Origin of the sequence: Anaerotruncus colihominis (assembly GCF_010206195.1) — a bacterium.
Lineage (GTDB): Bacteria > Bacillota > Clostridia > Oscillospirales > Ruminococcaceae > Anaerotruncus > Anaerotruncus colihominis_A.
In genome coordinates this window covers 1-56,995 of record NZ_VIQT01000024.1, presented here as the reverse complement: position 1 = coordinate 56,995, position 56,995 = coordinate 1, and the positions used below count along the sequence as shown (strand labels likewise).

At 56.1% G+C, this 56,995-nt stretch carries 54 protein-coding genes, 1 tRNA gene, 1 rRNA gene and 2 pseudogenes; 11 read left to right on the top strand and 47 right to left on the bottom strand.

The annotated features are described in order from the left end of the window. Positions 1-6: 6 nt before the first annotated feature. From FMM72_RS16360 to FMM72_RS16340, 5 genes are read right to left on the bottom strand one after another with little or no spacing between them, the layout of a single operon-like run. Entirely contained in the window at positions 7-372 is a 366-nt protein-coding gene (locus FMM72_RS16360) for a winged helix-turn-helix transcriptional regulator (protein ID WP_066535687.1), read from the bottom strand. Further along, positions 369-848: a YbaK/EbsC family protein gene (locus FMM72_RS16355; protein WP_162222028.1), complete on the bottom strand. Its 480-nt coding sequence runs from the start codon at positions 846-848 to the stop codon at positions 369-371. Before FMM72_RS16355 ends, FMM72_RS16360 begins: the two co-directional genes overlap by 4 nt. Positions 849-873: 25 nt before the next feature. After that, a complete protein-coding gene (locus FMM72_RS16350) occupies positions 874-1,368 on the bottom strand; it encodes a GNAT family N-acetyltransferase (protein WP_162222027.1) in 495 nt (164 codons plus the stop codon). 13 nt (positions 1,369-1,381) lie between these two features. Continuing rightward, on the bottom strand, positions 1,382-2,260 hold the full coding sequence (locus FMM72_RS16345) for an MBL fold metallo-hydrolase (protein WP_162222026.1): 879 nt from the start codon (positions 2,258-2,260) through the stop codon (positions 1,382-1,384). Between the two features lie 15 nt (positions 2,261-2,275). Beyond that, positions 2,276-2,833 carry a helix-turn-helix domain-containing protein gene (locus FMM72_RS16340; RefSeq protein ID WP_162222025.1) on the bottom strand — a complete coding sequence of 186 codons (558 nt, stop codon included), beginning with the start codon at positions 2,831-2,833 and terminating at the stop codon, positions 2,276-2,278. Between the two features lie 295 nt (positions 2,834-3,128). On the opposite strand from FMM72_RS16340, the gene FMM72_RS16335 reads away from it, so the two are divergent. From FMM72_RS16335 to FMM72_RS16305, 7 genes are all read left to right on the top strand, one after another. Continuing rightward, positions 3,129-3,854 carry a LytR/AlgR family response regulator transcription factor gene (locus FMM72_RS16335; RefSeq protein ID WP_162222024.1) on the top strand — a complete coding sequence of 242 codons (726 nt, stop codon included), beginning with the start codon at positions 3,129-3,131 and terminating at the stop codon, positions 3,852-3,854. Continuing rightward, positions 3,851-5,230, top strand: a complete 1,380-nt coding sequence (locus FMM72_RS16330) for a sensor histidine kinase (protein WP_162222023.1) — start codon at positions 3,851-3,853, stop codon at positions 5,228-5,230. Before FMM72_RS16335 ends, FMM72_RS16330 begins: the two co-directional genes overlap by 4 nt. A 1-nt stretch (position 5,231) precedes the next feature. Continuing rightward, a complete protein-coding gene (locus tag FMM72_RS16325; RefSeq protein ID WP_162222022.1) occupies positions 5,232-6,080 on the top strand; it encodes a hypothetical protein in 849 nt (282 codons plus the stop codon). 22 nt (positions 6,081-6,102) lie between these two features. Beyond that, positions 6,103-6,876: a DUF6033 family protein gene (locus tag FMM72_RS17275; RefSeq protein ID WP_243157861.1), complete on the top strand. Its 774-nt coding sequence runs from the start codon at positions 6,103-6,105 to the stop codon at positions 6,874-6,876. Between the two features lie 19 nt (positions 6,877-6,895). After that, the gene (locus FMM72_RS16315; RefSeq protein WP_162222021.1) at positions 6,896-7,900 is read left to right on the top strand and encodes a hypothetical protein; all 1,005 of its coding nucleotides are present in this window, start codon (positions 6,896-6,898) and stop codon (positions 7,898-7,900) included. Between the two features lie 90 nt (positions 7,901-7,990). Continuing rightward, positions 7,991-8,407, top strand: coding sequence for a hypothetical protein (locus FMM72_RS16310; RefSeq protein WP_162222020.1), 417 nt, complete (start codon positions 7,991-7,993; stop codon positions 8,405-8,407). Between the two features lie 247 nt (positions 8,408-8,654). Then, complete coding sequence (locus FMM72_RS16305; protein WP_162222081.1) at positions 8,655-8,999, top strand: helix-turn-helix transcriptional regulator; 345 nt, start codon at positions 8,655-8,657, stop codon at positions 8,997-8,999. Positions 9,000-9,069: 70 nt separating this feature from the next. Here the strand turns inward: FMM72_RS16305 and FMM72_RS16300 are convergent, their stop codons facing one another. Beyond that, positions 9,070-9,522: a hypothetical protein gene (locus FMM72_RS16300; protein ID WP_162222019.1), complete on the bottom strand. Its 453-nt coding sequence runs from the start codon at positions 9,520-9,522 to the stop codon at positions 9,070-9,072. A 157-nt stretch (positions 9,523-9,679) separates the two neighbouring features. Between FMM72_RS16300 and FMM72_RS16295 the strand changes: the two genes are divergently transcribed. Continuing rightward, a complete protein-coding gene (locus FMM72_RS16295; protein ID WP_162222018.1) occupies positions 9,680-9,907 on the top strand; it encodes a helix-turn-helix domain-containing protein in 228 nt (75 codons plus the stop codon). Positions 9,908-9,969: 62 nt separating this feature from the next. Here FMM72_RS16295 and FMM72_RS17015 read toward each other — a convergent pair whose 3' ends face one another. From FMM72_RS17015 to FMM72_RS16265, 6 genes are read right to left on the bottom strand one after another with little or no spacing between them, the layout of a single operon-like run. Further along, complete coding sequence (locus FMM72_RS17015) at positions 9,970-12,135, bottom strand: CHAP domain-containing protein (RefSeq protein WP_180322951.1); 2,166 nt, start codon at positions 12,133-12,135, stop codon at positions 9,970-9,972. Next, positions 12,132-12,590 carry an XF1762 family protein gene (locus FMM72_RS16285; protein ID WP_162222017.1) on the bottom strand — a complete coding sequence of 153 codons (459 nt, stop codon included), beginning with the start codon at positions 12,588-12,590 and terminating at the stop codon, positions 12,132-12,134. The genes FMM72_RS17015 and FMM72_RS16285 overlap by 4 nt, the downstream gene beginning before the upstream one ends. Positions 12,591-12,626: 36 nt before the next feature. After that, positions 12,627-14,960 carry a VirB4-like conjugal transfer ATPase, CD1110 family gene (locus FMM72_RS16280; RefSeq protein ID WP_162222016.1) on the bottom strand — a complete coding sequence of 778 codons (2,334 nt, stop codon included), beginning with the start codon at positions 14,958-14,960 and terminating at the stop codon, positions 12,627-12,629. After that, positions 14,953-15,318 carry a PrgI family protein gene (locus FMM72_RS16275; RefSeq protein WP_162222015.1) on the bottom strand — a complete coding sequence of 122 codons (366 nt, stop codon included), beginning with the start codon at positions 15,316-15,318 and terminating at the stop codon, positions 14,953-14,955. The genes FMM72_RS16280 and FMM72_RS16275 overlap by 8 nt, the downstream gene beginning before the upstream one ends. Positions 15,319-15,334: 16 nt before the next feature. Further along, complete coding sequence (locus FMM72_RS16270) at positions 15,335-15,544, bottom strand: hypothetical protein (RefSeq protein WP_162222014.1); 210 nt, start codon at positions 15,542-15,544, stop codon at positions 15,335-15,337. An 11-nt stretch (positions 15,545-15,555) separates the two neighbouring features. Beyond that, on the bottom strand, positions 15,556-16,392 hold the full coding sequence (locus tag FMM72_RS16265) for a hypothetical protein (RefSeq protein ID WP_162222013.1): 837 nt from the start codon (positions 16,390-16,392) through the stop codon (positions 15,556-15,558). 162 nt (positions 16,393-16,554) lie between these two features. Here FMM72_RS16265 and FMM72_RS16260 point away from each other — a divergent pair, with 162 nt between their 5' ends. After that, on the top strand, positions 16,555-17,232 hold the full coding sequence (locus tag FMM72_RS16260) for a hypothetical protein (RefSeq protein WP_162222012.1): 678 nt from the start codon (positions 16,555-16,557) through the stop codon (positions 17,230-17,232). 45 nt (positions 17,233-17,277) lie between these two features. Here the strand turns inward: FMM72_RS16260 and FMM72_RS16255 are convergent, their stop codons facing one another. From FMM72_RS16255 to FMM72_RS16190, 14 genes and pseudogenes are all read right to left on the bottom strand, one after another. Further along, positions 17,278-17,646: a glutamyl-tRNA amidotransferase gene (locus FMM72_RS16255; RefSeq protein ID WP_162222011.1), complete on the bottom strand. Its 369-nt coding sequence runs from the start codon at positions 17,644-17,646 to the stop codon at positions 17,278-17,280. Further along, positions 17,643-18,242, bottom strand: a pseudogene (locus tag FMM72_RS16250) (type IV secretory system conjugative DNA transfer family protein); the annotation flags it as partial. The gene FMM72_RS16255 and the pseudogene FMM72_RS16250, both read right to left, overlap by 4 nt. A 152-nt stretch (positions 18,243-18,394) precedes the next feature. Next, on the bottom strand, positions 18,395-20,068 hold the full coding sequence (gene ltrA, locus FMM72_RS16245) for a group II intron reverse transcriptase/maturase (RefSeq protein WP_162222010.1): 1,674 nt from the start codon (positions 20,066-20,068) through the stop codon (positions 18,395-18,397). A gap of 747 nt (positions 20,069-20,815) precedes the next feature. Continuing rightward, positions 20,816-21,907 (bottom strand): annotated as a pseudogene (locus FMM72_RS16240) (VirD4-like conjugal transfer protein, CD1115 family); the annotation flags it as partial. Next, positions 21,894-22,085 carry a hypothetical protein gene (locus tag FMM72_RS16235; protein ID WP_016321927.1) on the bottom strand — a complete coding sequence of 64 codons (192 nt, stop codon included), beginning with the start codon at positions 22,083-22,085 and terminating at the stop codon, positions 21,894-21,896. The pseudogene FMM72_RS16240 and the gene FMM72_RS16235, both read right to left, overlap by 14 nt. Positions 22,086-22,097: 12 nt before the next feature. After that, on the bottom strand, positions 22,098-22,988 hold the full coding sequence (locus FMM72_RS16230; protein WP_162222009.1) for a hypothetical protein: 891 nt from the start codon (positions 22,986-22,988) through the stop codon (positions 22,098-22,100). Between the two features lie 2 nt (positions 22,989-22,990). Continuing rightward, positions 22,991-23,866 (bottom strand): PcfB family protein, encoded by an 876-nt coding sequence (locus FMM72_RS16225; RefSeq protein ID WP_162222008.1) that lies wholly within the window; start codon positions 23,864-23,866, stop codon positions 22,991-22,993. Next, positions 23,808-25,196, bottom strand: a complete 1,389-nt coding sequence (locus FMM72_RS16220) for a relaxase/mobilization nuclease domain-containing protein (protein ID WP_257432247.1) — start codon at positions 25,194-25,196, stop codon at positions 23,808-23,810. The genes FMM72_RS16225 and FMM72_RS16220 overlap by 59 nt, the downstream gene beginning before the upstream one ends. A gap of 37 nt (positions 25,197-25,233) precedes the next feature. Next, entirely contained in the window at positions 25,234-25,554 is a 321-nt protein-coding gene (locus tag FMM72_RS16215) for a plasmid mobilization protein (protein ID WP_243157860.1), read from the bottom strand. 150 nt (positions 25,555-25,704) lie between these two features. After that, complete coding sequence (locus FMM72_RS16210; protein WP_162222007.1) at positions 25,705-25,884, bottom strand: hypothetical protein; 180 nt, start codon at positions 25,882-25,884, stop codon at positions 25,705-25,707. An 88-nt stretch (positions 25,885-25,972) separates the two neighbouring features. Beyond that, positions 25,973-26,257 (bottom strand): hypothetical protein, encoded by a 285-nt coding sequence (locus FMM72_RS16205; protein WP_162222006.1) that lies wholly within the window; start codon positions 26,255-26,257, stop codon positions 25,973-25,975. Further along, entirely contained in the window at positions 26,247-27,179 is a 933-nt protein-coding gene (locus FMM72_RS16200; RefSeq protein ID WP_257432245.1) for a ParM/StbA family protein, read from the bottom strand. Before FMM72_RS16200 ends, FMM72_RS16205 begins: the two co-directional genes overlap by 11 nt. Further along, positions 27,176-28,120 carry a DUF3991 and TOPRIM domain-containing protein gene (locus FMM72_RS16195; RefSeq protein ID WP_162222005.1) on the bottom strand — a complete coding sequence of 315 codons (945 nt, stop codon included), beginning with the start codon at positions 28,118-28,120 and terminating at the stop codon, positions 27,176-27,178. The genes FMM72_RS16200 and FMM72_RS16195 overlap by 4 nt, the downstream gene beginning before the upstream one ends. After that, positions 28,121-28,459: a DUF3848 domain-containing protein gene (locus tag FMM72_RS16190; protein ID WP_243157859.1), complete on the bottom strand. Its 339-nt coding sequence runs from the start codon at positions 28,457-28,459 to the stop codon at positions 28,121-28,123. Positions 28,460-28,600: 141 nt separating this feature from the next. Here FMM72_RS16190 and FMM72_RS16185 point away from each other — a divergent pair, with 141 nt between their 5' ends. Further along, on the top strand, positions 28,601-29,077 hold the full coding sequence (locus FMM72_RS16185; protein WP_162222003.1) for a hypothetical protein: 477 nt from the start codon (positions 28,601-28,603) through the stop codon (positions 29,075-29,077). A 4-nt stretch (positions 29,078-29,081) separates the two neighbouring features. On the opposite strand, the gene FMM72_RS16180 is transcribed toward FMM72_RS16185, so the two are convergent. The 21 genes from FMM72_RS16180 to FMM72_RS16080 form a co-directional block, all read right to left on the bottom strand. After that, positions 29,082-29,267 (bottom strand): DUF7695 domain-containing protein, encoded by a 186-nt coding sequence (locus FMM72_RS16180; RefSeq protein ID WP_162222002.1) that lies wholly within the window; start codon positions 29,265-29,267, stop codon positions 29,082-29,084. 84 nt (positions 29,268-29,351) lie between these two features. Beyond that, entirely contained in the window at positions 29,352-29,684 is a 333-nt protein-coding gene (locus tag FMM72_RS16175) for a DUF6664 family protein (protein WP_162222001.1), read from the bottom strand. 70 nt (positions 29,685-29,754) lie between these two features. Continuing rightward, positions 29,755-36,345, bottom strand: a complete 6,591-nt coding sequence (locus FMM72_RS16170) for an LPD25 domain-containing protein (protein WP_347561303.1) — start codon at positions 36,343-36,345, stop codon at positions 29,755-29,757. A gap of 1,166 nt (positions 36,346-37,511) precedes the next feature. Next, complete coding sequence (locus FMM72_RS16165; RefSeq protein WP_162221999.1) at positions 37,512-37,859, bottom strand: TnpV protein; 348 nt, start codon at positions 37,857-37,859, stop codon at positions 37,512-37,514. An 835-nt stretch (positions 37,860-38,694) separates the two neighbouring features. Next, a complete protein-coding gene (locus FMM72_RS16160; protein WP_180322950.1) occupies positions 38,695-39,000 on the bottom strand; it encodes a hypothetical protein in 306 nt (101 codons plus the stop codon). Further along, positions 38,997-39,311: a hypothetical protein gene (locus FMM72_RS16155; RefSeq protein ID WP_162221998.1), complete on the bottom strand. Its 315-nt coding sequence runs from the start codon at positions 39,309-39,311 to the stop codon at positions 38,997-38,999. The genes FMM72_RS16160 and FMM72_RS16155 overlap by 4 nt, the downstream gene beginning before the upstream one ends. Positions 39,312-39,318: 7 nt before the next feature. Next, positions 39,319-39,873, bottom strand: coding sequence for a hypothetical protein (locus tag FMM72_RS16150; protein WP_162221997.1), 555 nt, complete (start codon positions 39,871-39,873; stop codon positions 39,319-39,321). Further along, positions 39,870-40,823, bottom strand: a complete 954-nt coding sequence (locus tag FMM72_RS16145) for a hypothetical protein (RefSeq protein WP_162221996.1) — start codon at positions 40,821-40,823, stop codon at positions 39,870-39,872. The genes FMM72_RS16150 and FMM72_RS16145 overlap by 4 nt, the downstream gene beginning before the upstream one ends. A 4-nt stretch (positions 40,824-40,827) precedes the next feature. Further along, a complete protein-coding gene (locus FMM72_RS16140; protein WP_243157858.1) occupies positions 40,828-42,240 on the bottom strand; it encodes a DNA cytosine methyltransferase in 1,413 nt (470 codons plus the stop codon). Then, a complete protein-coding gene (locus tag FMM72_RS16130) occupies positions 42,237-42,827 on the bottom strand; it encodes a hypothetical protein (protein WP_162221995.1) in 591 nt (196 codons plus the stop codon). Before FMM72_RS16130 ends, FMM72_RS16140 begins: the two co-directional genes overlap by 4 nt. A gap of 5 nt (positions 42,828-42,832) precedes the next feature. Continuing rightward, a complete protein-coding gene (locus FMM72_RS16125; protein WP_162221994.1) occupies positions 42,833-43,012 on the bottom strand; it encodes a hypothetical protein in 180 nt (59 codons plus the stop codon). A 2-nt stretch (positions 43,013-43,014) separates the two neighbouring features. Next, positions 43,015-43,818 carry a phosphoadenosine phosphosulfate reductase family protein gene (locus FMM72_RS16120; protein WP_162221993.1) on the bottom strand — a complete coding sequence of 268 codons (804 nt, stop codon included), beginning with the start codon at positions 43,816-43,818 and terminating at the stop codon, positions 43,015-43,017. After that, entirely contained in the window at positions 43,808-44,107 is a 300-nt protein-coding gene (locus tag FMM72_RS16115) for a hypothetical protein (RefSeq protein WP_162221992.1), read from the bottom strand. The genes FMM72_RS16120 and FMM72_RS16115 overlap by 11 nt, the downstream gene beginning before the upstream one ends. 84 nt (positions 44,108-44,191) lie before the next feature. Next, positions 44,192-44,344, bottom strand: a complete 153-nt coding sequence (locus FMM72_RS17010; protein WP_180322949.1) for a hypothetical protein — start codon at positions 44,342-44,344, stop codon at positions 44,192-44,194. Between the two features lie 107 nt (positions 44,345-44,451). Continuing rightward, complete coding sequence (locus FMM72_RS16110) at positions 44,452-50,934, bottom strand: SpaA isopeptide-forming pilin-related protein (RefSeq protein WP_162221991.1); 6,483 nt, start codon at positions 50,932-50,934, stop codon at positions 44,452-44,454. Between the two features lie 80 nt (positions 50,935-51,014). Beyond that, positions 51,015-51,851 (bottom strand): transglutaminase domain-containing protein, encoded by an 837-nt coding sequence (locus FMM72_RS16105; RefSeq protein WP_162221990.1) that lies wholly within the window; start codon positions 51,849-51,851, stop codon positions 51,015-51,017. 100 nt (positions 51,852-51,951) lie between these two features. Beyond that, on the bottom strand, positions 51,952-52,776 hold the full coding sequence (locus FMM72_RS16100; RefSeq protein ID WP_162221989.1) for a sortase: 825 nt from the start codon (positions 52,774-52,776) through the stop codon (positions 51,952-51,954). 6 nt (positions 52,777-52,782) lie between these two features. After that, positions 52,783-53,718, bottom strand: a complete 936-nt coding sequence (locus FMM72_RS16095; protein WP_162221988.1) for an LPXTG cell wall anchor domain-containing protein — start codon at positions 53,716-53,718, stop codon at positions 52,783-52,785. 257 nt (positions 53,719-53,975) lie between these two features. After that, positions 53,976-54,887 (bottom strand): ParB/RepB/Spo0J family partition protein, encoded by a 912-nt coding sequence (locus FMM72_RS16090; protein ID WP_162222075.1) that lies wholly within the window; start codon positions 54,885-54,887, stop codon positions 53,976-53,978. Between the two features lies 1 nt (position 54,888). Continuing rightward, entirely contained in the window at positions 54,889-55,710 is an 822-nt protein-coding gene (locus FMM72_RS16085; RefSeq protein ID WP_162221987.1) for a ParA family protein, read from the bottom strand. A gap of 383 nt (positions 55,711-56,093) precedes the next feature. Then, a tRNA-Arg gene (locus FMM72_RS16080) sits at positions 56,094-56,170 on the bottom strand. A 539-nt stretch (positions 56,171-56,709) separates the two neighbouring features. Here FMM72_RS16080 and FMM72_RS16075 point away from each other — a divergent pair. Beyond that, positions 56,710-56,995 (top strand): 16S ribosomal RNA (locus FMM72_RS16075); the annotation flags it as partial.

Below are 56,995 nucleotides of genomic sequence, written 5' to 3'. Positions count from 1 at the left end.
TGGGTGCTAATCGGGGACTACACCTTTTTCCTCCAAGATATGCTCCATTCCATTGGCTTTCAGATAATCAATGCCGATGTGCTGCATGATTCGCAACGCTTCTAATATCTGTTCGCCCATATCGGAGGTCAAGGAGTATTCCACATGAAGCGGATACCCTTCAAATGACTTCTTTTGAACAAACCCATAATCAATCAGTTCTTTCAACTGCTCTAACAGCATTTTTTGAGTGATGCCGTCTATATCCTTTTCCAGCTTTGCTAAGGATGTAGCGCCTAAACGGAGCCTCCATAGTATGATAGGTTTCCACTTGCCTTTTATCATGTCGTGGACAAGCTCTAAAGGGCAGGTGTACTCTGTTCGCATTTTCATACTGATGCGTCCCACCCTTTGCATACGTCCACCCAGGAGGTAAAGCCGGAGTATTTTTCTAATTCTGCAATCGTCAGCTCAATGGCGCTGTTGCTACTGCCGCAGGCGGGGAAAACTGTTTCAAACCGTTTTAAGGAATTGTCGAGATAGACTGTCACGCCCTCATTGACCGCGAACGGGCATACGCCGCCCACCGCATGACCGATCAGTGTTTCGGCTTCATCAGGCGTGAGCATTTTCGCCTTTGTGCTGAATTGGGCCTTATACTTGGGATTGTCGATTTTGGCGTCACCAGCGGCAACGATCAGGACAGCGTGACCGTCCACCATAAACGAGAGCGTCTTTGCGATCCGGCAGGGTTCACAGTTAAGGGCCTGTGCCGCCAGTTCCACGGTGGCGCTGGACACTTCAAATTCCCGTACCCGGTCTGCAATACCAAATTGAGCGAAATGTGCTCTTACCTTTTCAATAGCCATAATATCCTCCTCGCCTAAGTAACATTTATGATATGTTCTTTGATAGTCTTGTCCCACAAGTTAAATATGGGGCATCCAGATATTCCTCTTTGTCGATCTGATACCCATATTTCTGATAAAATTTGATTGCTCTTGTGTTTTTACTAAATGCCCATATAATAATTTCCGCATATCCATTTGCCCTTGCGGTTTGTTCAGCAAATGTAAGCAGCTGTCCACCAATTCCTTTCCCCTGTGCTTCAGCCGAAATATATATGCGCCAGATTTCAAAAGCACTGGCCTTATCTGTATCAGCAGTTGTCCCCATTGACAACAGCCCCAAGATTTGACCAGATTCCTCCCAAACATATTCAGATAACCGATGATTGATGAAATCCTCTCTCAACTGCTGGCTGCGCTCCTGGCACCCAGCATCATTAAGTAAGCCTTGGTTGACATATCCAACATAAATGTTTTTCCAGTTTCGGTTGACAATCTGAATTGCAGCATCGAAATCACTTTCAACTAATGGATGTATCATTTTGTATATCTCCTTATGTTCGCTGCCAGAGCAGCATATTGTTTTCAAACAGACCGTTCACCCTGCCGGTGCCTTTCAGCCACGCCAGATAGGAGCGGACTGTGCTGCCCACCAGGACATATTGCTCAAAGTTCATTGTCAGCCCGTAGTAGGTAAACAGCCGTTGCAGGATGGCCTCAAAGCAAAGCGGTTCCTTGCAGATGCCGATGATCTTGTCCCCGATTTCCAGTACCTTGTCGATGTTGTACTGTGCGAGGTTAGCTATATTTTCGGACGCAGCGGCGTGGGCCGGGACGAACATATTCGCTTGCAGGGATTTCACCATTTCCAGCGTGTTCAGATAGGCGGCAACATCATAGATAAAGCCGATTTGATACTTGTCCAGTGTTTCCCGGCTGGACAGGCAATCCGCCAGATAGACCACATCGTCAAGCGTCCGAAAGCCCACCATATCAAAAAAGTGTCCCGGCAGAGGGATGATCTCAAAGCCCTCCGGCAGACATTCCTTTGTCAATTCCTGGGCGTCGCTCTCCTGGGCCATGAGGAATTTGTGCCGTAGTTCCTTACACGGATAGCCGCCGTATAAAAAGGACGGCTCCAGGACAGGGTGGCGGGTAAAAGCGCAGTCAATCCCCGGAGCGTATATTTTGCACCCAGTCTGACCCTGCAAATACTTGTTGCCGCCGATGTGGTCGGCATTGGAATGGGTGTTATAGATCGCGGTGAGCCGCCAGCCGTTGGCTTCCAAGATCTGTCGGACTTTACGCCCCGCGTCCTTGTCGTTGCCGCTGTCGATCAGGCAAACGTCCTGCTCGTTCAGCTTCACCAGCCCGATCTTGGCTGGACTTTGGATGTAATAGCTCCGCTCTGCAACCTGGATCAATTCATACATGATGATAACCCTCCCTTAGTTACCTGGATAGAAGATGGTGTTATAGACCGCACACTCGCTCCCTGACAAGTTCTGATAGGCGTGGGGCATATCGGCCCGGAAACGGACGGCCTGCTTCTCACGAACATCCACCGTTTTAGCTCCCAGGACAAGCCGTAGCGTCCCGCGCAAAACAAAGATGTGTTCCTCTACGCCGTCATTATGCTTGTCCGAGGAATGGCGGCAGTCCGGGTCAAATTCAATGTAGAAGGTTTCCACGCTCCGCACCGGGTCATAGGTGAATAGAGGATAAGCCCGCATTTTCCCGCCGTCCCCTAAAATCACGTTGGCCTGATCTGGGCTGACGATGGCGTATTCGGACTGTGGCCCTTCCAGGAAAAAGGACAACGGTGTTTTCAGCCCCGTGGCAATTTTCCAGAGCGTAGTCACCGTGGGAATAGACTGTCCGCGCTCAATCTGGCCCAGCATAGGCTTGCTCACGCCCGTCAGTGCAGCAGTATCGTCCAAGGAAAGAGTACGAGCCATGCGGATACTTTTCAGCTTCTCGCCAATTTTCAAATTGATCTGCTCCATTTATATCCACTCCGTATGTTTTTGTAACTTGAAATTTTATTATAACATACAAAACAGAAAAATGGAAGATTCAATTAAAAGGTTCTTTCCAGAAATTGAATTAAGCCTGGGCCTATGCTATAATTTGAATAACAAATCAGGGGAGTTGCCTGCAAAGGCGGCTCCCTGTTTTTCCTTTTATGATATACTGTCAGGGACAGCCTGTGTTGTCCAGTTACGCTCTCGAACCGTCCATTCACGTCAATCGGCTTTACCTCAACGCCCATTTGAACGAAATACATAGAGGGATACCAACATGATAAGAATTGCAATTTGTGATGATGAAGCCAATACTCGCGCCTATCTCTCGTCATTGATTAGAGCGCAGTCCTGCCCCTGTGAGATTGTGGAGTACGCTTCTGCCAGTGACTGCCTTGCGGACACCCGGGAAATTGACCTTCTCTTTTTGGACATAGAGCTGGCTCCCTCTGGCGACCGCCTGGATGGTATGGCCCTGGCCCGGACGATCCGGGAACGGGCAACCGGGACGCAGCCGGTCATTATCTTCGTGACCGGCTATGAGCGGTATGTGTTCGATGCCTTTGATGTAGGGGCGTTCCAATATCTGCTGAAGCCAGTGGACGAGGAAAAGTTTGCCCAAGTTTTTACCCGTGCGGTTGCACAGATTGGAACTGCCAGGGAAAAGCCGGGGCCTGTGCTGACGCTCCAATCCGCCAACGCCAGCAAAACCATACCGCTGGACAGCATCTGCTACATCGAAAGCAGCAATCACAAGGTTGAGCTGCATTTGAAGGATGGCGAATTTGCCTGCTATGCAAAAATCGGAGATTTGGAAGTGGAACTGCAAGACCAGTTTTTCCGCATCCACAAGGGGTATCTGGTCAATCTCTCCTATGTGGACGGGTACAGCAAATCGGAAGTAACACTGACAAACGGGGAAAGGCTCTTACTCTCAAAGTATAAGTACCAGGACTTTGTAAAGGCGTATCTCCGCTTCTTGAAAAGGGGAGCTGGCCTATGAGTGAAACAGGGTTCCGCATTTTCAACAGTGCTTTTTCCGCTGGGGCAGAACTGACCTACGCCGTACTGCTCACCGCCTTTTTCAAGCCCTTTATCCCATCCCAGGGTCGGAAGCGACGAAAGTTGCTCATTGTATTTTCCATCTACATCCTCTTTGAGATCGTCTGTAACCGGGCCGCACTCCCGCAAGGTTCCTTCGGGCTGATTTTGGCTGTGATGCTATTGGCGGCATCAAAATGGATTGGCCTGGAAAAATCCTTTGTATTCCTCTTGACGCTGCTCTACTTCAACGCCAGAATTTCCAGCGGCCTGATGGTGCAAAGCCTATACTTCATTGTGGAGCGGTCGCTGCCCTTCCAACTGGAACCGCCGGATGCCGTCTTTCTCCGGGCCGCTTTCTTGGTAATGCTGTTCCTGGTGTCCCACGCCGCTCTGCTGGCGGTCATGCTCTATGCCCTCCAGCGTCAAATGCGGAAACAACGAATGACGCTCCATCGGCGGGAGCTGTGCTATCTCAGTTTGGTGCCAACGGCGGGGATTCTGTTCGGGCAAGTGATCTCCCGGCTGCTGATCGAGTTCGAGGACGGCGTTCTGCTCCAACTCTATGAACGTCACCCGGCGTTTTTGGCGGTGATCCCGGTGCTGGCTCTGCTGTTCTACGCTGGGGCCTATCTGACCATCGCCTTTCAGCAGGGCATGGCGGCGCTGCGGGAGGAACAGGCCACCTATTTTATGGAGCAACAGCAGACACAGGCGATCCGGGCGCGTATCCATGAGGCGGAGCAATTCTATACCCGCATCCGCCAACTGAAACATGAAATGCGGGGCCATTTGACCAACATCAAGGGGCTGGCCGGTCGCGGCGAGTACGCCAGTCTGGAAGACTATATCGCCAAGCTGGACGAGAGCATGAGCGGCTTTGAGCTGACGCTCCTGACGGGAAACCCGGTCACGGATGTGATCGTCAACGATACACGGCGGCGGAGCCTTGACCTGGGCATCCGTTTCCAGGTGGATTTCCATTACCCGGAGCCGGGGGCCTACGATGCCTTTGACGTGGGTATCATCCTGCAAAACCTTCTGCAAAACGCGCTGGAGGCTTGCGAGAAGGTCAGCGAGGGTGAGCGGTTTATCGTGCTGACTGGAAAGAGAAAAGGACGTTTCTTTCTGATCGAGGTCAAAAACTCTTTCGTGGGTGAGGTGATATTCGGGCAGGACGGTTTGCCTGTCACAACGAAACAAGAGGACGCTCCCATGCACGGAATCGGCCTGTCCAACGTGCGCCGGGAGGCAGAGAAGTATATGGGAGAATTGGAATTAAGAACAGATCAGCGAGAATTTTCCGCAACGGTTTTATTGCAGGAAAGGGGTAACTAAAATGGACTATGGTTTATCAAACATATTAGGAGCAAACGCTTTGACAAGCCTTTACCGTTTAGGGGGAGCGAGTGCAAAGAATAGCGGTATCAGCTTTATGAATTTGGCATCTGCAACGGCGGCGTCAAGTGCTACGACAGCGCAAAACGTAACCGGGGTGAGCTTTAAGGAAATGTGTCAAGCAAAGTTTCCAGGAGCGTACTATCATGTGATGGACGCATCAAATATTCCTCAATCTCTATGGGAAAGAAATGATTTCCCGTTTGAGAAATTTTTTGCCGATGAGGTAGACGAATCTGTATTGAATTGGACACCCGCCGGGGCGGAACCGGCTATGGACAGTTCACAGGTACAGGCAAGATTTAATTCAATCCTCGGCCAGACCTCAATCGTTGTACCTCCTGAGTTAGAGGAAAAAATGAAGAATGATCCTTCCTTGGCAAATAAGGTTATGGCGAATATTGATTACCTTTTTGCGTGGAACGGCTATCCCTTGCCTGGGAGAGAAAACTCCGCGTTGATTGTTCTGGATGAAAACGGAGAAGTTGCCCGTTGGCGGCTGACGAGCGGCGGAGGTTTGACAGGGCCAACGGAGGAAGAACAGAGGCAGTTTGAGGCTGAGCAAAAGGCCAAGCAGAAGCGGCGAGAGGAAAACGCACGCTTGGCAGAGGAAAGTGCCTTGAAACGCAGATTACAAGAACAAGAAGCCGCGGCCATAGCGTTGCAACACAAAATTGTTTCTATTTCCGGGCATAGAGAGCTTTCAGCACCGAGATTGGCTACGGTTCCAACGCAGGCTATTCTTGCAATCACCCAGGCCCAAGTCTGGAACAGTGGAGCAATTTTATAAAGTGGAAAAGGCGGTGAGAATTTTGAGCAATACTATTCAGCCGAGTTACGGGACAACTACATATAGCGCCCCTACAACGGCCCGTAAGACAAAGCAGACCGGGACACAGGGCAGCAGTTTCCTTGATCTGGCGGCGCGGGCCAGCAGAAATACAACGGATGTGCTGGAAATCAGCAGCAGGCCGGAAGTCACCAACAAAACTGACACATCAAGCGTGGATGCCTATAAAAAGCACCTGGAAAACAAATATGGACAGGTTACGGTTCAGAGCATTGGGAAAGACCAAGCCAGCCTTCAAAAAGCAGGCAGTCGTATGAATGGCAGCAGCGTTGTGATTGCACCCAACATTTTAGAAGATATGGCGAACGACCCGGAAAAGGCTGCCTATTACGAGAAAAAGATTGATGACTTTTTCAATGCTACGCCTAAGCTGAAAGCACAGTTTGCCGCCCAGGGCCTTAACTACGAGCCTTGTGGGGTAGTGATCCATGAGGATGGAAGTGTGACATATATTGGTGGCTGTGGCGATTCCCCGGAGCGTGTAGCCGAGGTAAACAGAATCAACGCGGAAAAGGCAAAGAAAAAGGCAGAACAGCAAAAGCAGTATCAGGAGCAGGCTGCGGCGGCGGCAGCACAGCGCAGAGCCATGTGGGAGCACACCGCAGAAACGGCGACGCTGGAAAAGACTTTTTCCAATATCGGTGATCTGCTGAAAATGCGGATGGTATCTGCCCCCGCTGTTACGCCGGAGATTTCTTTATCAGCAGGAGCAAATATGTTTTTCCTCAATATGTAATGTCGGGAAGGGTGATACAATGAGCAATACGATTCAACCGGGTTACGGGACGCGAACATACAGCTCCCCTACAAAGGCCCGTGAAGCAAGGCAGACCGGGACGCAGGGTAGCATCTTCATGGATATGGCGGCGCAGGCCAGCAGAAGCAGGGCCGACACGTTCACCACCGGCCTGGGCGGTCTGGCAGACATGGCGGCGATGCCCACCAGCCTGATGATGGATTTGGCGGTTCGGTCTGGCGGACAGGTGCAGGCCGGGGGAACGGAGGCGGTGGAGGCCCCCTCTCTGGAAACCATGCTGAAAGCGAAATATCCCAACATCCACTACCACGTTTTTGACGCCAGCAGCGGTTATTGGCGCACCCGAAACGACTATCCCCACTACCTGCTGTACCAGGATGGGGACAAGGCAAAGGAAACGCTGGAGAATTGGCAGCCCACCGGGGCCAATCCCTTTTACGGCTCCATAGACGGCAGATTTACCGCTCCCAAGGAGATTCACGCCCTGGGCAACGTCCCGCCTGGGAGCAAAGCCGTGGTCATCCATCCCAAGGTGCAGGAGCGCATGGAGCAAGACCCGGCCTACGCCCAGGAGATTTTTGCGAAGATCGACACATGGTTTGCTTTTGACGTAGCACGGAACGAGGCCATTATGCCCGGATGCACAGCCGGTATGTCCCAGGCCGTTGCCATCGGGGAGGACGGCAATATCTGTAATGCCTGTTCCAGCAGTCCCGGCAGGATCACCTACTCCAAGAGCGGTTCTGACGATGAAGAAAGCTGGTGGGATTTGCGTATGGCCCGCCACGCCGAGTTTATGAAACTGGCGGTGGAAAAGCAAATTCAGCGGCACATCCAGGCTTCCGAGCTGGCCGCGTCCGCTGCGGCAAAGTCCCAGCTTGCCGCCATGCTAAACAATGGAAATCTGCGGGAGATTTTTGGCAGCGAGATAGCCGGTATTCCCACCGAAACCGTTCTGGCGATCACGCAGTCACAGGTTTGGGGCGGCGGAGCAATTTTGTAAAAATAATCTGAAGTAAATGGAACGTCATGAGAATTTTTGCGTCTATACTAATGTAGGCAAATCCAAGATATTTGTTAGGAGGACGCGGCAATGAAAAGATTTGGCTTTATTGTACTTGTGCTATCGACCCTATTGTGTACTGCTCTTACTGGTTGCTCTAAATCCAACGATATATCAGTGATAAACGATGCAATTCCTGAAGAAATCACGAGTATTGAGGTGAGCGGCTTTCACGGCGGAAGTGAACTTCAACCGTGGGAGTTGACGCAGGAAGAAATTGAGGAACTGAATGTTTGGCTTCCTGAGCTTTCATTGGAACATAGGACATACGCTAAAGGTGAAGCACCCAACGAGGTATGGAATGGCGGAACATCTTATAGATTTAACGTCAACGATGGAGAACTGTCTTTCAATTGGGTGTATATTGACAAAGCATATATTCAGTATGACGGCGAGTGGTACGAAATCACAAACACCTCTGCACCACCGCTGGGTTTGGCTGGTTGATGTTTGGGAAGGACAAATAGGAACACAAAGCTACCACCAATTTATGTTCACGAATAGAGGCAAAAGGACAAGGTCAAAGTTGGGCCTTGTCCTTCTGCTTTTACTTTAAGTATTCATAAAGCGGTTCGTTAAGTCAATACTGTCCGTCACTTTGAGCAACAGGTGAACTATAAAAGAAAGAAAAATGAATATTACATCATTCCAAAGAGAGAATATGAACTATACAATGTGTGTGGGTGATGTAATAATGGCGACTGTCAAGGATTGTCCCGGCTTTGAAACTTTTGGAGAAGATGTACGGGATGGGCGCGAGGCACAAGGGATGACACGCAAAGCGTTAGCAGAGGAAGTGAGCGTATCAACCCGCTATCTCGCCAATATTGAATTAGGGCTAATAATTCCCAGCGTCCCGGTCATGCTGCGCCTGATACAAATTTGCCACTTGCCTGTGGAACGCTATTTTAATCCTGCGCTGATTCAGGAAAACAGTGAAGTGCGCCAGAGAGTACGCCACAAAATGCAACTGTGCCCGGAAAAATATCTTCCCATTGTAGAAGCCACTTTAGATGGGGCAATCAGAATGAAAGAGTAAGAGCTGTTGATTGATTTCAAAGTCAACGGCTCTTATTCGTATGCGTTTATTTCCATCAGCAGGTCACAGCCTATGGTTGGCCCAGCACTTCCACCCGCAGCAGGCCCCGCCGCTCCCGCCGCTGGGCGTACTCTACCAGCTCACGGGCGTTGCCGGGATGCCATGCGTAGGCAATCAGGAAGTCGCTGTTGTCCACCATGTAGCGGTTGGCCCGGACAATAGCCAGCTTCCTCGGCACTCGCTCCATCCCCGGAGGGTAAAAGGAGCCGTCAAAGCCGCTGGGCGTCTTTTCAGGCCGTTCCGCTGGGTGGTAGGGCCGCAGGCAGACCAGCCGCACGTCCGGGTGGCGCACCTTGGCCCGCTTCACCGCACTTGCCGCCAGTGCGTCAAAACCACCGTAGCGCCCCACAACAAACTCCCCCACGCCATACTCCGCAATATGCCGTTCCACCAGGGCGTCCAGTACCGGGGCCAGACTGTCCGGCGCGTCCCGGTGGCCGATAAAAAAGCAGGTTTTCTCCATCGCACGACCTCCTTGTGCCCGTCCGTTCGCCGGACGGCAGGTTTTCTTGTCCTGTGATTGCTCCATTATATCATTGTATTGCCATAAATAGCAATCACATTCTCTAAATAAATCCCTGTTTTCGTGTTACCCTTTTATCGGAAAGAGGGGGTGCGCTATGGAAACGGAATATCGGGAACAGTACATCCGCTTCGGGCTGAAGGTGCAATACTACCGCAAATTGCTGGGGCTGACGCAGGAGGCGTTTGCGGATAAGATTGGGCGGTCATGGTCGTATGTCTCTAAAATTGAAAGCCCTACGCGGGTCTTTGGCGTGTCGATGGAAACGCTGTTCAAAATTGCGGACGCGCTGGAAGTCCCCGTTTCAAAGCTGTTTGAGGAATAAAAAAGCCGCCCTGGACTAACTGTTTCCAGTCAGTCCAGGGCGAAAATTATGCGTCTGTGGGGTCAGTAGGCAGGAGTGCCGTACCCGTAAATTTCATAATGGCCTATGGCATAGCGGTTCTCCCGGCAGCTATCGCCGGAGTTGCCCTCCACGGTGTAGACCATTCCGTTTTCTACTTTCTCCACGATGCCCACATGGTCGGCAAGGCCGTCCTGGGGGCCGGAGCTGCCCTTGTTGTCCCAATCAAAATAGATGATGTCGCCGGGGCGCGGCTCATAGCTGTTATCCTGCCACAAGCCTCTGTCTTTGAACCAATTAGAGCCGGTGATGCACCCCGCCGTTTTGGGGATCACGCCAGCGTCCAGATACCCGCACTCGTTGGCGCACCAACTGACAAAGCAGGCGCACCACTCCACGCGGGAATTGAAACCGTACCACGACCAATAGGGCTGGCCCCCCACGTTGCCGAGCTGGGAGAGGGCCACCACCACGATCTCCCCGTCGCCCACGCCAATGCCGTATAGGGCGCTGCTCCACATACTGCGGTTTTCTTCAGCCAGTAATTCCGCAAGCTGCGCCCGCTGGGCTGCGGTGAAGTTATAGGCGTCCGCCATTTCATTGGCGGTTTTATGGCTGACAGTGATATAGAGGGTCGTTGTCGTTACTTCAACTTCTTCCTCAACGATATTGCCCTCCCCATCGTCCGTTTCAACGGTTTGGGTGGTAGTAGCGGTTTCGGTGCGGCTGCTGATTTCGTTCATAGCCCAAAATATCTCTTTCAACAGTTCCTTTTTGCTGTCATCCATCGTGGCAACTTCCTGGGGATTGTCCGGGTCGGTGGTAGTCTTGACAGCGTATATCGCCAGCACCTCCGGCCAGACTGCTCGGGAGCCGGACATTTCAAGCGTGTCATGGGCGGTGCCGTTCTTGATCTCGTCCAGCTTGCCCTCGTATTCCTGGTTGATCTCCCGGACAACTGTGGGCATGGTCTGGCCTGTACCGCTGTCCTCCCCGGAAAAGAAGATACCAAAACAGGAGCCGACAATCAAACCTATCAGGCAGATAATCACAATGGCAAGGATGGCAACCCAGCCCCCAGCGGCAATAGTGGCTACAAGTGCCTTAACAGACGCAACCATGGCCTTTATCGTGGCAGAAACGCCCTTTGCGGCGGCTTTCGCGGTGGCGGCAGCGGTCTTGGCTACGGCACGGGCGGTCATTTTCGCCGTCTTTGCGGTGACCTGGGCCGTTTTCTGCGCCGCCTTTGCCGTATAGTCTGCGGTCTTGATGGCGGTCTTAGACGTATGCTGGGCGGTTTTCACGGTGCCCTTTGCGGTGCGCTGTGCCGTCTTTACCGTCCGCTGTGCGCTCTTGATAGTGCCCTTTGCGCTCCTGCCGGTGGCCTTTGCGGTCTGCCCCATAGCCTGGACGGGCCGTTTCGCCGTTTTTACGGGCGTTTCCGCGACATTGACCGCCGTTTCCACCTGCCGGGACACTTTGGCGGCGTCCTGGGGCTTTACCTGCGGTAGCCGGTCAGCCTGGACAGCCCGGTTTTTCACCTGCCGTTTCCGCTCGGCCCACTTTGCGGCCTGCTTCCTGGCGAAAGTCCGCCCACGCTCTACAAAAGAACTTACAGTATTGGCGGTGCGCTCAACGTCAGCAGAGGCCGGGGGCCGCTCCACCGTGCGCTCATACCGTGGGAGGGGCTGACGCTCCGGGGCCGTCCCGGTTCGCTGGCGTGGGAGCCGTCTGTCCTGGGTAGGGCCGGTGCCCTGCCGGGGGCGCTGCCCATCCCTGGGCGGGTCGGTTCGCTGCCGGGGCAATCGCCCCTCCGGGGCCGTCCCGCTGTGCCGCTGCGGGGTCTGGCCCTCCGGGGCCGTACCCTGGGGCGGTTCGGGGGCGGGGGCCTGTTCAGTAGGGGCGGTGTTCTCCCGGAACTTCTCCGCCGCCCGCTTCTCCCGCTGGCGCTGGAACAGCTTTCGTCCTTGCCGCACAGCCGATTTTGTGCCGGACACCGCCACATTCGCCGTATCATGGGCCAGATCGTCGGCGGCAAACTCCACCTTGTCCTCGGCGTACTCGCTGGGGGTGGCCTGCCGGTCGTCCATCAGCGCCGCCGCGTTTCGCTTGGAACGGATAAAGGCGTTTTTCATGCGCTGGCCCACGACGGCGGACTTGTCCAGCACTTTAATATCCTTGCCCTTTTCACGGGTCTTGATCCTGCTCATGTCTGCTCACCCGCCCGTCTTTTTATCCAGCGGTGTTTCAGTTCGGCGGGGGCCACATAGTAGTCCCTGCGGCGCTGGCCTGTCCACGCTTTTCCACCAGCTTCACCGTCAAACAAAAAGCCAGCGGCCCGCAGGGACACCCCAGTTTCCGATGCCAGCGTATAGGTGACAATGCGCTCATAGCCCATATCAAATCCGATGCGGCAGCAGGCCCCGTAGAGCTTGGAACAGGCGTTGTCCGTCCCGTCCGTACAGCAGCGCAGGATTTCAAGGGTCAGCCCATCATCCAGATACCGGGCGACGGGACGGCCACAGATGGCAACGCCGCACAAATTGTCCCCATCATAACAGGCCACGGCGAACTTGCCGCCCACGGGCGGGATATTGTGCCGGTGATGCCGGCCCACATACTCCCTCGCAGCCCGCAGGTGACAGGGCTTGATTTTCAATGGCATTTTTTATCCCTCCATTCAAAAGGAGAGGGACAGGCTTCAAGCCCGTCCCCCTGCAAAGCGGCCCTCACCGGGCCGGGTGGTCATCAAGCGGTACAGTTCGGTGTTGGAGGGGAAGCGGTTCACGAACGGCACCAGGGCCGAGCCATACTTGATAAGCCCGCACCCGGCGGGGGCGTTGGTGATGTGCCCCATCTGTTCCTCGGAAATGTTCAGCAGGCGGGCCAGCTTCTCCCGGTCGCTTGCCGCCTGATTCAGCATGACAATGAACTCGGAGTTGGACAACATGGTGCTGGCCTGAACGGAGTCCAGCAGATACTCCACGTTCTGCGTGATGGCGGTGGGGTAGGCGTTGCGCTTGCGGAACTGCCGCCACGCGGAGTTGAAAAAGGCGGCGGAAAACTCGTTCTCAAACATGACATGGAACTCGTCGATAAGGACGTGGGTGCGCTTGCCCTTTTTCCAGTTCAGCGTGACGCGGTTGAGCATGGTGTCGGTAATGACAAGGTGGCCGATGGGCTTCAACTGTTCGCCCAGGCCGTGGATGTCGAACACCACCACCCGTTTGTCCAGGTCAACGGTGCTTTCATGGCCGAAAATGTCAAGGGAGCCGGTGGTGAACAGCTCCAGGGCCAGGGCGATCTCCTTTGCCATATCCTCCGGCTGTTCCATCAGCTTTTCCCGGAGGGCGGCGAGGGTGGGGACGGTGCCGTTCCGCTCCGCTTCCTCGTACAAGTCCCCCGTACAACGATCAATAATGGATTTCTGCTTGGCCCCCACGCCGTTGGGGTCGATGCGCTCCACCAGGGACATGATAAACTGCGATTTCACCACGATGGGGTTGTTTTCGCCGTAGCCGTCCACCATATACATGGCGTTCAAGCGGTCTTTCCCACCAGCGGCCACCCGGACGACGCTGCCCAGGCCGTCCATCGCTTCAATGAGGGGCGCGTACTCTCCCTCCGGGTCTGCTATGAGAATATCATCGTCCGTGTTGAGAATGAGGAACGCGATTTCCTCTTTCACGCTGAACGATTTGCCGGAGCCGGGGACGCCCAGCCGGAAGGACGACTGATTGAGCAGGTTGGCCTTGTTGCACATGATAAGGTTGTGGGAAATAGCGTTCTCGCCGAAGTAGATGCCGCCCCTGTCCATGATCTCCTGCACCTTAAAGGGCATGAACACGGCAAGGCTTTCGGTGGTCAGGGTGCGGAAAGCGTCGATCTTCCGGGTGCCGATGGGCAGGACAGTGTTCAGGCCGTCGATCTGCTGGTATTTCAGCACCGCCAACTGGCACCGCCCGGACAGGGAGCGTATCTTCTCCGTGTCGCTGTCAAGCTGCTGTTTGGTGTCGGCGGTGATGACCAGCGTGAGGACGGCCTGCATCATCCGCTGGTCGCGGGTGGTGAGGTCGGCAAGAAATTCCTTGCTCTCCTTGCGCTGCAACTCCATATCGTAGGGGACGATGGCGGAGAAGTTGTTGTTCTGATTCTGGCGGCGCTGCCAGTTTGTTATATTGGTTTCAACGCCCAGCAGACGGTTCTCCACCTCCCGCACAGCCTCGTCCGTCGGGACAGAAAGAATGTCGATGGACAACATCATATTGCGGTTCAGGTCAGTCAAGTCCGATACGATCTCGTCCTGGATATAGTTGGCGTAGTCCTTCAGGAACAGCACCCGGCAATAGCGGTCGCCCAGCTTCAGGTAGTCGCTGTGCTTCTCGATCCCGTCCGGGCAGATATAGTCCTTGAAGTCGTGGCCCTTCCGGGCCATATCCGCCATATCAAAGTGAAAATAGCCCTCGTCCCCGGCCCGGTAGAAATCGTGGAGGATGCGCAGGCGGTCAGCGGCGTCCAACTCCACGCACTTGGAGCCGAGGGCGGCGAAGCGGGCGGTCAGGTCGGCCCCGATGCGGGTGAAGTAGGCGCGGGCATCCTCAATATCCCGCTTGTAGACGGTCACGGTGACAAGTTTCTCCTGGATGATGCCGTTGGCCCCGGTCGCCTTGTCAATGAGCATTTGGTTGTACTCCTGGCGGTACTTGTCCAGACCGTCCCCACGCATGGACATAAGGACAGACTGCTCAAAGTCCGCTTGGCTCTGGCGGTGGTTGCAAATGGTGAGCTTGGTGGTGGCGGCGCTGTCCAGGCTGTTCAGTAGCTCCGAGTAGGCCAGGAACATAGTTTCCTTGTCCTCACGGCTGGCTACCTTGTAATTGATGTCGGTGAAGCGGTAGGTCTTGGAAAACTTGCTGCCCACCTTGAAAATTCCGTCCGGCCAGACGCATTGAATGGGGATCACGTCTTGCACCCTGCGGGGGATGCGGTACGGCTCCCGATCCTGCCGCATGATGGTCTTGATGCTCTTAATCATGGCGCTTGTATTCCTCCTTTTCCCGCTTTTCCATGCTGGACTTCAAAATGTCGTAGTACAGCGTAGACGATTCAAAGCGGAGTTCTCGCGGTTCCAACAGTTCCGAGCGCAGCCACGCCCAAATAAACTGCTCCGCCGTCATGCCGTGGTAGGTGAAGAAGCCCAGGGCGGCAAAGGGGGCCGCGCCCAGGACGCACATCCAGGACACGGTTTCGGTGCCGACATAGGGTTTCAGCAGAAAGTACAGCCCCACGGCCACGACTACCGCCAGGGCAGAAAAAACGAGCTGCCGCAGGGACAGCCCAAAAAACATACTTTCCGTGTAGTTGCGGATTTCACGGTTGATTTTGACTTCCAATCAAAGCACCTCCTTGTTACCGCTCCATCCCGTTCTTTTTCCGGGGCGTCTTTTGATGGGAGGGGTAGGGCACAAATTCTTCCTCTCCCTCAATCATGCTGAACTCCGAGCGCAGGAACGGGTGGGTTTCCAGCTTTTGATACTGCCGGATCAGGTCAATGGCCCGTTCTCTCGTTGCGGCGCTGCCCTGCATCCGTCCGTCCTTAAATACATAAAATTGTTTCATTCTGGCCTCCTTTACAAGCCCATCATTTCACGCACAACATGGTCGGACATTTTGACGCTGCCCACCAAAATAAGCATATTGAACACCAATTCCCCGATATAGCTCCATACCATTGAAGCCGCCGCCGCGTCAGGGTCAACGGCGGGCGGGGAGCTGGCGAACACAGAGAAGATGATGCAGGCCAGTACGATGACGGCTCCCTCCAGGCAGACGGCGGCGTAGCTTTTCAAGAAGCTCTTGCCTACGTTCTGGCTGGGTTCCCCGGCAAAGCTGGACAGGGGGATGGGGGCCAGCGCAGCGTACATAAACATCTTAAAAAAGCGTCCGTAGACGCTCAAAATCATCACGAAGGACAGCACCCAAATGAACAGCCCGCCGATCAGCGTCACCGCCCAAAGGGGTATGCTCTCAAAAAAGCCGCAGTCCTCAATGGCGGTCACGATCTCGGCGGGCAGGACGGTGGAGTTGGGAGCGCCAAAGCCCGCCGCGTTCATAATGGAGGACACCACGCCCTGAATGATACTTAACAGAGCCAGCATCAGTTCCATACCGTAAGTGATAAGGGCCTTTGCCAGCGCGAAGCGGACGAACATCTTTACCGCCAACTCCGGCCTTTTGAGTTCTGAGAAGCTCGCACAGGTTTTTACCACGCCCACCACAAAGAACAGCACCAGCAGGGCGTAGCCGACGGCCTGGAGCGCACCGTGGATGTCTGTTACCACGTTCCAGATTGCGCCGCCCTTGAAATCCTGGGGGGACTGTGTAATGAGCTGCCATATCTCGCTCAACTTGCCGTTCCAGACCTCCAGCGCGTTCTCTAAATTTTGAACTACCCAATTATCTGACATTGTTTACTACCATCTCCTTTCAAACAGATTGTTTTTTTCATTTTCAAACCTCCTTTCTGTCCTCACACTTTACGGGTAGAAAATGTGAGAAAAATGTTGTATAATAAAATAGCCAACTGTTCCAATCGCTGAGAACAGTTGGCTATGTAAGGAGAATTGACTATGGATAAATTAATTCCTGTACTTATCATAATAGGAATAATTGTATTAGGGTTTATAGTGAGCTTATTTGAATTGAAAAGTATCATTGATCGAGTCGAATTTACAAACAACTACCACAAAAAATTTGTTGATCTTGTAAATGAAATTATAGAGAACAAGAGCTTTAATCAGCATCTTTATTTTGAATTGACTTTAGATGTCAATACAATGCAACGCGAACTTGGCTATGATGGAATAATGTCGTATGCAAGAGATAATTTAAGAGGTTTTACTACAACTGATTATCAGCTTCTTATAAACTTCTTGCCTGAATTAAAAAATATTCTTAATGAGCAGGATGATTATGTACTGATGCACAGATATAATCAATCTATACGCGATTGTGATTATATGTTTAACCGGCATCTTGGTACATTAAGTGAGATGGAGAACTCGTTAAGAAAGAAAATGCACAATCCATTTTTTTGCTTCTCCAGTGGCGTTAGAGTTATCGTTTCATTGCCCATATTGGTACTTCATTGGTTTGGATTTATTTCTGATGAAACAACAAGGAAAGTAAAGTGTAATTGGTTTGTAAAACTAATAAATATAATTGTTACCCTTGTAAGTTTTGCGGGTGGTCTAATGTCAATCATTATGGGTTGGAATGATTTTTGGAAAATGATTTTCAAAATGTAATTTTTATGTATTGGTAGCTTACTTTTGCGGTAAGCTACCAATTCTTTACCCGGTGATAAGGGTCAAAATCTCCTTGGCGAAAGTAATGATAACGCCGCCCGCCAGGGTCAGGAAGCCGTTGGAACGCTGGGACGGGTCGTGGCTCTGGAGGGAGAGGCCCACCTGGACGATGCCCCAGCCCAGCAGGATCAGGCCCACGGCCCGGATCAGGCCGAAAATAAACTCGGACAGGTTGTTGATAACGGTGAGGGGGTCGCCGCCAGCGGCGGGGGCGGCAAAGGCCGTCATGGTGCAGCAGCCCATCAGGGCCACGGTCGCCACCAGGGAGCAGTACCAGCGGTAGCCCCGCTTCACCTTGTTGGGCATGGGCAGGCGGTTCCCGGTGTTCTTCTCGTTCTTCTTGAAAATGTTCATTGTGTCTTACCTCCAAAATTTTTGATATATTCCTCCAATTCTTCCTCGCTGAGAAGAATGAAGCGGTGTTGTCCGGCGTCCAGTTTCACCTCCGCCGCCTGTTTCAGCAGTTCCGGGTCAAGCTGGATAGAAGCGATGCTGCGGGTGTCCTCCCCATGCTGGTACGGTTCGGCCCCTCCGTCTGTGGTCAGCTTCACATTGGGGTGTTTCAGAATGTCGTACTTGAAGTCCTGAATGGGCCGTTCTCCACGGATAAAAAGAAGCGCATACTGGTTGTCCAGCATACGCACTTCATCCGGCATAAGCAATTCGCGGCCCGCTAATTGCCAGTTGGTGGAGTAGCTGCCGCTCCGCCCCCTGGACTGGCCGTAGGTGTTCGTGTCGATGGTTTCCTTGCCCAGCAGCTTGGAAACGTACTCGTGGGTCGCCTGCTCATTTCCACCGAGATAGATAAACTCGTCGCAGTTGCCCACGATGCTCTCCCACTGTTTCTCAAAGAGGGCCTTTAGCTGGGCGAGGTTCTGGATGATGATGCTCACGGAGATCTCCCGGCTCCGCATGGTAGCCAGCAGCTTGTCAAATTCATCGGGCAGGGCGAATAGCGATAGGTAAGACCTGAGCGGCGCGTCAGCGCCGCTTTCCGTCTTTTCCCCCGCTTCACACCGTGCGTGCGGCTTTCACCGCACACGGCGTTCCATCGACTTTGAAAGAATTGTAAATAGATACAGTTTTCAGTGAGCGATTGCGTTTAGATTGAGAATAAGCCTGCTATTTTGCGCAAAGTGTTTAACTTCGCACGCTGTCTTGTGTTTAACCGCAATGTTTGAACAAGGCGTGCAATTACCTCGCTATCAGTGGCATGGATTAAAATATGGACGGTCTCTGTAACCAGCAATTCCAGATTTTTGTGAATACTTCTGCGGCCTTGTTCCGTGTACTGGTTCACTTCCCGCCGTTTGTAGAGCGGTGCTTTGGTTTGGACATACCCAATAGGGATAACTGCCTGTCCGCTTACATAGCGAATTTGCTTGCTTCTTCCATACCGCTCCGCAATGTAGGCGGGCAAAGGGTTTCCTTGCTTTTGCAAGCGCTCTCTCAATCTGTTCTGCATGGTTCGAGTGATGCCGAGGGCGATTTTATGAATGTCTTTGCTGATGTGGGTAGCATAACGGTAGTAATTGTGGATGCCTGAAACATAGGCGTTATAGGCTCCGATGGCTTTATATTCCTCATTCACGTTTGCCGGGGACTGGATTCTTTTCACCATTTCCCGCGTTTGCCGCTTGACTTTCTTGACTGCCTTATCGTTCATGTGCGATTCTACCGCGTACTTTGCTGTGCCGTTGCTCTTGACGCCTTTTCTCACAGCTCTTAACTTGAAGCCGAGAAAATCGGAGTATTGCCTTTTCAAATTGACAATTCTGGACTTTTCGGGGCTGATGTCCAGCCCCAGCCGTTCCTTTAGCCAATCTCTTGTAGCGGCAAAGAGTTTTACTGCGTCGCTTCGCTTGCGGCAGAAGATTTTGAAGTCGTCGGCATACCGGACGATGTAGCACTCTTTTAGGGCAGAGCCTTTTCGGAGCATTTCATACTTCTGGCTTTTGTCAATAACCCCATTGTCAGACCGCGCATATTCACGGTTTTTGCGTGTAGGCATATTCTCCCACTGGCTGGCAATCCACCAATCCAATTCGTTCAAGACAATGTTGGATAGCAGTGGGGAAATGATACCGCCCTGCGGCGTCCCCTTTTGCGGAAAACCGATTCCTGCTACTTCCGCTTTCAGCATGGCGGATATGATACTCAGCACACGCTTGTCCTGTATCCCCATATTCCACATCTGCTTGAGCAGTTTTCCGTGGCTGACATTATCGAAGAAACCTTTTATATCAATATCAACCACATAATGCAGACCGCGTTTTTGTATCATTGCGTAGCACTGTGCCAGCGCGTGTTCTGCGCTCCTGTTGGGACGGAAACCGTTGCTCCGCTCATGGAATTTCGCTTCGCATATTGGTTCCAGAATTTGCAGGAAGCATTGCTGGATCAGCCTGTCGGCAATCGTAGGGATTCCCAGAGGGCGAGTTTTCCCTGTGTCTCCTTTGGGAATTTCCACCCGGCGCACCGGCTGGGGCTGGTACTGCTCCAACCGCCTTTTTATATAGTGAATGAGTGCTGTGTTTGTGAACTTTGACAGGTAGCGGACAGTTTTTCCGTCCGTTCCCGCCGTTTTGCTGCCCTTGTTTTTGCTGATATTTCGGTAAGCAAGTAAGATATTTTCATCGGCGGCCACCAACTCCATCAGCACGGTAAAGCGTTTGTTTTCCGCACTTTGGGCATAGAGCCTGTCCAATACCTCCTGCAAGCCGAAGTATTCAGCGTTGCGCAGTTTCGCTTTCTTTTGCAATTTCTTCACTGTCATAGTCGGCATACCTCCTTTGGGGTGTGCCTTTCTTAGTCATACTCGAACCTATGAATACTGTTCTTTTATTCTTGCTTTCAAAGCCGACTGGTGCCTGTTCCTCCACCGCCATTACAGCAGCTTCAACGGTCGTGGCACCGCTCTCAGTTGGATAAAGGCACGTTATACAGTCTGCTTTCCGTGCCAGCACTTCACAGCGCCGCAATGCGCTCCATGCTCCAACCTTTCCACGTTCCGATATTCCTATCTGTGCATATACCTTTAGGTGGCCCCTTTAAGCCAGTGCGCTTGGGCGGCGCCTGTAACGCCGCAGGGAGTTTCATACTAACAACTCTTACTCGTCCCCACGCACACCGCCATAGGCGGCAACCGCATTTCTGCGGCTCATTCGTCTTGACCCGTACATTCAGGGCTTCGTCAGTGCGCTTCACCGCACATTCTCACCATGGGCATTTTATAGACCCCCGGCGTATCATCTGCACACCCCACCGCTGGGACGCTTTCCTCGGCTTGACCCGTTAGGGCAGACTTCCGCCGACTTCTGCGCGCTCTCGGACACAGTGCGTCTTTGCGCTTGCACCATGCCCGGCGCAGTCTTAGGGCAGGCGTTTCAGGGCGTTACCCCGTCATTCCACCTGTCGGAATATCAGTTCTATGAAACTGATTTGTTCTCGAAACTCCTTTCAATTTTCATATATTTTTCTCAGCTTCACGCCTAACCTTTTCAGTTAGGAACGTGTCGCACAAACTACTGTCATTGTCGGGGATAACGGCGAAAATGGCCGTCTTTCTCTCGCCCAGGCTCCATAACTCCATCTCGTCCGTCTGCGTCATACCGGCCAGCGATTCCAGGTTGAATTTTTCCAACCGGGACACCAACGTGATCTGGATGGATTTCAGCGTCTTGGCGCTGCCGGAACGGTAATTGCGGTAGTATTTCAAGGCGATATGCTCCGGGTTCCGCATTTCCAGACGGTCAAAGAGTTCGTCCAGCGGCGATTGAAATTCGTCGTTGTCCTCCCGGACTTCTCCGGCCCGTATCATCTCCATGACCATTGGAAAGTTCTGCTCATCGGGCGGGGCTTCATAATGCAGATAGAACACCAGCGCCAGCAGGAGCATTTGCGCCGCCTGATCCCAAAACGGGTCTTGCGACTGTGAGCCTTTGGGCGTGGTATTCTTGAACAGGTTCGTCACTAACCGCTGGATGTCGTTGTCGCTGCGGAGGTAGACAAAGGGGTTGTAACAGTAGCTTTTTTCCATGTTGATAAGGTCGATCACCTTAATGTCATACCCCTTGGCTTTCAACAGATTGCCGGTGTCCCGCAGAAGTTCCCCCTTGGGGTCAAGGCACACAAAGCTGGTGTTGGCGTTCATGATGTTGGGTTTTGCAAAAAACCTCGTCTTGCCCGCGCCAGAGCCGCCGCAGACCAGGATATTGAGATTGCGGCGGTGTTTGCGTCCGTCCAGGCCGATAGCCACGTTCTGCGTCAGTATCTTGTTCTCGGCGGCCCTCTTGTCGGCGTACTTCTTTCGGACGGCCTGGGCGGTGCCCCACTTGGCGGAGCCGTGTTCCTCCCGCCGACGGTAGTTGCGGTCGGTGGAGAGATACACGCCGATGCCCAGCCCGTAGCACAGCACAAAAATAAGGACAGTTTTCAGGCTGTCCTCGCACCATACAATGTGGAACGGGTCATTCAGCGCCGCCCCGCCGTAACGCACCAGCCCCAGCAGACCGCCGCCCACACAGGGGGCCAGCAGCAGGGCCAGCCAGACCACGGGGATGATGCCGCAGGCGTAGAGGGTCAGGTGGGTCTTGGAAAACTTATCTTGCCTCACGGTCAGCCCTCCGTTTCTCCCGCTTGGTGGGGGCGTCGATCACCTTTAATATCAGGTCGTCCACGTCCTCGGTGGGCTTGCCGTCCCGGAGGGCGTCGTTGCGGAAGTCGGTCAGGCCCGCCACCATAAGCCGCTGCTCGAAGCCGTTCAGCGTGACCACACGTTTTTCATCACGCATAGAGCGCCCTCCTTATCTCGCGCCGCCGTCCCGGTTTTTCTGTGCCTTTTCCTGAGCCTGGAACAGCCGGTTCATGTCGGCGGTGATGGTGCCAGCCACGTCCCGCATGACGCCCACCTCGGCCCGGAGCGCCTTGGCGTCCATCATGGCGTAGCTTTCCGGCAGGCGGTCAAAGGAAAAGCCCTCCACCGACACGCCGTTTCTCTTGCACAGCATATAGGACACGCTGTACGCCGCGAAATCCGGGCTTTCACAGGTGATACCGCCCTTGTCCATGTGGGCGCGGGCAAGCTCCTGGGCCAGCCCCCGGAAGATGGTGGGAGCATCCAGTCCTTGCCGCACATAGATGATATTGTTCTGCGGGTGATAGGCCATGTTGGTGCCCTCCGGCAGTTCATTGGAGATGGAGAAGCGGCAGGGGGCGTTGTTCATCAGGGCTTTCAGCAAAAGCCGCTCATCACGGGCCATAGTGGGGGCGGGCCGCTGCTCGGCCCTTGTCTGGGAAATGTCAAAGACCTTTTTCACATTGTAGGACACGCCCACGCTGCCATCGTCCTTTTTGTACTCCTTGCCCGGTTCCAGAATGGTGATGGCATCCTGGCCCCGCTTGACGTACACGCCGTCGGCTTTCCAACTGTCGAAGTCGGCCAGCTTGGTGGCCTCCGGGCATTGGGCGGCGATCAGGATGGCGTTGCTCACGGAGTAGAGGTCAAACCGGGCCTGCACGTCCAGATAGGCTTGAAACACGCCGCCATCCATGCCCATGTCGTGAACGTGGTTGTCGATCATGGCGTAGACGCCCTCGCGCTCCGCCTGCTTTTTCGCCGCCCATGCGTCCTTATCAAAGGGCGTTTCCTCCCCCTGGGCGGGCTGCTCGGTAAACAGATCATCATAATTCGGCATCGTTATCGCTCCTTTAACCGTTTGGGTTTATACTTTCGCGGGGCCTTGTGTTTCGGCCCCTTGGTGGGCTTGGACTGCTCCTTACCTTTTGCCGCCTTTTCTCTCTGCTCCGCTTTAATCGCGTCCAGCTCCTTACGGACGGAGGGACGGGAACGCTCCTGCGGATCAGAAGTACCCGGTGCGGCTGGCTCTTTGGGCTTTGAGGTAGGCTCGGACTGACGGGATTTCTCGATCCGGCCCTCGGTGGGGTTTTCGGTCTGGCCCTCCTCCCTGGTGGGGGAAGCGCCCAGCACCGATGCCAAAAACTCGTCCATGTCCTGTTCGGGTTCGGGGGCGGTGCGCTCCGGGGCGGGCAGTTCGCCCTCCGGGGGCGGGGACAGCATAGCATCCAGCAGCTCATCCACCTCCTGCTCGGTCATCGGTTCCGCCGCCGCTGGCGCTTCCGGGACTTCTGCTTGCTGTTCCTGACGGCTGCGCTCGATCTCGCTCCTGATCTCGGCCATATCCACGGTAGCCAGGTTGAATCGCTCAAAGATACGGTTGATCTTGCTGGCGTCCTCGGCCCGCACCATAATGTCGGTGATGCCGTCCGTGGCGTCCCGGTCTTTCAGAACGCAGTAGAGGACGCCGTACTTCTTGGCCTCCCGGCAAAAAAGCTGGAGGTCGCTGTCTTTCACGGCGAACACCTTCAGCTCCTTGCCGCTGCAGAGCATATTGGTCAGGCGGGTCTTGCCCTTGGTTTTCTTCTGCTCCCGCAGGATGGCGTACAAGAGGATGGCAAGCTGTTTGGCACCCTCGCCGGCCAGCTTGACCGCTACCTCACCTGTTTCCAGGGACAGCCTCACGACCTGCTCCGCCGCGTCGCCTGAATAGCTCATGCTGTGTCAGCTCCTTTCTTTCGGTTTCCTTTTGTTCTATCAGTCGTTCCAGGTTTTCCTTGACCTGCCCGGAACGCTGGGCGATGCTGTCACATAAGACCACCTCCTTTCGCAAAGCCTTCAGACGGCTGGATATGGCGCTGATTTTGTCTTTGACCTCGCTAATGGCCGTGGCGTCGCCCTGTCGGTTGAGCCGCCGCAGTTCCTTACGGAGTTCCTGCCGCTGGGCGGTCAGGGCGTTGATCTCCGCCGATGCCATTTCCCGGTGGGCGGTCAGTTCCCCGATAGTGCCGATGTGCTGTTTTCCCAAAAACCGGGTTTCCGCGTCCAGCCTGTCCAGCTTGGCGATGTCCTCCTGCAACAAAAAAGACACCCGCTTGACGGATGCCGGTCGCTTGACGATGATGTGAAGTTCGTAACAGTAACGGAAATACAGCGCCCGCAGGCCAGTGACTTTCTTTCGGGGCTTTCCCCGCACTCGGTAACGGCGGGGTGGACGATGCACCACCTCCGGGAATGGGGCTTGTTTTTGGAGGTTCTGCAAAATGCGTTCCTTGATCTGCTCCAACGAGTAGCCCTCACCCAGCTTGTGAAAACGGAAGTACCCACCAGCATCGGGTGGTTTTAGCGCCGGATATTTCAGGGGCTTGCCGCCCTTGCCCCTTGTTTTGAGCTGGTAGCCCATCTCACCCATCACCCGGAGGAAGTCGCGCTCGGTGGTGGAGGCAAGGATGGCCCGGTCAATGTCGGCCCGGATGGTGCCCCGGTGGGTGGGCTTGCCATTCTGCTCGGCCTGCCATTCGGCGTAGTGCTTGGCCCGCCCGCCGGGGTTTTCTATCACAGAAATAGCGTACTCCCGGCAAAGCCGGTCTGACACCTCCCGCATACGGGCATAGTCGGCGGGAGAGTTGTAGAACTTGTAGCCGTCTGCCCAAGATACAGAATTGATAACAAAATGATTGTGATAATGGCCTGTGTTACAGTGGGTAGCCACTACCACCTCAAAGCGGTCGCCCCACAACTCCTGCGCCAGCTTAACGCCGATCTCATGGGCAGTTTCCGCCGTTACCTCGTCTGCCTTAAAGGATTGATAGCCGTGGTAGCACACCCGGCCCCCCAGCTTGCCCCATAACCGCTTTGTTTCCATGAATTGTGCGGCGGCGGTGTCCTCCCGGCAGTTCAGGCAGGACACATAGGAACGGCGCTCCGTTTTCATATCGTCAGCGGCGTACTCCACCACATTGTCAATGGCGTGGAGGGACGCCAGTTCCCCATAGCTGCCCTCGGTGGTCTTTTCCGGGTTCCGGGCGTAGTTTATCACTTTGTCCACGCGCCCCTTGATGGGCCAGATAGAGGTAACGGCCATGTCAGTCGGAGGGGGTGGTGTAGGTGTCCACAATCAGCTTTTCCACGGCCCGGTTGCTCTCCAGGGCCTTTTCCAACTCCTTCACGATCAGCCAGTTCTTCGTGCGGGCGATCATCAAAAGCTGGTCGATGTTGCAGCCCACGCGCCGCACCTCCCGGATCAGCATGGGCACCTCGGCGGGCGGGGCCTCCTTCACCACCGCGCCGTTGAGGATGCGGCGGGAAAAGCCCTCGCGGGAGAAGCCGGACTTCCGGGCCTTCTTGGTAAGGGTGTCCAGTTCGCCCTTGGTAAAGCGGATTTTCATTTCAAGCGTTCTTTTCAAAAAATACCATCCTTTCTAAATGTGGGTCTAAATGCGGGGTCATAGGGGCGGCAAGCCCCTGTCAAGCTGAATTGTGGCCCCACAATTCGTTGCTTGTTAAGACAATACCGCCCTCTGCGCCTGCGGCGCGGGAGAACGGTCGGGGTAGGTTCAAGCCGGGTCGGATTTCACCTTGGGCGGACGCTCCCAAAGCCAAAACTCCCGCTTAGCTTCCATATATTCGTCATAGGCAAGCTGGCGGTTGATGCGGTCGAGCCATGCCCATTCCGCTGGGGAAATACGGCGGGTGGGCTTGGGAGGGGGCTTGCTCTGCGGCGGTTTACCCTGCATGGAAAAAACACCTCCTTTTTTCAGCGGGTGACGGCACTTTTGCCGTCATGGTCATTTGCGGGCAAAAAAAGTGACGGCACTTTTGCCGTCACATGAAGTTATCCAGAAAGCCCATAATGGCATCGTCTGTCCCATCGTCGCCCTCTGGCTCTGTTTGCACGGGCTGAACAGGCAGTTGTTTCAAGGTGGCGAGTTCTTCCCGGATGGTGTTTTGAACGATTTCTTGTATACGGCTGGTCAACTCGGCTTGGTTGATAATGGACAGCACAGCCTTATTCATGGACGCCGGGTTAAGTCCTTGCAGATACTCCCACGCCTGCCTGTCCTCCGGGCGGTCGAGGTCAAAGCGGAGGGTCATCTTTTTACGTTGCATGGACACCGCCGCCCTTGCGAAGCGCCATCTCGCAAAGGTACTCGTAGCCCTTGGCTGTGGCGCAAATATCATCGTAGATGGTCACACGGTCGGCGTCATACTCCCCAAAATTGCGGATCAGGCAGCTCCCGCCGCCCAGCACATGGAGACGCATGAGGGCCGGGTTGTACTCACGCTCCCGCAGGATGCGGAAAATCTCACGCACATACTCTGCGGCGGTTTCCCGGATGGTGGTCAGATAGTCCTCCTGGATGTCCGCCGTGCCAAACCGCAGCACACGGTTGATGATGGAGTCGTCCACCGTAGCGTGGTGAGTTCGCATGACGTTCTCCCGGACGGCCAGCATACATTGGTGGGTGCCGTACTTCTCCGTAAACATTCGGTCTGCGGCGGGCTTGCGGTCGTTGATGAACATGATGTTCATGGTGCCGTTTCCAATGTCGCACAGCATATTCACGCCCTGGAAGTTCCTGATCTGGCTGGCAACCGCCGCGAAGCCCTGGGGGAACACGTCAGCCCCGGCGATCTCCACCCGGTAGGGCTTTCCCCGGAAGGTGAAGTCTACCTCCTGGCTCCGCATGAGGTAGGCTTTGAAGTCCTCCCGTTGCTGACTTACCCAGGTGAGGGGCAGGCCCACCGCAAGGCGTACTGTGGCGGCGGTCAGCCCGTATGCGTTCAGCTCACGGGCGATAGCGGCCAGGGTGAGGACATAGTGATCGTCGTCCCCAGTCTTATCGGCGGCAAACTCCTTGTGGCCCGTCCCGATCAGGTAGTACCGCCCGCCGTAGACCAGCAGCTCGTCCTTGAACACCGGCTCCACGTCATAGGCGGTCAGCCCTGCGGGAAAACAGCAGTTTGCGGTCTTGATGTTGCCGTAGCCGTTGTCAATGCCGATGATCTTCATGCCCTGATAGTCCTTCACCGGCTCCAGTCCTCCTTTCGCTGTATCAGCCCCAGCTTCCGCTGGAGCAGTTCATTCACGTCTTTTCCGCTGGTAGGCGGCTGGTCTAACACCTTATAGCAGTCTTGCAGCCCGCCCATGATACCTGCCGCCGCACCCCGCCCCACCTCGTCGTTGTCCAGGTGAAGTTGCAGGGTATGGATGTTGGGATGCTCCTGAAGATACCGGCTGAGAGCGATAGGCACCACGTTCTCCCGCTTGGTCTGATAAACACCGGCCAGGGAAAGCAGGCTGTCCTTCTGCCAGTCCCAGCCCCGTCCCAGCGTCAAAGTGGCATAGCTTAACAGGTCGATGGCGGATTCAAACAGGTGGAGCCTGCCCGATTCCTGGGGAGCGGAGATGGAGAACGAGTAGTGCTTATCGCTGCCCGTCACCTCGCCCTTGAAGTCCCCCAGCGTCCCCCGCAGGGCGGCGTAGCGCATTTTGCCCTCCCGGTCATACCCAGCGAACAGGGCGTTGTGATACTGCTTCGTTTCAAAAAGCAATTTGTGTTCCAGGCAGTAGTCCAGAACGACCGGGTGGATGCCGCGTCCCATGAGATAATTCAAAACTCTGTCGTGATTGCTGTTCAGCTCCGGCATGAGAAGTTTTCGGGGTGGGGCAGGTTTGGGGGCGGCATGAGAAACGGGCGGCAATACTGCCGCCCGCCCAACAAGCGTTTCCACCGCCTGGGTAAACGAAAAGCCCTGGACTTTAATGAGATAGTCCAGGGCCGTCTTGCCGCCGATCCCACGGGAAAACCAATTCCATTTGCCGTTGCTGATTTTCAGGCTGTCATGCTCACGGGTACAATAGGTGCTGCCGCTGACGTGTACCAGCTCATGGGGATCAAACCGCTGGAGGTAGGTCAGCAGGTCAAGCTCCTTGGCCTTTGTGATTTGCTCCGGCGTGACATAGCCCATCTACCGTCCCTCCCGCTGGCTCCGTTCCTTTTCAGCCCGTATCACAGCGTCAGCGCGGGCTTCGATCACATCCCGCAAGTCCTCCATGTGGTGGGTTTCCGTCTTGTTCCACTCCTTGTAAACGTCCGCCAACGGGGTCTTGGATTTCAGCAGCGCCTTGGCCTGGGCTTCCGGCAGTTCCAGCGCCGACATTTCCATCACAATATCCTCCCGGACGGTGTACTCGGCGGCATGGTTCAGGATGTCACCAAGGGGCTGGCCCAGCAGCCACTTGCGATACTGTTCCTGTTCGGCGCTCATCCGCTGGTACAGCTTGTTCAGCAGATTGGGGTTCGCCATGTTCATCAGCTCCTTTGAAGATAGTTATAGCCGGGGGGACTTTCGGATTGAAAATCTCCCCGGCTATGTACCGTTCCTGTTGTATCAGGGCGAAAAAGATGGTATAATGCGGCAAAAGCAAAATTTTGTAGGAGGTGCCGCATGGCAGACCGTGAACATACCCCCGCCGCGAAAAAGGCGGTGTATCTGGACAAGCAGACGTTCGCCACCATTATGTGCATGATACCCGCAGGAAAGCTCACCACCCAGGAGGCCATCTGCGAGATGTGGGCCAGACGGAAGGGGGCCGACTTTTGCGAGATTGAGGGTGATGGTATCATGCCCTTTGATAAAAAATTGTTCTGGAGGCCCGCCGATATTCAACGGGTGGATTTTATCACAGAACTCAAAGACTATGGAAAGCCTGATCGGGATAGCCTGATACCCTACTGGCGCATGATCTCCCTCCGGGGGATGCTGATAGATTATGGCCGTTATTTTGACAAAGAAGCGCAAAAGGAGCTTTTGGAGCGAGAGGGCCATGTGATCGAGCAGCCCGATCCCAACAAGCGTCTGTACCGAGTTCAGAATTATAAAGCGGCGCTCTTTGACCTGAATAAGCTGATTATCAACGAGTAAACGGCTATTCCTCCCACTTGCTGATTCCTGTATATTCGCTGGGCGGGTCGCCAGTCAGCCGTTTCAGGTAGTCCCTGCCGCCGTCCACGGCCACGCCCCGGCACATACACCATTTCAAGTCATGGCTGTGTTCGGATGTGATGATACTGCCGCACCGCTTACACTGGATTTGATTGACAGAAATTTTCATCTTTTTTTGCTCTTTCGCCTATGAATTTTTTTATTCCCGGTTATGTAGGAGGCGGCGCTGGCTGACTGCCAGCGCCGCCCTTCGTCACAGGATGCCCGCCTTTTGGAGATAGCCCACGCTGTCGTAGCAGCCCCGGAAGTAGACCGACTGCATTTCCAGCTCCACAAGCTGGTTTTGCAGGCCCACCACTTCAATGGCCGCTGCGCACTCCTGTTCGTTCAACGCTACCACTTTCTCTGTGTCGAACATCCCCATCACATGGGGGTACTGCCGGTAAATGCTTTCGATCTTGTCCTGAATGGCCCGGTACGCCTTGTCCGTCTTGGACAGTTTTGCGACAACGCCGCTCAAATACTCCTGCATCGCCGTCCCCTGGGCCTCCACAAAGGTTTCAAATTTGAACTCATCTGGCACCATCTTCACCTCCGCCTATATTCTGCGCCTATTATACAGCGCAGATACCGTCAGGGCAAATGTGCGATTGGCGTTACCGATCCCGGTCGGGGCCGTCCCGGTCGGGGGTATCGGCTTCGTCCCCCACATCCCCATCTACGATCTCATTCTCCTGCTTGTCCATATTCAGCAGAATGTTCAGTTCATCCAGACGGGCCGACTTTGTTTTCAGCTCGTCCTCCTGGGGAAACGGCTTCTCAACCTCTACCTTTGCGCTGGCAAGCTGGGTTTCGTAGGTGGTCAGATCGTCTTGGGCGGATTTCAGGTGATTATCAAAGTTACTGAGCAGATTGTCAAGCCGCTGGATATTGCCATAAACATCTTGGCCCAGGGCTACGCTATCGGCGTTGACGCCTGCCAGCCTCACCGTGTACTCCTTATAAAACGGATTAAAGAAAAGTTCCATCTGAAAGCCCCGGTACTCGCCCAGGGGGATGACGGCGTTATCGTCCGTCAGGGTTTTGCGGGCGGCGAGGATGGCGCTGCCCGCCGCCTTTTTTTCAGTATAGGTTACGCCCCTCACCACTATGGGGGAAAAGCCGTCCTTGTTGGGGTGGGTATTTGCGTCCCGGATAGCGATGTTCTCCTGTGCGCTCTTGATCTCCGCCTTGGCGATGGCGATTCGCTGGGGGAAATACTTGATAATGCTGTCCTCCAGAGAATACTTCTGGCTCAAATGGTTGGCTTTCAGCAGTTTCAGCCGCTGAACGTCAATATCTAAATCCATCTTCTCCTTGATTCGCTCGTCACCGGCGCAGAGGGCCTTGATCTCGGCGTAGGACAGGGCGGTTTCGTCAATGTCCTCGACGGAGCGGGCCGGGGATTTGCTGGTCATGATTTGCCCGATAAACTTCTGCTTGCTCTCCACCAACTGATAAAGGTAGCTGTCAAAAGTGTCCTCGGTGACGTAGGTGTAAATGTCCACCTCGTCGTTCTCGTTCTTTTGGCGGATGATGCGCCCCTCCCGCTGTTGGAGGTCGCTGGGCCTCCACGGGCAATCCAAATGGTGGAGCGCGATCAACTTGTGCTGGACGTTGGTGCCCGCTCCCATCTTCTGTGTGGAGCCGATCAGCACCCGTATCTGGCCGGAACGCACCTTGCCGAACAGTTCTTTTTTCTTGGCCTCTGTGTTAGCAGAATGGACGTAGGCTATTTCTTCAGCCGGTATGCCCTTGGCGATCAGCTTGTCACACAGATCATCGTACAAGTTTTGAAACGACGCCATTTCAAAAGCGCCCGGTTCAGTCTCCGCCATTTCAATGGGCCGTTCTTTTCCGGGGGTAGACAGGTCGCAGAATATCATTTGCGCGGAACGCTGGTTGGCTGTATTCTGCCATATCTCAAACACGTTGTCGGCGCAGGCGTTTGCTTTGCTGGTTTCGCTGTCGGGGAGCAGGGGGTTGGTGAGCCGCTGGTCAAGGGCCAGCTTGCGTCCATCGTTGGTGATAAGCAGCATATTGTCCTGGTCGCTCCTTACCTCCCTATTGCGTACCTTTTCAGCCCGTTCCGCCAGCGCCGCCACCATCTGTCTTTGCAATTCAGAGGGTTTCAGGGAAATCGTGTGGTAGACGGCCTTGGGAACAGGAAGATTCAGCATATCTGCCGTCTGGATGTCCGCCACTTCCTTGAACATAGCCATCAGCTCCGGGAGGTTGTGGAACCTGGCAAACCGAGTCTTGGCCCGGTAGCCGGTGCCCTCCGGGGCCAGCTCTATGGCGGTGACGGTTTCCCCAAACGTGGATGCCCATGCGTCAAAGTGCAAAAGACCTTGACGGCGGAGCGTTTCATACTGCAAATACTTCTGCATGGTGTAAAGCTCCACCATTGTGTTGCTGATAGGCGTGCCTGTGGCGAAAATAACGCCCCGGCCCTCGGTCAGCTCGTCCAGATAGCGGCACTTCATATACAGGTCGCTGGACTTCTGCGCCTCCGTCTGACTGATGCCGCCCACGTTCCGCATTTTGGAAAATGAGGCGAGGTTTTTATAATAATGTGCCTCGTCAATGAAAATGCGGTCAACGCCCAATTCCTCAAACGTGACCACATCATCTTTCCGGCTTTGGTCGTTCAGTCTTGCCAGCTTTTCCCGAATATCTTTCCGGGTTTTCGCCAACTGCTTAACGGAGAAATTCTCCCCTTTCTGCGCCTTCAATTCAGCGATACCCAGGGCGATCTCGTCCAACTGCTGTTCCAGCGTAAACCGCTGGTGCTCTATGCTCATGGGTATCTTCTCAAACTGGCTGTGCCCGATGATGATGGCGTCATAGTCCCCGGTGGCAATTCGGCCACAAAACCGCTTTCGATTTTTGGTTTCAAAGTCCTTTTTAGTCGCCACAAGGATGTTCGCAGAGGGATAGAGCTGCAAATACTCCGCCGCCCACTGCTCCGTCAGGTGGTTGGGCACCACGAACAGGCTCTTTTGACACAGGCCCAGCCGCTTGCTCTCCTGCGCCGCCGCTGCCATTTCCCACGTTTTCCCGGCCCCCACCACATGGCCCAACAGGGTATTGCCGCCGTAGAGGATGCGGGCGATGGCGTCCCGCTGGTGCTTGCGTAGTGTGATCTCCGGGTTCATGCCCACAAAACTGATGTGGCTCCCATCGTACTCGCGGGGCCGCAAGCTATTGAATTGCACATTATAGAGCGTTGTCAGCCGCTCTCTCCGTGCCGGGTCTTTCCATATCCAGTCCTGAAACGCCTGCTTGATAAGCTCCTGCTTGCCTTGGGCGATGGCGGTTTCTTTCTTGTTCAGCACAGCGACTCTCTTTCCGTCCCTGTCCTGAACATAGTCAAAAATCCGCACATCCCGCAGGTTCAGGGTGTCCTCAATGATCTTGTAGGCGTTGATGCGGGTGGTGCCGTAGGTGCTGTTGGCCTTGACGTTCACCCGGTCAACACTTTTCCCCTCCACGTTCCAGGCCCCCGTGTATTGGGAGAAATGGATGTGAATTTTTTCCTGACAATTAGCGGACGTGTCCAGCAGTTCAAAAACAAACTGCTCCACCACGTCCGGGGGGAGCCAGGTGGAACCGAGCCGTACGGAAATCTCACTGGCGTTTAGATCTGTCGGCTGTACCTGTTCCAGCGCCTCCACATTGACCTGAAACGCCGGGTCGGTTTCCGCCGCCCGTTTTGCGTCGGCCAGCTTCTCCCGCACGTTGCCGGAGAGGTATTCGTCGGCGGTCTGCCAGCCCTTGTACCAATCCGTGCCGCCGTCCTCAATATTAAAGGGGCCGGTGTTAGGGTCTTTGAAAATGACGCCCTTCAAGTCCTCCACGACCTGGGGTATCTTGTCCCCGCCGCCCATCAGGGAAGCCATAAAGCCTAAATCCACACACGCCCTTTCAGCCAGTGACACAGCCAGGGCCTCGGATGCGGTGTCCACGCTGGTGACAACGGTTTTCTGCTTGATGGTGCGCTTGGTGAACATATCCGCCTTGCGGACAAAGTTGCGCTCGTCGTCCAGCACTTCCAGGGAGGCCAGCAGAAAATAGGCGCTGTCCATCCTGAAGGCGATACTGTTGCCACGGGAGTTGATGCGCCCGTATTTCTCCACATAGGCGTCATAGAGGGTATTCAGCTTCTTTTGCTGGGCCTGGATGTCCTCGGCGGGCCAGTCCTCGGTCTGATACTCAATGAGCGTCCTCACACAGTCCCGGATTTCAATAAGTCCCTTGATGCGGTTCGCCGCTGTGACGGACACCTCTACCGGGTTCATCCGGCTGTTCTCCCGGTAGTAGATTTCGCCGTCCACTACGGTATAGCTGAAATTCCGTACATTCGGGTCGGCGGGGATGGATTTGTCCTCGCCCTCTGCCTCCGGGTCGTCCATCACATACTCGGTGATGGTGCCCTGGATATTCTGGATGGCAGCGGCAAGCTGCTCCCCCAGGTTTTGCCCCTCGCGGGGCAGGCAGGCGGTTTCCGGCCCGTGGGGGCCGCTGACCTTTTGCATTTCGCCCATGACCATCTCCGGGTGGTCGATGAAATACTGATTCATTTTCAGCCCGTTTTCATCGGTATTCAGGTGTACCCAATCCGGCTCCCCGCTGGCAAGGGCCTCCCGCTTCTGTAAAAACAGGATGTCGCTGGTCACTTCCGTACCGGCAGCGGCCTTAAAGGTGTTGTTGGGCAGACGGATGGCCCCCAGCAGGTCGGCCCGCTGTGCGATATACTTTCGGACGTTGGGGTTCTCCTTGTCCATCGTACCCTTGCTGGTGACAAAGGCGATAATGCCGCCCGGTCTGACCTTATCCAGCGTCCGGGCAAAGAAATAGTCGTGAATGAAAAAGTTGTGCTTGTCATACCGCTTGTCCGTTACCTTGAACGCACCAAATGGCACGTTGCCGATGGCGGCGTCAAAAAAGCTGTCCGGGAGTTCTGTTGTCTCAAACCCCTGGACAGCGATGGAGGATTTTTGATAGAGCTGCTGGGCGATGCGTCCGCTGATACCATCCAGCTCTATACCGTAGATTTTGGAGTCGGTCAGACTTTCCGGGCGCATACCGATGAAGTTGCCGATGCCGCAGGACGGCTCCAGCAGATTGCCGGTCTTAAAGCCCATGTTCTCCAATGCCTGATAGATAGAGCGGATGACCACGGGCGGGGTGTAAAAGGCGGTGAGGGTGGATTCCCTGGCGGCGGCGTATTCGTCCTCGTCCAGCAGGGCTTTCAACTCGGCGTACTTGCTGTGGCGCTCGTCAAAGCAGTCGGCCAGACCGCCCCAGCCCACATACTGCGCCAACACCGCCTGTTCCTCCGGGGTGGCGAACCGATCTTCCCGTTCCAGCTTTTTCAGCAGGCGGATGGCCCGGATGTTATTGTTAAACCGCGTCCCCGGTGTCCCCACGCCGATGGCGTCATCGGTGATACAGTACTCATGCCGGTCTGCGTTGGGGACTTCGGGATGGAGGACAAAGGGGGACACCTTGGCCCTGTGCCGGGGTGCAGGTGGGGGTTGGATTGGCCCATCACCGTCCGGGCCGTGCCCATCCGCTAAACTTTCCGTATTTTTTTCCGTATCTGCTGCTTTTTCAGCAGGTTCTAAAACCGTTTCTGCTTTGGGCCGGTGGGAATACAATGCTTTTTCAGCTTCTTCAAAGGTATCAAAACCGCCCGCTGTCACGTTGGAAAAACCGCGCTGTTCATCATAGCCATAATGATTATAAAATTGGCCGTTGGGGTATTGGAAGATAACAATGCGTTCTTGGTCGAATAGGTACTCCGCTACCTTCTTTACACCCTTGTGTTGAGCCGTGGACGGCGGCAGGACTTCCTCTTTTTCGGCAGGGGTTTCCGGCACCGGGAAATTCCCAATGACGGAGAGCCATTTCCTTTCCAGCAGGTCGTACACAGCCGCGCCCTCATAGGCAAAGCCGTCGTCCTCCAACGTGCCGTCAACGTAGCCCCTCGCCACTTTTTCCGCTTCTTGCAGTGTTTCATATTCCCGCTTCTCGTCCATGCCGTTTTCGATGTGGTGGTAAACCACCACCTGATAACGGCGGGGCTGTGTCTGCGGTGAGGGTATATCTCTGTTAGAGCTGCGGCCATCCGCTGAACTTCCGGCGCTCCTTTCCGATTCGGCCTGTTTGACCTGCTTCAGATAGTCCTCGGCCTGCCATTCGCTGGTAAATTCCTCCTGGACGCCCTCGCTGTCCACATATATCCCGCCCTGAACATCATCCCATACGGCGTACCCTCTTTCCGTTTCAATGAGGGAAAAGCGTTCAGGAGCCGGAGGCGTGTCGGCGGCGGGGTCAATGTCGGAAAAATTATCCGCCTTCTGTTCGGCCTTTTCGCTGGGCTGTGCGGGGAACACAACGGGCACATGACGGTTGTGTTCCAGCGCCGCCACCACCACGTCAAAGCCCTTGCCATTCAACCGTTTTACATAGTCCTCCAGCTTGTGGGCGGGAAAACCGCACATGGACACACGGCCATATTCGGGGATATTGCGTTTGGTCAGGGTCAGATCGAGGGCCACCGCCGCGCTTCTTGCGTCCTCGCCCTCAGCCCCTCCGTACAATTCAAAGAAGTCGCCCACCTGATACAGCACCAGACTGTCGGGGTTATGCTCCTTGATGGAGTTGTAGGCGTCCCAAAACCTGCCGCTGGCAAGCTCCGGCTGTGGGACGGGGCCGCTCTGTGCCGCTTCTTCCTCTTTGCGGACAGCCTCACGCAGAACGGGGACAATCTCACGGTATTTGTCGTACTGATTAAGAAAATCCAGCACACCGCCGTCGCCGTCCCCAATGTCCTGACGCTCGGAGAATGTCCGTCCATCGGGCATGACAAGGGTGAATTTTACCTTATCATAGCCTAAAAATGCGTTATATTCCGGGTCGTTGGCGTCATACCATTTCTGCCACGTCCCGTATTTTGCCATAGCAGCCGTTCTCCCAGCGATATATTCATCGTCCGCCTGTTTCATCAGCCGGTCAAACTCTTGGAGGGAGTAGGCCGTCCTATCCTGAAATACAATGCTCTCGCTCCACTCGCAGAAAATATAGGGAAGCTCACGGGGCGGGTAAGTCGGCTCACCGGCCTCGGCGGGGGCCACGGCAGGCTCCCGCACCGGCGGCGGGGTGGAGAACACGGGGGCGTTTTGGGTGGCGGAAATGGTCATGGTGGAGGTGGCGGCAAATTCTTCAATCTGCGCCCGAACATCCTCCGGCAGACCGTCCTCATAATAGGTCACGGTTCGGTCGGGGGCAATATGGGCGATAGTCTTGTAATCACCGTATCGCAGTTCCAGCCGGTTCCACACTGTCACGCCGCTGCCCAGGTGCCCAAAGCCCAAGTCATAACCGGGGGTGTCAGGCTCCGCAGGTTCGGCGGGCAATACGTCCTCCATCACATGAAGCAGACCGTCATTCAGGGGATTTTCCGCCAGCAGACGGTCAAATTCCTCGCGGGGCAGTTCCTTGTTGATGATGGGAAACGCCGGGTCAAAGAGCCGGACAGTCTGAGCGTCAAAGGCCAGCAGTTCATACCTCTGCGTCCCCAGGTAGACCGTGGCCCCCAGGGTCAGCCGGTACTCTTTCGGCGGTGCCGGGAGCGGGTTCAGCTCGTCATAGTCCGGCTCCAGCGGTGCGGCCAGGGGGCCGGAGAGTTCCGCAAGCATGGCCTCGCACCGTTCCGTCAGGTGAGTGTTCTCCCCGATGATAGCCTGCATAGCCTCCCGCATCATAGGGAGGATAAAGTCGCCCTCGCTGGTGCGGGCGTTCATCTTCTTTTGGCCCACACTGAACGCACTGGCGCAGGATATTAAATACCACCTGTCCACCGTTTTATCCTGCTCTCCGAGCTGGGCCACATAGTCCTTATAATCGCGGATAATGGAGGAAAATTCTCCGCTGATTTTGCTCCGGGCGATCCGAGTGTCCTCCTGACGGCGGTATTCCGGGTATTTTGCCTTTTCAGCCGGTGACAGATAACGGTCTGCGGCAAGCAGCTCACCGATCCGCTTTGCCGCCTTTTTCCAAGTCAGGACGGTCACAGTATCCGGCTCGGCGGTGATCTTGATGCCCTTGCCGTCAGCCCAAATGTCCAATTTCCTGTTTGCGTGGACAGTATATCCGACAATGCCGTACTCGTCTTTGAGAAAGTCCGTATTTTCCTGGGCGCTCTCCTGTTTCATAAACTGCTCATAGATACGGAATTTTCCAGTAGTGCCATGCCATGTCAAAACGGCGTCAATGTCCTCCTGGGAAATAGCAAAAGCGGAGGACTGTTCATCCTCCGCCGCTTGAATTGCCGCTTTTTGTTCTTCCTCCGTGGGGAGAGGGGCGCTCAGTTGGCGTACACGATCTCCGCCAGCGCCGCTTCCTCCGCCGCTGCCTTGATGTTGTTCATCAGACCGACCCACTTCATCTGATCGGATGCTTTCAGGCTCTCGGTCACGCCCTGTTCCCGCGCCATTTGCTCCGTCAACTGCTCCACCATCTCGGTGGCCTGCCGGTCGATTTCCGCCAGATGGGTGTTTAGCTCCCCGGTCAGCAGCATCCCCGTGTAAATCCCGTGCCGGTGATTGGCGAGGAAACTGCGCCGCAGCATCCCATATTTTCCGACCTGCGGGGCCTCCGGCACGTCCAGGTTGGGCAGTTGATAGTCGCCCTCGGTTCTGTATGTCAGCTCCATGTTCAACGCTCCTTTCACGTTTCGTTCTGCCGTCATTATACTGCCTGTCAGGATTCCCGGCAAATGTGCGATTTTGTTTTTCTTCCTCCCAATATAAGGGCAGCACGGTACTGGCGATCTCCCGCAGGGGCATCTCGGCTATATCGCTGGCTGCGGCCCCCAGGATGGCAAGGGTTTTCAAGGTATTAAAATCGTAGATGCGGGCAAAGTCCTCGCCGCTGAAATACTCCTGGGGGTCGATGCCGCACCGGGTCAGCATGATATAGGCCACGCTGTTCTCCAGCAGGCGCTTAAACCACACCTCGGTATTGAGATCGTCCAGTTCTTCCAGCAAACTGCCCTCTTTGACACGGCAAAGGTCGGCGTAATAATCGCCAAAGTTGTCCTCGACGATGATCTTTGCCGCTTCCATCAGGCACTCGGCAAAGTCGGCTTTGTCGGAAAACTCGCCGTAACTGTTTTCCAGCGCCTCCACCACCGGCCCCTCGTACTGCGGCCTCATCTGCCAGACAGGGACGGTGCGCCCCGCACGGCTGTTGGTGTCGGACATATCAAAGACGTGCCGCAGCTTGTAGCCCTTATCGGTGTCCACCAGCAGGGCGATCCCCGTGGTGCCCTTGTTCACCCACCGGCCATGCTTGTTCCAGAAGTCGGTTTGGGCGCAGGCGGTGGCGTCCGGCTTTTGGGCGTAGATCAAAAGCTGGTCGCGGAAGCTGTATTTGAAATTGTGGGCGGCGGTGGTCAGGAACGCCATATAATTCCCGCTGTTGGCAAAAATCTGACGGGCCGTCTGCGCCGCAAGCCGGACAATGGGTTCAGGTTTCTTTGCCACGATCTATCCCTCCTTTTCCTCGTAAGATTTCAGCAGCCCCTTTGTAGCGGCGGCGATTTTGGAGATACGCCCCGTGAGCTGGGCGACGGTGGCTTGTATCTCCGACTGCCGCGCCGCATAAAAGTAGCCGGTGGCGTCGCTGCAAATGGGCCAGCCGTCACAGCGCAGGCGGTTGACGGCTCGCCGCAGCTCCGTCCCCTTAACATGGAACGCGGCCTCCAGCTCTTTGCTGGAGGCCGCGCGCTCTTGTCCACGGCGGTATTCTTTCAGATACTCGCACAGTGCTTTGTCGATGGGTGCGCCTTTCACCGGGTATCACCCTCGCCGCCCTCTTTCAGCTCCGCGCTGTACTCCTTTTCCACCTCGTAAGCCCCGATGCAGGCGTAGAGAAGCTGCCAGATCAGCTCAGAGGCTTCGCTCTCATACATCCACATACTGACATAGGGCTTACCGCCCACACCGCAGCAGCGTCGGGAAAACCGCATACGTTTTTCCATCAAGTCCTGGGCGCTGTTGCGGGTGGGCACATCCTCGGCGGTGGTGTTGCGCTCCAGAACGGCCATCATCAGGTCAAACATGGAGGGGTGTACGTTCAATTTGACATTCGGTAATTGTGCCATGATGCTCCTACCTTTCCACGGACACAGCCTGCCGCCCACGCTGGGGAAAGTCCCAGCCGTAGACCTTGCCGATCTCGTCCCCCAGCCTGCGGGTGATCCGGGTAATGTCGGCGCGGGTCACTGTGCCGTAATACAATTTTTCTTTCAGCAGGTCAATTTGAGATTCTCGTACTCCGGGCTTATAGGTGCGGTACAGCAGACGGTTTGTGCCGTCATGGTGGATAGCGTCACAGCGCAGGTCGCCCAGCTTGTCAACAAACCAGGTGGAATAGTCAATGCCCCGGTCGCTGTAAAGGCAGTCTCGGATGTTGCCGCTGGCGATCTCCTTGTAGCCCATGTGCCGCCCCGTCCAGAGGCCCAGGTCGGCAATAATAAGGATGGGCTGGTCAAGCTGGATGTTCAGGTTCACACGCTCGTCATCCAGGTAGCCGTTGTTGATGTCGTACATCAGCATCATGCGCTCGTCCTCAGTCAGTTCCGGGTACTCATTCTCTAAAAACTCACGCCAATCCTCGTAATCCAGCGTGAAGTCGCTCCAGATAAGGTGCTTTTGTTCCGTCACCGAGCATCACCCCTGTCCGGGCGGCGGGATTTGATGGGCTGGCCCTGTTCGTCATAGTTCTTCGGGTCGGCGGCGGGAGCAGCCCAGCCCTGGGTGGCCCCGGCCAGCATCGCCGCCGCCTGTGCCTTGGTCACGCCCATCTCGCTGTTCAGCTCGTCTACCAGCTTCTGGCTGGTGCGGCCTTTTGTCACAAAGTGTGCGGAACGCCAGTTGTCAGAGCCTCGCACAAACATAACGATGGCCTTTTTTTCGGGCACTTTGCCGTAGCACACCAGCGGCAGCGAATTTCTGAGGGGGATCACAGAGTTGCCGTTGCGTTCCATCATCTCGGCAAACTGGCAGATGTGGAAAAGGTTATCCCAGCCCTTGCCGATTTCCACATGGCAGTCGTCGATATAGCGGCATACATGGTCAAGCTCCCGCCCGTCCCAGCATTTGATCCGCACCATGTCGCCATCTGCGATCCTGAATTTTTCCTCATAGTGCGGAGTGATGAAGCGGATACCCTTTTCAGCCTGTTTCATGTGGCGGTCAAGCGAGTTCCGGCGGTAGCAGCAGATAGACAGGTTCTTTTCGTCAGAATAGGTGTTTAGCCGGATCAGGTAGGAATACTGCGCCGTGTCCGCCCGGAAACCAAAATCAAAGCCCTCGTTGAAGCCGCTCTCCGGGTGTTCCTGGCAGAAGTCCCGCATGGCGTCACGGCTTTTCAAAAAGCCGCCGTACTGCCCGTCGCCCACCAAGGTGTTGAGGACGCTTTCAAGCTCCTGGTGAAATTCCTCGGTGTCCATATCCCCTCGGTGGCACCGCCACGTCTGAAAAAAGCCCTTGCCGTCAGCGCCCATGTCGGCCCGCAGGTGGCCGATGTACCCGGTCTGCCCCGCGATCTGCGTACTTTGGCCCTCGGTATAAAGCCGCTCCGCAGGGGTCGCGGCCTGAAACGTCAATTCCATAATGTCACACTCCTTTTGCTTGCTCAAAAAAAGACCACCACTTGTCCTCCCGCACCTGAAAAGCGTCGCCTAATTGGATGGTGCCGGGGAAGTTTGTCTGGGTGGTCTTGATGGCGTATTTGTCGATCTCGGTGGCGTAGTAGCGGAGAACGGTGGTCCCCAGCTTGTTAAGGGCCAGGTGCCCACAGCTCATGCCGTCGTACATGGACAGCACTTCCAGCGGTTCCACGATGATGCCGGGACAGTAGGACAGGATGTGGGCGATCACGTCCACCGTCCAGCCGTTGCCCAGCATTTTATACGCTTGGGTGTCGCTGACCGGGAACACAAAGTCCTCCGGCACTGTTTGAAGGCGCATACACTCCCGCACCGTCAGCTTGCGGATGATATAGTAGCCGTCCATCAGCTTGATGGGGTACTGCTGGCCCTTTATCGTGATCTGGCCGTCCCGGACTTCGTAGATGGGCCTGTCCAGCGTTCCGCAATACTGATAATACTGGCAGGAGGTGGTCAGGCAGTTTGCCTTTTCCCTCATGGCGCGGCCCCTGCGGGTCTTACTGTTGGGCATGGTCAAGTCAACGCACTCGCCGGGGAGAATGTCGGTGTAGCCCTTGGCGGTGGCCTCTGTCACCCGCAGGGCGGGGCAGGCGGTAGGGACAGTATAACGCCCGGTCTTTGCTTCCACACTTCTTTCCAAAATGTTCCGTAGCAGGACACCTTTGTCTGCCGGTATTGCATAAAGCCCTTGACCATGCCCGCCCATCCCTCCACCCTGCGACTTTATGGCGCAACTCTTGGCGTCCGTGCTGTATATTCGGTTTCCTTGTCTGCCACCGTTGATATTGCATACCCGGATGGGTGTAGCCACACAGGTCTTGCGGTCTATGGTGTTGCCCACCATATTGCGGATGCCGTCTTTATAATAGGTGGCCCGCAGGCATTGGGCCTTGCCATCGGCGGTGACGTTCACCGGCTCTATCGCCATAGGCGCGGGGAAGTGCCCGCCGTCCAGGGCGTTCACGGCGCTGGCCCTGCTGTAATTTGCTTTCAGCGTGTAGCCCTTTTCATGGAGCGGCAGGCCGCTTTCCAGAACGTCCAACAGGATAAGGCCCCGATCCTCCGGCAGCTCCACGCCGGGGATGTTCGTCCAATATAACCTTTGGCGGCTTTGGGCGGACACAAGGGCAGAGTTTATCAAAAGCGGTTCCACGCCCAGCTCCGCCGTGATCTGTGCCCGTATCGCCGGGGCCATGCTCTTGTTGTTTTCGTATAAATAGAAGTCCGGCCCATACCGCTCCCTGGCGATCAGATAGTTGCGAAACAGCTCCCAGCCCAGGCCCTCCGGCTGTGTTTCCCGGTTCCGGGTCTGCGCTATGCTCCAATGGGTGCAGGGGGAGCCGCCCAGCAGAAGTTTCATCGGCTGTCACGCCCCTTTTGCAGTGCCCGCTCCCGCTGAATGACCTGCAAACGGTCTTTCGCCCACTGTGGCATACACTCCGGCCTGACCTCGCCTAAAACATCCATGCGTTCCCACCGGCCATCCCTGCGGCCTGTGAACACGTTAATGCCATAGACCGATGTGCCTCGTGAATAGCCCCGTGCCCCGCTGCCATTCGTCACAAGGATAAGCTGGCAGTCTGCCCGACGGTACTCATAGCGGAGAGAACTTGGCTTGACCGCCACCACCTTGCCGGTGATGTCGTCGTTGTCGTTCAGCGGAAAACACTGTTCACTGTTCAGCAAATTCAGCGGGATGTGGAGGGTATTGCGCTGGGCTTGCAGCGCCGCCACCTGTCCTTTCAGCCTGTCCGTGTAAAGCTCCATGATCTCCAGGTAGTCGTCACTTGCCATCGCTTCGGTGTAATACTCGCTCATCCCGTCCTGGGTGCAGAAGCAGCACATGAACTCCTGCTCCGGGCTGACGCCCACCACCACCTCACGCGCCCCGATCTGGAGCGAGTGGATGACCTCAAAATTTTCAATCATCCGCTTTTTGTCCGACATTACCGTCACCTCTCCCGGTCATCACGCGGCCTGCGCTTCTTCTGGCGGGCCTGTTCCTGCCGCTCCTTTGCATAATCCGCCAGGGATTTGGCAGGCTTGCCGTCAAAGGAGATCAAGATGTTTTGCGGCGGAACGCCCCGCAGCATCTCGGACAACTCTTTGTCCATGTTCTTTTTTTCATCCATAGTTATCGTTCCTCTCTGACAGAAAGGTCGATTTGCCTGTCCTCGTTGGCAAACCTCCGTTCTAACTGTTCCACTGTCCAATTTTTTGTGAATTGCCCCAGGGGGTTGTGCCCAAACTGTGCTATAGCCCGCCTGTCCATCTCCTGGAGTCGCGCCCATAATTCAGGGTGATGGCTTCGCAGCTTTTTTAGCTCCCCGATTCGTTGGAGGGGGCAGCACCAGCAGGAACAGCGATTGTATATCCGATACAGCCCGCCCCAATCAAAGCCCCGGTCATAGCTGATCTGCAAGGCTTCGGCTTCGGTGATACCCCAATCCACCAGGGGATATTGGTCGTCCTTGATGCGCTTCGGCTCGTCGGCGGCGATCCCGACATAGTGCAGGGCGTTCCGCTCTTTTTTCAGCCGGTTCACTTCTTTGTGGATAAGATGTGTTTTTAACTGACCCGTACACCAGCGCACACGGGCACCGGGCCAGCCGTTCCCATAGAGGGACACCCCCAGCCTTTGCCGGTTCTCAATGCTGGACTGCTTCACCTTCGGTTCCTCAAACATGAGCCATTCAAAGCCCCTGGGGTGCCGCAGGGTAGTGATGTGGATGCCGCGCTCCCGGTAGAGCAGGCCGTCCAACTTCTCCATGTGTTCATACATCTCCGGGAACTCCATGCCGGTATCGGCGGTTAGCACCACGTCAATAGGCATATCCCGTTCGATCATCAGCAGAAGCATGGCGGTCGAGTCCTTGCCACCTGAGCAGGAGACAGCGTGGAAATTGCCCTCTATGGGCTTCTTGCCGTCAGCGTTCATGCTCCCGCCCCCTCTCCGGGTCGGGCCTTTCGTTATAGGGCCGCAAGCCGTCCTCGCAGGGGACGTACAGCCGCCCATTCTCCGCACAGCGGAAAATGTCGCAGTCTTTTACGGCGGCCGCTTCATAAAAGCCGCTGTGGGAGTAGGCGAACTCACCGGGAAACAGGTCTGCCTCCGCTTCCTGTCCCATGCGGGACAGCGGTATTCGGCGGTGGTATTGGCCCTGCGGTTCAAACCGCTGTTCCGGGATAAAGTGCAGCCCACCGTACTCAAAGGGTGTATGCTCCATAGCCGGTTCCTCCTGTCCAAAAATTTACACCGCCCCATGTCCAGCGGACAAAGAGCGGTGTATGTATGGAGGAACACTTTATTTTCAGGCCATCAGTTTCATCAGAAGTTCATTCACCGGGGCGGCGTCCCGGCCCTGGGCGGTCAGCTTGTTTCGCCAGCCCAGCAGGTACTCCCTCAAACGCCGGTATTCCTTATTAGTCAATTCAAGATAAACTTTCTTTTCCCGTTTGAACATTTGAAACAGCTCCTTTCCTTATCCCCATAGTACAAGAAAAAAGAAACGGTTTCAAATGTGCGAATGGATATGTAAGTGGCCCGCTGTGCGGGCCACGGGGATGGTGCTTAATACCCCGTTCGGGGCAGGGGCTTGGAGGGGGCGTAGACCTTCGTTACCCAGCGGGTGGTCGCCATGATCCACTGGCCGTTGTAGACGCCGCCCACGTCCGCCTGATTGACGAACTGACTGCCGCCCTTGGCCCAGGACACAACGGTGCAGTCAATTTTGGGGGCTTCCACCTGCCGGAAGTTGGCGGGCACGACGCCGAACACGAACATCACTTCCGTGACGTACTCGTTGGACGCCAGCCGCAGGGCCACGGGGGACGCCTCCAACACATAGTTCTGCTGGGTGTTCAGGCTGTCCGCCAGCACACGGTAGTCGGCCCCGGAGAGATTGGTCTTGTAAACGATCTTGTAGCTGCCAGCGGCATTGTAAGTGCCGGTGGTGATCTTCGCCAGCCGCACCGCCTCCACGGGCAGGGTGTCCCTCCAATAGAAAGAGGTGAGCGCCGTGGTGGAGTTGTTGGCGATGTTGGAGAACGTGTAGCGGATGTTCTGACCGGGCATGACCTCTTTATAGCCGGATTTCTCAATGGCTACGTTGGTATAAAGGCTCTTGTTGGTCATGGCCGCTTTGACGATCTGCCCAGCGTGTTCGATCTCCACGTCAATGGGGGTCTTGTCCAGGGCGTAGAAGTCAGCGGCCTTGGATTCCACCACCTTGTACCGGCCCAGGGGCAGGGGCTTGGACACGGCCACGCCGTTCTTATCGGTACGGATGGTATCGACAAGGTTCCCCGTGCGGTAGTGGTAGACCTCAAACACGGTGCCGGGGATGGGGGTGCCAGCGGGCCAGCCGTTCATGCTGTTGTAGTCGGCGCTGGTCTTGGTGATCTGGAGCTGCCCGGTGATGGCGGTGTTCTTCCAGGTGATGGTGGTGCAGCCGCCGTACTCCACATAGATGGTCTTGGGCTGGGTGTCCAGGATATAGCCTTCCGCGCACTCGATCTCCCGGATGGTGTACTTGCCGTCCGCAAGCCCACCGTCCACATAGACATACCCCTCGTTGTCGCTCTCATAGGTGCCCACGGGGTTGCCCTTGGCGTCGGACAGCAGGAACTTCACGCCGAAAATGCCCTTGCCGGTCACGCTGTCGATCTTGTGGATAATGGCGCTGCCGGTCTGCCGGTTGGTGATCTCCAGGGTGGCGGTGCCGCCGTCCTTTACCTCGATCTGATAGGGCTGGCTGTCCAACTGATAGCCCTTGGCCGCTTTCAGCTCCGTCACCTGATACCAGCCCTTTTCCGCTTCAGGCAGGGAAATGACGCCGGAGCGGTCGGTGGTGTAGGTGCCAACGATCTCCCCGTTGAGCTTGCGGATCTCAAACTGAACGCCGCTGATGCGCTCCCCGGTTTCCTCGTCCTTTTTGATGATGGTCAAACCGCCCACCTTCGTATTGTAGACGGTGATGGTCTGCGTGTCGGTGGGGTTTACCTTGACAGTCTGCGTTTTGGTGCCCTCGTCCATGACGTAACCGGGCAGGGGCTTGGTTTCCGTGATGACCAGGGTGCCCACCACGCCGGAAATACGGATTTCGCCGTTGGCGTCAGTCTTGTAGAGGCCCTTGCTGGACAGGTGGCCGTAGTCGTCGTCCAGGTAGGAGCCGTCCGCATAGGTGATCTGGAACTCCACCCCGGCCAGCGGTTCGTTGGTCTGCTTGTCCAGCTTCTTCACCACGATGGTGCCCTGCTTGGCGTTGTAAAAACGGAGGGTCTGAACTTCACCTGCCTTAATCAAAATGGATTTAGGCTGGCCGTCCAGCACATAGCCCTCCAACGCCTTGACCTCCCGTGCGGTGACGGTGGTGCCGGGGGTCAGGTCGTTCAGAACGATGCGCCCGTTCTCGTCGGTGATGAACTCGCCGTTGCTGTTGCCCACAACGGCCCCGCTGGAGTCTGTCACAAGGAACGTGACGCCTTTCAGCGGTGTGGTGGTGCCCTCAATATACTTCTCGATCACAAGAGTGGTGCTGGGGGTGTTGGTGAAGTGGAGGGTCTGCGTGTCGTTGGGGTTCACTACCACCGTCTGCGTCCGGGTGGCCTCGTCGATGGTGTAGCCGGGGATGGTGGCCGTTTCCGTCACCACCAGCGTCCCCACCACGCCGTTGATGGTGATTTTGCCGTCCTTGTCGGTGAAATACAGGCCGTTGCTGCTGATCTGTCCGTTTTCAGCCGGTACGAACTCGCCCGTGGAGGTGGTCACTTTGAAGGTGACGCCTTGCAAGGGCTTCCCGGTGAGGGAATCCCGTTTGTCGATGACCAGCGTACCGGCCTTGGAGTTTTTCACGATGACGGTCTGCGTGTCGCCGCCCTGCCCGATGACAACATTGGTGCTGGCGGTGTCCATGACATACCCGGTGGGGGCCTTGATTTCAGTCAGGACGTAAGCGCCGGGGGCAAGGTTGGTGATCTTGATTTCTCCCTGGGCGTCGGTGGTGAAGATTCCATTTTGGGTCAGCGTGGACGTGCCGATCACGCCGTCCAGCCCTACCTCACAGCCTGCCGCCGTGGTCACGCGGAACTCCGCGCCGGGGAGGGGCTGGTCGGTGGCGCTGTCCCGCTTCTGGATAATGATGGCCCCGCGAGGCTGGTTCTTAAAGGTCAGGCTGACGGTGCGGCCCTCTTTGATCTGGACGGTCTGGCTCTGCGTGTCCAGAATAAAGCCAGCGGGGGCGCGGGTTTCCGTCACTACCACGCTCTTGCCGGGGGTCAGGCCGGTGATGCGGATTTCGCCGTTTTCATCGGTTCTGAAAACGCCGTTGCTGTCGCCCACAACGGTGCCGTCCGCATACAAAACCTTAAACTCGGCGTTCTGCAAGGTGACGGAGGGGTTCACCGAACAGACCTTGCGGATAAGCAAAATTCCGTCCGGGGCGTTGGAAAATCTGACAGTGACAACGCTCTGCTCCCCACTGTCAGCCAGCATGATGGTTTCGGAGGACTGGATAATGTTGTACCCGTCCGCAGCGTCTACTTCCTCCAGCACATACGCGCCGGGGTTGAGGCCCGTCCACATGGCGGTGCCGTTCTTCCCGGTAACTTTGGTGCCGATGACGGTGCCGCCCGTGCCGCTGGTGCCGCCCAAATACCGCAGTTGGAACGTGCAGCCGGGGAGGGCCGCGCCGGTCACGCTGTCATATTTCTCAACGATCACAGCATTTTTCGGGACATTCTCAAACGTGATAACCTTGCTCTCGCCGCCCTTAATATAAAATTCCTGGGTGGCGGGCTGCTTGATGGTGTACCCAGCGGCGGGTTCCAGCTCCGTCACCTTGTACCAGCCGTCCCGCAGCAGGTCAACGAAAAATTGGCCGTTCTCGTCGGAGAAGAAGGTGCCCAGGCTGTTCAGCTCCCCGGTGGTCGTGTTGTTGGAGCCGTACCAAACCTCGAACTTGGCCCCCTTGATAGGACTGCCGGTGATGCTGTCCACCTTGTTCACCGTCAAGGTGGGCTTCTTGTGGTTCTCAAAATAGATGGTGTGGTCGCGGTTGGGGTAGAGGGTCACAAGCTGGCTGGGGGCGTCCATGAGCCAGGGGGCCGGGACGGACTTCTCGCTTACCTCGTATACTCCGGGCAGAAGGTTGTCCAGCGTGGCCTTACCCTCGCTGTCCGTCTTGATCTCGTCAACGGAGTGGCCATCTGCCGCCTTTACCAAAAAGACGGTGTTGGGAATGGGGTCGCCGGTGTCGGCGTCCTTTTTGTAGACGATCAGGTTGGGCCTGCGCTGGTTCTCAATGGTGATGGTGCTGGTCTGGCCGGGGAACAGCTCCACATGGTACTCCTGCAAGTCCAGGATGTGGTCGGCAACGGTGGCTGTCTCCTTGACGGAGTACACCCCCGGTTCCAGCTTGGAGATGTTGATCTCGCCGTTATCGTCGGTGATACGGTCAAGGTAGTGGGTGCCGTCCTCAATGCGGGCGATCCTGAAATGGACGCCGCCCAGCCGGGTGCCGTCCGAGCTGGTCTTGATAAGCCGCAGGGAGGGCTTGGGCGTGTTGGTGAACACAAAATTGGCGTTTTCGTCCGGGTTGACTTGAACGACACGAACAGCATCGTCGATCAGGTAGCCGTCCGGGGCCTCCAGCTCCCGCACTTCGTATGCGCCGGGGGTCAGCTTGGAGAGGTCGATTTCCCCGTTGATGTCCGTGGTGAACTCCTGCCGGTAGCTCCCGCCCACCAGCTTGAACTCAAAGCGGACGTTGGGCAGGGATTTCATGGTGATGCTGTCCACCTTAATCAAGTGGATGCCCGGTTTCAGGGAATTGAAAAAGACCAGCTCCCGCGTCTGCGTTTCACCGGCCTTCAATTCGATCTGCTGGGGGGTGCTGTTCACCACATGGGCGTCATCTGTGGCGACCTCTTTCACAAGGTAGGTGCCCGGTTCCAGGTCGTAGAGGAAAATCTCGCCGCTGGCGTTGGTGGTGTACTCCCCAAAGAGGTCGCCGTCATGCCAGACCTCAAAGGTCACATCAGGCATGGGGGAATTGCTTTTCAGGTCGTACTTCAAAATACGCAGGGCGGGCCGCGCCCGGTTGGTGACGGTCAGCACAGGGTCGTCCTCGGTGGCGGGGTCGTAGGGGTCGATGTGGATGCCGTGGGGCGTCTTATCCAGGACATAGCCAGCGGGGGCGGCGGTTTCCACAATTTCGATATACGCCTCTTTTTGGATGCCGGTCACGCGGGCCTCGCCGTCGTCGTTGGTGGTGACGGAGGTAATGAGCTTGCCGTCCGCGAACACATCAAAGCTGGCGTTGGGGAGGGATACGCCCGTCTGCTCGTCCACCTTGATGATGGTCAGGCTGATGTCCCGCACGTTCTCCCAGGTGATAAGCACGTCCTTGGTGCCGTCCCACTCCACCGTTTCCACCCGGTCAGACTTCACATAACCGTCCGGGGGCGTCTGCTCCGTGATACGATAGGAACCGTAGGGCAGCTCGTCGCCCTCAAAGGAAATGGTGCCGTCAAAGCCGGTGATGCCGGTGGTCATATAGGAGCCGTTGATCTGCTCAAAGCGGAACACGGCCCCCTGCAAGCTGCCCTTGTTCTGCGCGTCCACCTTCTTGATGGTGAAGCCCCGTTCCACGTCGTCTGTGATGGTCACATACTCCGTGCGGCCAGGGGTCAGGGTGACGTTCATGGGGGCCACGATCTGATAGCCCTCCGGGGCGGCGGTTTCCGTCAGGGTGAATTTTTCGTCGGCGGGCAGGTCACGCCACACGATCTGGCCGTTGCGGTCGGTGGCACCGCTGACGCTGGTGCCCCTGTCGCCGGTCAGGGTAAACTCGGCCCCCTCCAGGGGAGCGCCGCCCGCCCCGGCCTTGATAACCTGCAAGCTGGCGGTGTCGGGTTCCTCCGTGCCGCTCCACTTAAAGGGGATTTGTGCGTCCAGATTGGTATAGCCGGGGTCGGAAATGATATAGGACTGCTCCGACGCGGAGGGGTTGTAGGCCAGATACAAGTTGAACTGCGCCACGCCGCCCGCCGCCTTGATGGTGAAGCTGCCCTCGGCGGCGGCGGTGTCCACGGGGATGCAGACCTTGAACGCGCCGTAATACTCGCCGCCGTTGGAGTTGAGGGTGGTGGTGCGGTTCTTGCTGGTGTCCACCTTGTAGCAGGTGGCCCCGTTCTCCTGCACCGTTTCCAGGGGCGAATTGTTCTCCGCCACAAAGATGGTGCCCTGGGGGGCGTCGGTGGAGTACACCTTGGTTTTATAGTCGTCGATCCAGGTGGAGGTGGCGGAGGACACATACACCACGCGGGTGTAATACTCCCTGCCGTTGATGCGCTCCAGCTTGATGCCGTCGGTGCCGTCCTCTGCGGCCCCTTCCAGGCCGAACTCGTTCACCACTTCCACGCCGCGCACGTCCCGGTTTTCCTCGGCCCGGAGGGACAGGCCGGTGTGGAGGTGCTGCGTCCAGCCGTTGGCAAGGCGCAGGATGGCCTTGATGCTGTCAAAAACGCGGATTTTCTGAGCGTCCGAGGTGGGTTCCGTCAGAACATCCCGGCCAGCGGTAAAGGAGGTGCCGGGGACGGAGAGCTGGCCGCAGGTGGCCCAAACCGCCATCTGGGTGGCGTATTTGTACTCGTCCTCCGTCAGACTGGCGATGCCCCGCACATCATTGGCGTGAAGCTCCTTGAACTGCTCCAAGGTGCGGTTCGGATAGCCATTCGCAAAGGCTCCCATCGTCTTAGGTTCCCGGTTGTACTCCTGCACCGTCAGGGCCTTGGAGGGGGATACCCCTTTCAGCCCGTGGTTGACGCAGTAGGCGGTGCCGGTCACGCCGTTGTTACTGGTGTACTTCCAGTAGCCGCCGCCGATGGTGCCGCCGTTCTTCTTGGACAGATAGTTGCCGTACCCGGCCTGTTGGATGGTAACGGTGCCGCTGTCGCCCAGCGAGGCGGCGCTGGCGGGGACGGCCATCAGGCCGAACAGCGTAGCCACCACCAGCAGCATGGACAGCAGGCGGTTGAAATGCTTGTGTTTCATGGTTTCTCCTTTCTTTCCGGGCATAAGAAAAGGCAGGCTGCTCTCACAGTCTGCCTATCCGATGCGCTTGTTCGGTTGTCTTACTTGGTGGAGCCGGGGACGAACAGCTCTTTCAGGAAAGCCGTCTGTTCCGGCGCTCGGTCTGGATGGTTGGGGTAGGTTTCCCGAAGCAGCATGGAATGGCTGCTCGTCAGGTCGTTCAGGGACACGTCTACATGGAGCCACTGGCCGTCCACATAGACCATATTCCAGGTGTGGTTGCTGGTGCTGATGGTGAAGCAGGGGATGCCAGCCGCCCCGCACAGGAACTTGAACGCTCTGGCGTAGGAGCCGCAGGCCGCTTGAAGCTCCCCGCTGTGCTGGACAAAGGTGCGGGTCACGCCCGCCGTCTTGCCCTTTTTGTAGGCCAGCAGGGTACACAGGTAGTCGTTCAGGTACTCCACCTTTTCGCTGTCCGTGTCCAGCTCCGCCGCTTCTGCGATGATGGGCTGGATGAAGTCAAAGGGCGCTTGGTAATTCTCCGGCATGGCGGCGGACACAGCGAAATAGTCCAGGTGCTGCCAGTAGTTGGTGAAGTTCTCCGGGACGTGATGCTCATACCGCACAACGCCCTCCATCCGGGCCAACAGGTTCTTGACGGCGCTGTACTCGCTGTCGCCCACCATCGTGTAGGCGGGGGCGGTGTCGCTGGTGCCGTCCACCAACGTCTGCCGGATGGCGTTGTAGAGCGCCCGGTCATAGGTGGCGGTGAACACGTCCGGGTTGGCGTCCTGGGAGAAGTCCTCCCGGCTCCATTGGGTGGTCTGAATGGTGTAGGCTTCCGGCTGGACTTCTGCGGCGTAGGCCGGAACACTCAGACCGGCGATAAGGACGGTGCAGGCGATTCCGGCAATCAAACGGTTCAGACTGTTTTTCATTATGAATGACCTCCTGTGTGATATGTTGGGGGATTTGCTGTCCCAACAGTACCACAAGGGGGCCAAACAGTCCAACGTGCGAATACCTTTTCAGTGGGTATCAGACCTCCACGGCCCGAACAGCCCAGCGGTAGGCGCTCTGATTGCGGACGCAGGTAAACAGGGTCACGCAGTTTTCAGCGGTGGGGGCCAGCAGGGAGTTGTCCGTTTCGCTGATCTTGTTCACGCTGGTGACGGCGTAGGTGCGGGTGCCCAGCCGGGTGGTCAGGGTGATGGTGTCGCCCACGTTCAGGTTGTGGATGTCGCCAAAGTAGCAGTTGGCCCCCCGGTTGTGACCGGCGATACAGCAGTTTCCGTCCCAAATGCTGGTGTCCTCGAAGTGGCCCGCCCCTTTCGCCAGGACGGAACTGCCCGTGCCCTCGTAGACCTTGACGTTCACGTTCAGGCTGGGGATTTTCAAGGTGGCGAGGTAGCCGCCGCTGTAATAGAGGTCGGACGTGACCTCCGTGAAGCCGGTGGAGGGGGTGGGAGTAGCCGTCCCCCCGGTGTTGCTGCCGCTGCCGGACACGATGCCGCTGGGGATGGTGTTGAAGTCGGGCGGGGCCACGGTCACGCCGGTATTGCCGTTGATGACGGCCCCCTCGCCCAGCATATAGCCGGGAGCCAAATTGGGGGTCAGGGGGTTGCCGGTGTTCAGGGTGTAGGCGGTGGGGCTTCCGAACGTGGGCGGGATCAGGGCCGCGTTCTTGCTCACATCCACGTTGGGCAGCTCGCCCCGGTCAGCCGTGACCACCGGCTCGATGGAAGTGGACTTGCCGTACTCCGGGTCGCCGGGGCCGTCGATATTGTACTCAAGGGCGCTGGCGGGGACGGTCAGGGCCAGGGTCAGACACAGAACGGAAAAAAGCATGGTCAGTTTCTTCATGGTAGTTTACCTCCTGCGTTTGATGAAGTAGAACACGCCGCCGCCCAGCAGCACCACTACGACAACGGCCACCACGGGCAGGACGCTGTTCTTCTCGCCGGTGGGGGCATCCTGGCCGGTGGGGTCGGCGGGGTCAACGGGAGCGGTGGGGTCGGTCAGGCCGGGGTCGGAAGTGTCGCCGGGTTCCTCTGTGGGGGCGGGTTCCAGGGCGGTGCCCTCGAAGATCGCCACATAGCGTATCTTATTCAGGTTGATACGGCTGACGGTGCCCGCATAGTCGGCAGTGACGGTGTAGCCCTTCACATAGGAGCTGGTGGCGGAGCCGGAGTAGGTCGCCACAGCGGTAAAGTGGCCGTCCCCCTCGGTCTGCCAGTTGACGGTCTGGAGGGTCAGGGAGTGGCCGTTGTCGGTGATGGACTTGGGGATATACTGCGTGTCCTGGTCGGCAAGGCCGGGGTAGGTGCGGGTGGCGGTGACGCTCTTGGTGGAGCTGCCATACCCGGCCACCTCCACCTTCACCGTGTCCAGCTTCAGGGCCAGCGTCCCGGCAAGACCGTCCTCGGTGATGAACTCCTTTGTCTGCGGCAGGAGGGCCAGCACCGCGCCCATGTCCTTGCTCTGGCTGGGAACGGACACGGTTTCCGTGTGCTGGCGGCTCTCGTTGGCGGGGAGTTCCTGTTTCAGCAGGTCGGTGAGGGTGTAGTGGTAGCCCTCCTGTTCAAAGTCGGAACGGGGGATGCCAGCGGGGTCGTCCTCCGGCCCCAGGTCGTACATCTTCCTGATCTCGCCGCCGTCCTCGCTCCGGGTGACGGCGGTGGGATAACAGGGTGACGGCTGGGCGGGTTCAGGCGGGTCGGCGGCAAAGGCGGCGGTGGTCAGGCTCATGGCAAGGGCCAGGACGCACAGCAGCCGAGCCGCGTGGGTGATGGTTTTCCGCTTCATAGAAAAAATACCTCCATATTTTTGATTTTGGGTGCAAAAAAAGCCCGTGGCACTCCACGGGGTCAAACGCTGCCCGGTGTTTGATAGTTCGTGCGCTGGCGCGCTTCTCTTCAAAGGTTTTTACCGGCTGAAAAAAGGATGGGCAGAGCCTTTCTTTTCAGCAGGTACAGCGGGTTTGGAGGGGGAGAGTGTGAGAGGGGGAGGGCGTGGAAAGTGCCAGGGCCGCAAAAGGGCAGACTGCCCCCCAGGTGTGACGTTCATCGCTCCCTCGCCCTTTCCCGCTTGCGGTACATCTCCAACGCCTTCACGATGGTGTCCTCGATCTTCTGTGCGGGCGTCCCCGCAGGGAAAAACTTGTCGATACGGTTCCGGGGTATCTTGAATTGTTCCACCTGATTGGGCTTTTCCTCCTGCAAAATGGACTGGATCACGCCGGAGTTCAGCTTGCCCTTTTCGGAAAAGTCCCTGATTTTGATGGCCTGGGCATGGGAGGGGGTGCAGTCCTCGCCCTCCATGACCTCCAACAAGGCGTTCTGCTCGTTCTCCGGCAGATAGGACAGCTCCACGGCGGGGCGCAGGGCCATTTGTAACGTGCCCTTTTCTTTCAGCACAGAATTGTCCACCATGTTCAGCAGTTCGGGCACAAGGTTCGTCAGGCGGATATAGCGGCGTATTTGCTCACGGCTTTCACCAACTTGGGCCGCTAATTGTTCATTGGTGCGGGGACTTTTTTCTGACACCACTGGTGTCAGATTATTTTTTGATGGTCGCCCAGCCTGACGATTCATAGCGTCCAATCTCATTTTATAAGCAAACGCCTTTTCCGAGGGCAGGACACGCTCACGCTGGAGGTTACTGTCCACCATGATAATGATGGCTTCATCATCGGTCAGCTCCCGGACGATGCAGGGCACCGTGGGCAGGCCCGCCAGTTCCGACGCCAGCTTGCGCCGGTGGCCCGACACCATCTGATAACTGCCGTCCGGCATAGGCCGCACCAGCACGGGGGAGAGAACGCCCCGCTCCCTGACGCTCTCCACCATCTGCTCCATTTCCTCGTCCATCCGCACCTTGAACGGGTGGTCGGGAAAGTCGCTGATCTCGGCGGTGGGCAGGTCGATCACATAGCTGCGCTGGGCGTTGTCCCGTTCCTCCTGGGTGGTGAACATACTATCTACTGAGGTCAGAAGTCCGGCTGCGCTCTTTGCTGCCAATGTCCAGCACCTCCTTTGTCAGTCTGCGGTAGGCGTCCGCCGCCCGTCCCCTGGGTTCGTGCTGGAAGATACTCTTGTCCGCTGTGCTGACCTCTGCCAGCCGTACCGTGGCCGGGATCACCGTGTCCAGCACGGGCAGGTGTCGCCCGAAATTGGATTTGACGCTGTTCACAATGTCCTTGCGGAACGTGGTTTCATTCGCCATCGTCAGGAACACGCCGCCGATCTTCAGCCGGGGGTTGATCTGACGCTGGATGCTCCGCACCGTCCCCACCAGCTCCGTCATGTCCTCCGCCGCCAGATAGTCCGCCTGAACGGGGACAAGCACATAATCCGACGCGGACAGGGCGTTGATGACCAGCATACCCAGCGAGGGGCGGCAATCCAGCAAAACATAGTCATAATCCCGCTTTACGCTGTCCACATACTGCCGCAACACCGTTTCCCGGCTCATCACGTTCACCAGCCCCACCTCCACGGCGGACAGGCTGCGGTTCCCCGGCACAAAGTCAAAGCCCTCATGGTGGTGCATGATCTCCGGGTGGTCGCGGGGCATTGTCCCGGCCACAACGTCGTTCATGGCATTGGCAAGGGTCAGGGGCAGGTCGTGGGGCTTGCGCTGGCCCAGCATTTTGGTCAGATCGCCCTGGGGGTCTACGTCCAGCAGGAGAACTTTCTTTCCTTCCAGCGCAAGACCGGCCCCCAGGTTGTAGACGGTCGTGCTTTTGCCAACTCCGCCCTTTTGATTTGCTACGCTTATCACTTTCGGTTTCGCCATTTTGGGGTTCCCTCCTTTCATAGATTTAGCCGCCTGCGGCGAAACAGACGGCTATGTACGGACATGGAAAAAGCCGCCTTTCTCATGCAGAAAAGACGGCCTATCCAGTCGGGCGATATGTCATTTTTAGAGGGTAGGTCAAAGGGTGGCGCAAAACCGTATGTCCGCATTTCCCGGTGTTTCGTCGTATCAAAGCTCATCCCCTGGTAGTAAATTCGTAGTAATTGGGGTGGTCTGTTGTCAGGAAATGCGGCGTAATGCGCTGTTTCACAAGGTTTTGCCGGTTCTCATAAAATATTTATATGTAAATATTGAAAGATGGTCAAGCTAAAAAAAGAAGTTGCATTTAGCCTTTTTTCAAAGGCTAAATGCAACTTCGAAGTTGGTACGCCCGATGCGATTCGAACGCACGGCCTTTAGAGTCGGAGTCTAACGCTCTATCCAGCTGAGCTACGGGCGCATAACCACAGCAATTCCCAAGGAATAAAAGCTGATGCCTATATAGTATAGCATAATTTATATGGATTGCAATCAATTTTGTGAATTTTTTCTTTTTTGTATGGGCATGATAGAGACGCAGGCGAAAAGCGGAAAAAATTGTTTTCAACATAAAAGTGTTGAAAGAGTTGAAAATCGGCTTGCGAAGGCGGGTCTAAATGTTGAAAACACGTTGAAAAATTAAGCAGGTAAAATTTTTTGAATTTTTTTATGAAAAACGCTTGACTTTGCCTGGATTTCATGATAGACTGAAACTCCCGCTTGAGGGTGACACCCACAAGCCAGGGACAAGCAGCACCTTGAAAAATGAACAACGAGAAGGAAAGAACCGAAGCGAAACCGGAAGGGCCCGAGAGGGTTTGGAAGGGGAAGCTAAGGACCCTGGAAACGAAATTGAGTGCATCCATCGAGAGATGGACGTACAAGCGAAACCAGCAAAGGAAACGAAGCTGGATCGTCTTTGATTTTAAGATTGAAAGCTCGAGAGAGTTTTTAATACCATTATCAAAGAGTTTGATCCTGGCTCAGGACGAACGCTGGCGGCGCGCCTAACACATGCAAGTCGAACGGGGCTTACATTCTGAAGTTTTCGGATGGACGAGTGTAAGCTTAGTGGCGGACGGGTGAGTAACACGTGAGCAACCTGCCTTTCAGAGGGGGATAACAGCCGGAAACGGCTGCTAATACCGCATGAAGTTGCGGGGACACATGTCCTTGCAACCAAAGGAGCAATCCGCTGAAAGATGGGCTCGCGTCCGATTAGCCAGTTGGCGGGGTAACGGCCCAC

Bases quoted from the DNA above. Each gene is read 5' to 3' on its own strand.
- FMM72_RS16355 (WP_162222028.1), bottom strand. From the start codon at position 848: ATGGCTATTGAAAAGGTAAGAGCACATTTCGCTCAATTTGGTATTGCA.
- FMM72_RS16305 (WP_162222081.1), top strand. From the start codon at position 8,655: ATGGCGACTGTCAAGGATTGTCCCGGCTTTGAAACTTTTGGAGAAGAT.
- FMM72_RS16260 (WP_162222012.1), top strand. From the start codon at position 16,555: ATGGATAAATTAATTCCTGTACTTATCATAATAGGAATAATTGTATTA.
- FMM72_RS16210 (WP_162222007.1), bottom strand. From the start codon at position 25,884: ATGCAGGGTAAACCGCCGCAGAGCAAGCCCCCTCCCAAGCCCACCCGC.
- FMM72_RS16300 (WP_162222019.1), bottom strand. From the start codon at position 9,522: ATGGAGAAAACCTGCTTTTTTATCGGCCACCGGGACGCGCCGGACAGT.
- ltrA (WP_162222010.1), bottom strand. From the start codon at position 20,068: ATGACAGTGAAGAAATTGCAAAAGAAAGCGAAACTGCGCAACGCTGAA.
- FMM72_RS16295 (WP_162222018.1), top strand. From the start codon at position 9,680: ATGGAAACGGAATATCGGGAACAGTACATCCGCTTCGGGCTGAAGGTG.
- FMM72_RS16105 (WP_162221990.1), bottom strand. From the start codon at position 51,851: ATGAAAAACAGTCTGAACCGTTTGATTGCCGGAATCGCCTGCACCGTC.
- FMM72_RS16125 (WP_162221994.1), bottom strand. From the start codon at position 43,012: ATGGATGAAAAAAAGAACATGGACAAAGAGTTGTCCGAGATGCTGCGG.
- FMM72_RS16190 (WP_243157859.1), bottom strand. From the start codon at position 28,459: ATGGCGAACCCCAATCTGCTGAACAAGCTGTACCAGCGGATGAGCGCC.
- FMM72_RS16195 (WP_162222005.1), bottom strand. From the start codon at position 28,120: ATGGGCTATGTCACGCCGGAGCAAATCACAAAGGCCAAGGAGCTTGAC.
- FMM72_RS16270 (WP_162222014.1), bottom strand. From the start codon at position 15,544: ATGAAACAATTTTATGTATTTAAGGACGGACGGATGCAGGGCAGCGCC.
- FMM72_RS17010 (WP_180322949.1), bottom strand. From the start codon at position 44,344: ATGTTCAAACGGGAAAAGAAAGTTTATCTTGAATTGACTAATAAGGAA.
- FMM72_RS16330 (WP_162222023.1), top strand. From the start codon at position 3,851: ATGAGTGAAACAGGGTTCCGCATTTTCAACAGTGCTTTTTCCGCTGGG.
- FMM72_RS16235 (WP_016321927.1), bottom strand. From the start codon at position 22,085: ATGCGTGATGAAAAACGTGTGGTCACGCTGAACGGCTTCGAGCAGCGG.
- FMM72_RS16345 (WP_162222026.1), bottom strand. From the start codon at position 2,260: ATGTATGAATTGATCCAGGTTGCAGAGCGGAGCTATTACATCCAAAGT.
- FMM72_RS16255 (WP_162222011.1), bottom strand. From the start codon at position 17,646: ATGAACATTTTCAAGAAGAACGAGAAGAACACCGGGAACCGCCTGCCC.
- FMM72_RS16205 (WP_162222006.1), bottom strand. From the start codon at position 26,257: ATGCAACGTAAAAAGATGACCCTCCGCTTTGACCTCGACCGCCCGGAG.
- FMM72_RS16090 (WP_162222075.1), bottom strand. From the start codon at position 54,887: ATGTTCACCACCCAGGAGGAACGGGACAACGCCCAGCGCAGCTATGTG.
- FMM72_RS16185 (WP_162222003.1), top strand. From the start codon at position 28,601: ATGGCAGACCGTGAACATACCCCCGCCGCGAAAAAGGCGGTGTATCTG.
- FMM72_RS16265 (WP_162222013.1), bottom strand. From the start codon at position 16,392: ATGTCAGATAATTGGGTAGTTCAAAATTTAGAGAACGCGCTGGAGGTC.
- FMM72_RS16155 (WP_162221998.1), bottom strand. From the start codon at position 39,311: ATGGCACAATTACCGAATGTCAAATTGAACGTACACCCCTCCATGTTT.
- FMM72_RS16315 (WP_162222021.1), top strand. From the start codon at position 6,896: ATGAGCAATACGATTCAACCGGGTTACGGGACGCGAACATACAGCTCC.
- FMM72_RS16340 (WP_162222025.1), bottom strand. From the start codon at position 2,833: ATGGAGCAGATCAATTTGAAAATTGGCGAGAAGCTGAAAAGTATCCGC.
- FMM72_RS16180 (WP_162222002.1), bottom strand. From the start codon at position 29,267: ATGAAAATTTCTGTCAATCAAATCCAGTGTAAGCGGTGCGGCAGTATC.
- FMM72_RS16325 (WP_162222022.1), top strand. From the start codon at position 5,232: ATGGACTATGGTTTATCAAACATATTAGGAGCAAACGCTTTGACAAGC.
- FMM72_RS16175 (WP_162222001.1), bottom strand. From the start codon at position 29,684: ATGGTGCCAGATGAGTTCAAATTTGAAACCTTTGTGGAGGCCCAGGGG.
- FMM72_RS16360 (WP_066535687.1), bottom strand. From the start codon at position 372: ATGAAAATGCGAACAGAGTACACCTGCCCTTTAGAGCTTGTCCACGAC.
- FMM72_RS16225 (WP_162222008.1), bottom strand. From the start codon at position 23,866: ATGAGCTATTCAGGCGACGCGGCGGAGCAGGTCGTGAGGCTGTCCCTG.
- FMM72_RS16145 (WP_162221996.1), bottom strand. From the start codon at position 40,823: ATGGAATTGACGTTTCAGGCCGCGACCCCTGCGGAGCGGCTTTATACC.
- FMM72_RS16170 (WP_347561303.1), bottom strand. From the start codon at position 36,345: ATGACCATTTCCGCCACCCAAAACGCCCCCGTGTTCTCCACCCCGCCG.
- FMM72_RS16130 (WP_162221995.1), bottom strand. From the start codon at position 42,827: ATGTCGGACAAAAAGCGGATGATTGAAAATTTTGAGGTCATCCACTCG.
- FMM72_RS16085 (WP_162221987.1), bottom strand. From the start codon at position 55,710: ATGGCGAAACCGAAAGTGATAAGCGTAGCAAATCAAAAGGGCGGAGTT.
- FMM72_RS16140 (WP_243157858.1), bottom strand. From the start codon at position 42,240: ATGAAACTTCTGCTGGGCGGCTCCCCCTGCACCCATTGGAGCATAGCG.
- FMM72_RS16285 (WP_162222017.1), bottom strand. From the start codon at position 12,590: ATGCCATTGAAAATCAAGCCCTGTCACCTGCGGGCTGCGAGGGAGTAT.
- FMM72_RS16095 (WP_162221988.1), bottom strand. From the start codon at position 53,718: ATGAAGCGGAAAACCATCACCCACGCGGCTCGGCTGCTGTGCGTCCTG.
- FMM72_RS16310 (WP_162222020.1), top strand. From the start codon at position 7,991: ATGAAAAGATTTGGCTTTATTGTACTTGTGCTATCGACCCTATTGTGT.
- FMM72_RS16280 (WP_162222016.1), bottom strand. From the start codon at position 14,960: ATGATTAAGAGCATCAAGACCATCATGCGGCAGGATCGGGAGCCGTAC.
- FMM72_RS16165 (WP_162221999.1), bottom strand. From the start codon at position 37,859: ATGGAGCTGACATACAGAACCGAGGGCGACTATCAACTGCCCAACCTG.
- FMM72_RS16230 (WP_162222009.1), bottom strand. From the start codon at position 22,988: ATGCCGAATTATGATGATCTGTTTACCGAGCAGCCCGCCCAGGGGGAG.
- FMM72_RS16115 (WP_162221992.1), bottom strand. From the start codon at position 44,107: ATGGAGCATACACCCTTTGAGTACGGTGGGCTGCACTTTATCCCGGAA.
- FMM72_RS16120 (WP_162221993.1), bottom strand. From the start codon at position 43,818: ATGAACGCTGACGGCAAGAAGCCCATAGAGGGCAATTTCCACGCTGTC.
- FMM72_RS17015 (WP_180322951.1), bottom strand. From the start codon at position 12,135: ATGAGCAGGATCAAGACCCGTGAAAAGGGCAAGGATATTAAAGTGCTG.
- FMM72_RS16350 (WP_162222027.1), bottom strand. From the start codon at position 1,368: ATGATACATCCATTAGTTGAAAGTGATTTCGATGCTGCAATTCAGATT.
- FMM72_RS16110 (WP_162221991.1), bottom strand. From the start codon at position 50,934: ATGAAACACAAGCATTTCAACCGCCTGCTGTCCATGCTGCTGGTGGTG.
- FMM72_RS16100 (WP_162221989.1), bottom strand. From the start codon at position 52,776: ATGAAGAAACTGACCATGCTTTTTTCCGTTCTGTGTCTGACCCTGGCC.
- FMM72_RS16335 (WP_162222024.1), top strand. From the start codon at position 3,129: ATGATAAGAATTGCAATTTGTGATGATGAAGCCAATACTCGCGCCTAT.